Annotated in this window: 40 protein-coding genes and 1 tRNA gene; 23 read left to right on the top strand and 18 right to left on the bottom strand. The window is 62.0% G+C overall.

All coding sequences use genetic code 11. The annotated features are described in order from the left end of the window. Positions 1-356 precede the first annotated feature (356 nt). Positions 357-2,444: an LTA synthase family protein gene (locus HX824_RS30975; RefSeq protein WP_008433215.1), complete on the top strand. Its 2,088-nt coding sequence runs from the start codon at positions 357-359 to the stop codon at positions 2,442-2,444. A gap of 60 nt (positions 2,445-2,504) precedes the next feature. Here HX824_RS30975 and HX824_RS30970 read toward each other — a convergent pair whose 3' ends face one another. Further along, on the bottom strand, positions 2,505-2,657 hold the full coding sequence (locus tag HX824_RS30970; RefSeq protein ID WP_003216767.1) for a DUF3309 family protein: 153 nt from the start codon (positions 2,655-2,657) through the stop codon (positions 2,505-2,507). 329 nt (positions 2,658-2,986) lie between these two features. On the opposite strand from HX824_RS30970, the gene HX824_RS30965 reads away from it, so the two are divergent. Continuing rightward, the gene (locus HX824_RS30965; RefSeq protein WP_177020683.1) at positions 2,987-3,808 is read left to right on the top strand and encodes an SDR family oxidoreductase; all 822 of its coding nucleotides are present in this window, start codon (positions 2,987-2,989) and stop codon (positions 3,806-3,808) included. Positions 3,809-4,058: 250 nt separating this feature from the next. Further along, positions 4,059-4,268 (top strand): carbon storage regulator CsrA, encoded by a 210-nt coding sequence (gene csrA / locus HX824_RS30960; protein WP_003216762.1) that lies wholly within the window; start codon positions 4,059-4,061, stop codon positions 4,266-4,268. A gap of 3 nt (positions 4,269-4,271) precedes the next feature. Here the strand turns inward: csrA and HX824_RS30955 are convergent, their stop codons facing one another. The 5 genes from HX824_RS30955 to mnmC all read right to left on the bottom strand — a co-directional run bounded on the left by HX824_RS30955 (position 4,272) and on the right by mnmC (position 11,578). Further along, complete coding sequence (locus tag HX824_RS30955) at positions 4,272-4,499, bottom strand: YheU family protein (protein WP_003192759.1); 228 nt, start codon at positions 4,497-4,499, stop codon at positions 4,272-4,274. A gap of 59 nt (positions 4,500-4,558) precedes the next feature. After that, positions 4,559-5,743: an osmoprotectant NAGGN system M42 family peptidase gene (locus HX824_RS30950; protein WP_003216760.1), complete on the bottom strand. Its 1,185-nt coding sequence runs from the start codon at positions 5,741-5,743 to the stop codon at positions 4,559-4,561. 170 nt (positions 5,744-5,913) lie between these two features. Then, positions 5,914-7,659 (bottom strand): N-acetylglutaminylglutamine synthetase, encoded by a 1,746-nt coding sequence (gene ngg, locus HX824_RS30945; protein WP_177055966.1) that lies wholly within the window; start codon positions 7,657-7,659, stop codon positions 5,914-5,916. Positions 7,660-7,662: 3 nt separating this feature from the next. After that, positions 7,663-9,435: an N-acetylglutaminylglutamine amidotransferase gene (locus HX824_RS30940; protein ID WP_003216754.1), complete on the bottom strand. Its 1,773-nt coding sequence runs from the start codon at positions 9,433-9,435 to the stop codon at positions 7,663-7,665. 154 nt (positions 9,436-9,589) lie between these two features. Further along, a complete protein-coding gene (gene mnmC, locus HX824_RS30935) occupies positions 9,590-11,578 on the bottom strand; it encodes a bifunctional tRNA (5-methylaminomethyl-2-thiouridine)(34)-methyltransferase MnmD/FAD-dependent 5-carboxymethylaminomethyl-2-thiouridine(34) oxidoreductase MnmC (protein ID WP_177055964.1) in 1,989 nt (662 codons plus the stop codon). A 141-nt stretch (positions 11,579-11,719) separates the two neighbouring features. Here mnmC and pap point away from each other — a divergent pair, with 141 nt between their 5' ends. From pap to HX824_RS30920, 3 genes are all read left to right on the top strand, one after another. Then, positions 11,720-13,237, top strand: a complete 1,518-nt coding sequence (gene pap, locus HX824_RS30930; protein ID WP_177009485.1) for a polyphosphate:AMP phosphotransferase — start codon at positions 11,720-11,722, stop codon at positions 13,235-13,237. A 102-nt stretch (positions 13,238-13,339) separates the two neighbouring features. Then, positions 13,340-14,524 (top strand): thiolase family protein, encoded by a 1,185-nt coding sequence (locus HX824_RS30925; protein ID WP_177055962.1) that lies wholly within the window; start codon positions 13,340-13,342, stop codon positions 14,522-14,524. A gap of 187 nt (positions 14,525-14,711) precedes the next feature. Beyond that, positions 14,712-15,668: a DMT family transporter gene (locus HX824_RS30920; RefSeq protein ID WP_003216745.1), complete on the top strand. Its 957-nt coding sequence runs from the start codon at positions 14,712-14,714 to the stop codon at positions 15,666-15,668. Here the strand turns inward: HX824_RS30920 and HX824_RS30915 are convergent. Continuing rightward, positions 15,665-17,053, bottom strand: a complete 1,389-nt coding sequence (locus HX824_RS30915) for a class II fumarate hydratase (protein WP_003216744.1) — start codon at positions 17,051-17,053, stop codon at positions 15,665-15,667. The two genes, HX824_RS30920 and HX824_RS30915, sit on opposite strands and share 4 nt — an antisense overlap. Positions 17,054-17,246: 193 nt before the next feature. On the opposite strand from HX824_RS30915, the gene HX824_RS30910 reads away from it, so the two are divergent. The 7 genes from HX824_RS30910 (at position 17,247) to HX824_RS30880 (ending at position 25,115) form a co-directional block, all read left to right on the top strand. Further along, positions 17,247-17,765 (top strand): DUF2059 domain-containing protein, encoded by a 519-nt coding sequence (locus HX824_RS30910; RefSeq protein ID WP_003216742.1) that lies wholly within the window; start codon positions 17,247-17,249, stop codon positions 17,763-17,765. A 6-nt stretch (positions 17,766-17,771) separates the two neighbouring features. Then, positions 17,772-18,065 (top strand): BolA family transcriptional regulator, encoded by a 294-nt coding sequence (locus tag HX824_RS30905; protein ID WP_003216739.1) that lies wholly within the window; start codon positions 17,772-17,774, stop codon positions 18,063-18,065. A gap of 274 nt (positions 18,066-18,339) precedes the next feature. Next, the gene (locus HX824_RS30900; RefSeq protein WP_003216738.1) at positions 18,340-19,284 is read left to right on the top strand and encodes a rhodanese-related sulfurtransferase; all 945 of its coding nucleotides are present in this window, start codon (positions 18,340-18,342) and stop codon (positions 19,282-19,284) included. A gap of 3 nt (positions 19,285-19,287) precedes the next feature. Further along, complete coding sequence (locus HX824_RS30895) at positions 19,288-19,923, top strand: DsbA family protein (RefSeq protein WP_008433236.1); 636 nt, start codon at positions 19,288-19,290, stop codon at positions 19,921-19,923. Continuing rightward, the gene (locus HX824_RS30890) at positions 19,916-21,736 is read left to right on the top strand and encodes an ABC transporter ATP-binding protein (protein ID WP_003216734.1); all 1,821 of its coding nucleotides are present in this window, start codon (positions 19,916-19,918) and stop codon (positions 21,734-21,736) included. The genes HX824_RS30895 and HX824_RS30890 overlap by 8 nt, the downstream gene beginning before the upstream one ends. 75 nt (positions 21,737-21,811) lie before the next feature. Further along, the gene (locus tag HX824_RS30885) at positions 21,812-24,274 is read left to right on the top strand and encodes an EAL domain-containing protein (RefSeq protein WP_177022150.1); all 2,463 of its coding nucleotides are present in this window, start codon (positions 21,812-21,814) and stop codon (positions 24,272-24,274) included. Between the two features lie 79 nt (positions 24,275-24,353). Next, the gene (locus HX824_RS30880; RefSeq protein ID WP_218166164.1) at positions 24,354-25,115 is read left to right on the top strand and encodes a TenA family transcriptional regulator; all 762 of its coding nucleotides are present in this window, start codon (positions 24,354-24,356) and stop codon (positions 25,113-25,115) included. Positions 25,116-25,136: 21 nt separating this feature from the next. On the opposite strand, the gene HX824_RS30875 is transcribed toward HX824_RS30880, so the two are convergent. The 4 genes from HX824_RS30875 to HX824_RS30860 all read right to left on the bottom strand — a co-directional run bounded on the left by HX824_RS30875 (position 25,137) and on the right by HX824_RS30860 (position 29,770). Next, positions 25,137-26,063, bottom strand: a complete 927-nt coding sequence (locus tag HX824_RS30875) for a GGDEF domain-containing protein (protein ID WP_177055960.1) — start codon at positions 26,061-26,063, stop codon at positions 25,137-25,139. Positions 26,064-26,231: 168 nt separating this feature from the next. Next, positions 26,232-27,506 (bottom strand): MFS transporter, encoded by a 1,275-nt coding sequence (locus HX824_RS30870; protein ID WP_003216727.1) that lies wholly within the window; start codon positions 27,504-27,506, stop codon positions 26,232-26,234. Positions 27,507-27,688: 182 nt separating this feature from the next. Next, entirely contained in the window at positions 27,689-28,843 is a 1,155-nt protein-coding gene (locus HX824_RS30865; protein ID WP_003216725.1) for an acyl-CoA dehydrogenase family protein, read from the bottom strand. Between the two features lie 69 nt (positions 28,844-28,912). Beyond that, entirely contained in the window at positions 28,913-29,770 is an 858-nt protein-coding gene (locus HX824_RS30860) for an IclR family transcriptional regulator (protein WP_177055959.1), read from the bottom strand. Between the two features lie 263 nt (positions 29,771-30,033). Between HX824_RS30860 and HX824_RS30855 the strand changes: the two genes are divergently transcribed. Genes HX824_RS30855 through HX824_RS30845 form a run of 3 tightly spaced genes read left to right on the top strand, consistent with a single transcriptional unit; the run spans position 30,034 to position 33,610 of the window. Beyond that, complete coding sequence (locus HX824_RS30855; protein WP_010175990.1) at positions 30,034-30,819, top strand: enoyl-CoA hydratase; 786 nt, start codon at positions 30,034-30,036, stop codon at positions 30,817-30,819. A 2-nt stretch (positions 30,820-30,821) separates the two neighbouring features. Then, positions 30,822-32,351 carry a 3-hydroxyacyl-CoA dehydrogenase gene (locus HX824_RS30850; RefSeq protein ID WP_177055957.1) on the top strand — a complete coding sequence of 510 codons (1,530 nt, stop codon included), beginning with the start codon at positions 30,822-30,824 and terminating at the stop codon, positions 32,349-32,351. Positions 32,352-32,377: 26 nt separating this feature from the next. Continuing rightward, positions 32,378-33,610, top strand: coding sequence for a CaiB/BaiF CoA-transferase family protein (locus HX824_RS30845; RefSeq protein ID WP_003216714.1), 1,233 nt, complete (start codon positions 32,378-32,380; stop codon positions 33,608-33,610). A 42-nt stretch (positions 33,611-33,652) separates the two neighbouring features. Here the strand turns inward: HX824_RS30845 and HX824_RS30840 are convergent, their stop codons facing one another. Further along, positions 33,653-35,035 carry a glycerophosphodiester phosphodiesterase family protein gene (locus HX824_RS30840; RefSeq protein WP_177055955.1) on the bottom strand — a complete coding sequence of 461 codons (1,383 nt, stop codon included), beginning with the start codon at positions 35,033-35,035 and terminating at the stop codon, positions 33,653-33,655. A 176-nt stretch (positions 35,036-35,211) separates the two neighbouring features. Here HX824_RS30840 and HX824_RS30835 point away from each other — a divergent pair. After that, positions 35,212-35,287 (top strand) — tRNA-Asn (locus HX824_RS30835). A 65-nt stretch (positions 35,288-35,352) separates the two neighbouring features. Here the strand turns inward: HX824_RS30835 and HX824_RS30830 are convergent. Further along, on the bottom strand, positions 35,353-35,616 hold the full coding sequence (locus HX824_RS30830; protein ID WP_177028900.1) for an Ada metal-binding domain-containing protein: 264 nt from the start codon (positions 35,614-35,616) through the stop codon (positions 35,353-35,355). Positions 35,617-35,768: 152 nt separating this feature from the next. On the opposite strand from HX824_RS30830, the gene HX824_RS30825 reads away from it, so the two are divergent. Further along, positions 35,769-37,814 carry a prolyl oligopeptidase family protein gene (locus HX824_RS30825; RefSeq protein ID WP_087692940.1) on the top strand — a complete coding sequence of 682 codons (2,046 nt, stop codon included), beginning with the start codon at positions 35,769-35,771 and terminating at the stop codon, positions 37,812-37,814. Here HX824_RS30825 and mug read toward each other — a convergent pair. Together mug and HX824_RS30815 are read right to left on the bottom strand one after the other, a co-directional pair. Beyond that, entirely contained in the window at positions 37,801-38,316 is a 516-nt protein-coding gene (gene mug, locus HX824_RS30820) for a G/U mismatch-specific DNA glycosylase (RefSeq protein WP_177055953.1), read from the bottom strand. The genes HX824_RS30825 and mug overlap by 14 nt on opposite strands. A 361-nt stretch (positions 38,317-38,677) precedes the next feature. Beyond that, positions 38,678-39,064: a MarR family winged helix-turn-helix transcriptional regulator gene (locus HX824_RS30815; RefSeq protein WP_177055951.1), complete on the bottom strand. Its 387-nt coding sequence runs from the start codon at positions 39,062-39,064 to the stop codon at positions 38,678-38,680. A gap of 309 nt (positions 39,065-39,373) precedes the next feature. Between HX824_RS30815 and HX824_RS30810 the strand changes: the two genes are divergently transcribed. The 4 genes from HX824_RS30810 to yghU all read left to right on the top strand — a co-directional run bounded on the left by HX824_RS30810 (position 39,374) and on the right by yghU (position 46,141). Further along, on the top strand, positions 39,374-42,562 hold the full coding sequence (locus HX824_RS30810) for an efflux RND transporter permease subunit (RefSeq protein ID WP_003207890.1): 3,189 nt from the start codon (positions 39,374-39,376) through the stop codon (positions 42,560-42,562). A 1-nt stretch (position 42,563) separates the two neighbouring features. After that, positions 42,564-43,745: an efflux RND transporter periplasmic adaptor subunit gene (locus HX824_RS30805; RefSeq protein WP_177055949.1), complete on the top strand. Its 1,182-nt coding sequence runs from the start codon at positions 42,564-42,566 to the stop codon at positions 43,743-43,745. Then, positions 43,738-45,165 carry an efflux transporter outer membrane subunit gene (locus tag HX824_RS30800; protein ID WP_003207893.1) on the top strand — a complete coding sequence of 476 codons (1,428 nt, stop codon included), beginning with the start codon at positions 43,738-43,740 and terminating at the stop codon, positions 45,163-45,165. Before HX824_RS30805 ends, HX824_RS30800 begins: the two co-directional genes overlap by 8 nt. Positions 45,166-45,298: 133 nt before the next feature. Next, positions 45,299-46,141, top strand: a complete 843-nt coding sequence (gene yghU, locus HX824_RS30795; RefSeq protein WP_177055947.1) for a glutathione-dependent disulfide-bond oxidoreductase — start codon at positions 45,299-45,301, stop codon at positions 46,139-46,141. A gap of 71 nt (positions 46,142-46,212) precedes the next feature. Here yghU and HX824_RS30790 read toward each other — a convergent pair whose 3' ends face one another. The 3 genes from HX824_RS30790 to HX824_RS30780 all read right to left on the bottom strand — a co-directional run bounded on the left by HX824_RS30790 (position 46,213) and on the right by HX824_RS30780 (position 49,515). Next, positions 46,213-47,538, bottom strand: coding sequence for a cation:dicarboxylate symporter family transporter (locus HX824_RS30790; protein WP_177055945.1), 1,326 nt, complete (start codon positions 47,536-47,538; stop codon positions 46,213-46,215). A 91-nt stretch (positions 47,539-47,629) separates the two neighbouring features. Next, complete coding sequence (locus HX824_RS30785; protein WP_177055943.1) at positions 47,630-48,838, bottom strand: pyridoxal phosphate-dependent aminotransferase; 1,209 nt, start codon at positions 48,836-48,838, stop codon at positions 47,630-47,632. Positions 48,839-48,849: 11 nt separating this feature from the next. Then, entirely contained in the window at positions 48,850-49,515 is a 666-nt protein-coding gene (locus HX824_RS30780; RefSeq protein WP_003207901.1) for an RraA family protein, read from the bottom strand. A gap of 117 nt (positions 49,516-49,632) precedes the next feature. Here HX824_RS30780 and HX824_RS30775 point away from each other — a divergent pair, with 117 nt between their 5' ends. Next, a complete protein-coding gene (locus tag HX824_RS30775; protein WP_008433274.1) occupies positions 49,633-50,529 on the top strand; it encodes a LysR family transcriptional regulator in 897 nt (298 codons plus the stop codon). The last annotated feature ends 151 nt before the right edge of the window (positions 50,530-50,680 follow it).

The raw sequence follows: 50,680 nt of genomic DNA, 5'->3' as shown, positions 1-50,680 counted from the left end.
AGCGGGCTTGCTCGCGAATACGGTGTAACAGTCACCTGATGTATCGACTGATTTACCGTATTCGCGAGCAAGCCCGCTCCCACATCTGTTTCCGTACGCCCGTTATTGTGTTTCGAGATATTCGCTGTACAAAATTTTCACATTCCATCCAAGACAATTCGCCGGCTATTTCCCCTGTCGAGTGCTCTAAAACGAGTGCCCACCTACTGCAGGAGTGAGTAATCAATGGCGTTGCCGGCGTTGATCGGGCACCATTTGCGCCATTGCGTTCACCGTCTACCCCAGCCTGCCTGGGCGAGGGCGGGGCGCCGCTGTATTCATTCGCAACTTAAACTTCCAATGGGTCCTAAAACGACATGGCAAACCCGGACGCCCTGAATCAGCAGCGAGCTTCTAATCGCTTGCTGCAACCGACCGTCAAATCCCATCTGGCGTACACGCTGCTTTGTGCCTTGATCATGATGGTGATGTTCTCCCTGCTGCGCCTGGCGCTGCTGGTCTACAACCGCGAGATGATCCTCGACACACCGGCCTCGACTTTCCTTGAAGCGTTCGCCAACGGCCTGCGCCTGGATATCCGCCTGGTGATGTACGTGCTGGTGCCGTTGCTGCTGGCGTTGTTCAGCGTACGGGCCATGGCGGCGCGCGGGTTCTTCCGCTTGTGGCTGACGGTCGCGTCCAGCATCGCGCTGTTCCTGGGCCTGATGGAAATGGACTTCTACCGCGAGTTCCACCAGCGCCTCAACGGCCTGGTCTTCCAGTACGTGAAGGAAGACCCGAAAACCGTGATGAGCATGCTCTGGTACGGTTTCCCGGTGGTGCGCTACCTGCTGGCCTGGGCCGTGGGTACGCTGATCCTGAGCATCGCCTTCAAAGGCGCCGACCGTGCAACGCGCCCACGCGGCCCGTTCAGCGGTGGCAGCATCGGCACTCGCCAGGTAGCGCCGTGGTACACGCGCATCGCGGTGTTCGTGGTCTGCCTGCTGGTCGCCGTGGTCGCCATCCGTGGCACCCTGCGCCAGGGCCCGCCACTGCGTTGGGGCGACGTGTACACCACCGACTCGAACTTCGCCAACCAGTTGGGCCTCAACGGTACCTTGTCGCTGATTGCGGCGGCGAAATCGCGCTTCTCCGAGGAGCGTTCGAACATCTGGAAAGCCACCCTGGAGCAGCCGCTGGCCACCCAGACCGTGCGCGACATGCTGGTATTGCCGACCGAGAAACTGGTCGACACCGACACCGCCGCAGTACGCCGTGACTTCACGCCGCCGGCCGAGAAGACCCTGCCGATCAAGAACGTCGTGGTTATCCTGATGGAAAGCTTCGCCGGTCACTCGGTGGGCGCCCTGGGCCGCCCGGGCAATATCACGCCGTACTTCGACAAACTGTCCAAGGAAGGCCTGCTGTTCGACCGCTTCTTCTCCAACGGCACCCACACCCACCAGGGTATGTTCGCCACCATGGCCTGCTTCCCGAACCTGCCGGGTTTCGAATACCTGATGCAGACCCCGGAAGGCAGCCACAAGCTGTCGGGCCTGCCGCAGTTGCTCAGCGCCCGCAAGTTTGACGACGTGTACGTCTACAACGGCGATTTCGCCTGGGACAACCAGTCGGGCTTCTTCAGCAACCAGGGCATGACCAACTTCATCGGGCGTAATGACTTCGTCAACCCGGTGTTCTCGGATCCAACCTGGGGCGTGTCCGACCAGGACATGTTCAGCCGTGGCCTGGAAGAGTTGAAGGCACGTGAAGGCGGCAAGCCGTTCTATGCGCTGCTGCAAACCCTGTCCAACCACACGCCGTACGCGTTGCCGACGCCATTGCCGGTCGAGAAGGTCACCGACCGTGGCAGCCTCAACGAGCATTTGACGGCCATGCGTTACTCCGACTGGGCCTTGGGCCAGTTCTTTGAAAAGGCCCGTAAGGAGCCGTACTTCAAGGAAACCCTGTTCGTGATCGTGGGCGACCACGGCTTCGGCAACGAGCAGCAGATCACCGAGATGGACCTGGGCCGCTTCAACGTGCCGATGCTGATGATCGCACCGGGCATGCAGGAGAAGTTCGGCGAGCGTGACCACACCGTGGGCACCCAGATCGACATCGTGCCGACCATCATGGGCCGTCTCGGCGGTGACACCCTGCACCAGTGCTGGGGCCGCGACCTGCTCAACCTGCCGGAAGGCGACAAGGGCTTTGGCGTGATCAAGCCGTCGGGCAGTGACCAGACCGTCGCCTTGCTCACCGGTGACCGCGTATTGGTACTGCCCAAGGAAATGCCGCCGAAGTTGTGGGAATACGAACTGGGCGCCAACCCGACCGGGAAAGTGATTCCAGAATCGCCGGACGAGGCTGCGTTGAAGCAGAAGCTCGAATCGTTCCTGCAGACCGCTACCAAGAGCCTGCTGGACAACACTGCCGGTGTAGTGGACGGCAAGCCGGACTAAACACCCGCGCATAAAAAAAGAGGCCTTTCAAGGCCTCTTTTTTTTGCACGCTGGAACGCGTTATATCTTGCCGAGCAACAACAGAATCAGCAGCACTACCAACACAGTACCGAGAATACCCGATGGCCCGTAACCCCAATTGCGTGAGTGAGGGAACACTGGAAGACCGCCGACCAGCAGGAGGATCAGAATAATGATAAGAATGAGGCTCATGTTTTGTTTTCCTTATTGTCTTCTGAAAAGACCTGTTATTTAACGAATAGGCCCGACAACTGATACGGACGCCTTAATAACTCCGACCCATGTGTTTGGCAGAAAATTCCGTGTTTTTTTAAAGCTTTTCGCTAACTTGCTTATTTCCTTTAACCCCGTTGCAAATAACTGTCCTTAGTTCAAATAAATGGAACTTGGCGGGTTTCCCGCTATCCGACCCGGCCCACGGTTTGCCTGGGGCATTCAGCAGTCTGATGGTGCGTGGGTGCGGGAAAAACCTTCGCTACACTGCGGCTCACTTCTTCCGTGAACCACAAGGCTACTTTCCTATGCAAAATCGCATGATGATCACCGGCGCCGGTTCTGGCCTGGGTCGCGAAATCGCTCTGCGCTGGGCCCGCGAGGGTTGGCAACTGGCCTTGTCGGACGTCAGCGAAGCGGGCCTGCAAGAAACCCTCAAGCTTGTACGCCAGGCCGGCGGTGACGGTTTCACCCAGCGCTGCGACGTGCGCGACTACAGCCAGCTCACCGCGTTCGCACAGGCGTGTGAGGAAAAGCTCGGTGGCATCGACGTGATCGTCAACAACGCCGGTGTCGCATCGGGCGGGTTCTTCAGCGAACTGTCCCTGGAAGACTGGGACTGGCAGATCGCGATCAACCTGATGGGCGTGGTCAAGGGCTGCAAAGCCTTCCTGCCGCTGCTGGAAAAGAGCAAGGGCCGCATCATCAACATCGCGTCCATGGCCGCCCTGATGCAGGGCCCGGCCATGAGCAACTACAACGTGGCCAAGGCCGGCGTGGTGGCGCTCTCGGAGAGCCTGCTGGTGGAACTCAAGCAACAGGAAGTCGGCGTGCATGTGGTGTGCCCATCCTTCTTCCAGACCAACCTGCTGGACTCGTTCCGCGGGCCGACGCCCGCGATGAAGGCCCAGGTGGGCAAGCTGCTGGAAAGCTCGCCGATTACCGCCGCACAGATCGCCGACTACATCTACCAGCAGGTGGCTGAAGGGCAATTCATGATCCTGCCCCACGAGCAGGGGCGCATGGCCTGGGCATTGAAACAGAAGAACCCGCAACTGCTGTATGACGAGATGACCGTGATGGCGGACAAGATGCGGGCGAAAGCTCAGTCGCAGGCGGTAAAAGGTTGAATTTCAGGTGAGCACCTGACGTGGCGAGGGAGCAAGCTCCCTCGCCACAGCAAGCTCTCTAGCCACAGAGAGCGCCTGCAAATTTGAACATATCGTTTGGTTCTTGGGTGTAATTCGAGATTATTCACTGCCTGTCTGTAGGGTAATTTACCCTGATGTGTAAGGCATGCCTGTTTAACCTGAAGGCCATTGATGGTGCCAGGCAGGGAGCGCATGGTCGGGGTTCGGTAACTTAAAAAGGACGAACCCCATGCTGGTATTAAGCCGCGCGGTAGGTGAAATAATTTCGGTGGGTGACCAGATCACCTTGCGCATTCTGGAAGTGAACGGCACCCAAGTGAAGCTGGGTGTGGAAGCGCCGGTGGGGGTCAATGTGCACCGGGCGGAGGTCTATCAGAAGATCCTCAGCCGCCACGAGCAGCAGGCCAACACCCATCCAGTGCCTGTGCCCAATCCTTGAGTCTCAGTCGAACAGGTGCTTGGGCACATCGTGCTTGAGCATCAACTGGCACTGCTCGCTCTCGGGGTCGAAAACAATCAGCGCCTGGCCCTTGGTCAGCGCTTGGCGTACCCGCAGCACCCGGGTTTCCAGGGGTGTGTCGTCACCATTGTCGGTGCCGTCGCGGGTCACGAAGTCTTCGATGAGGCGTGTCAGGGTGTCGACTTCAAGTGCATCGTAGGGAATCAGCATACAAGCCTCGGCTAGGGAATCCCGGCGATGCTACTGCGCCGGGATCCGAGTTGCCAGTCTCAGGTTTTTTGGCCCACCAGGCTGTCCACCGACGGCACGCGGGTATCACTCTCCATCTGTGTGTCGTGTTCGATCTGGTGACTGAACCGGTCGAGGGAGCCTTTGGCCGGTTGTGCATCGCTGGCGAACACTGGCGGGCTGAGGATGTACGCGCCCAGCAGGCGACTCAGCGCGGCGAGGCTGTCGATGTGCGTGCGCTCATAACCATGGGTGGCATCGCAACCGAATGCCAGCAGCGCGGTGCGAATGTCGTGGCCGGCGGTCACCGCCGAATGCGCGTCGCTGAAGTAGTAGCGAAACAGGTCGCGACGCACCGGTAGCTCATTTTCCGCCGCCAGGCGCAGCAGGTGGCGGGACAGGTGATAGTCATACGGCCCGCCGGAATCCTGCATCGCCACACTCACCGCGTGCTCGCTGGAGTGCTGCTCGTGGGCCACCGGCGCAATGTCGATGCCGACGAACTCACTCACATCCCACGGCAATGCCGCCGCCGCACCACTGCCGGTTTCTTCGGTGATGGTGAACAGCGGATGGCAGTCGATCAGCAGCGGCTGGCCGCTGTCGACAATCGCCTTGAGCGCTGCCAGCAGCGCGGCAACCCCGGCTTTATCGTCCAGGTGGCGGGCGCTGATGTGGCCGCTCTCGGTGAACTCCGGCAGCGGGTCGAAGGCGACGAAATCGCCGACGCTGATACCCAGGGAGTCACAGTCGGCGCGGGTGGCGCAGTAGGCATCCAGGCGCAGTTCGATGTGGTCCCAACTGATGGGCATTTCATCCACGGCCGTATTGAACGCGTGACCGGAGGCCATCAACGGCAGCACGCTGCCACGGATCACGCCGTTATCGGTGAACAGGCTGACGCGGCTGCCTTCGGCAAAACGGCTGGACCAGCAGCCGACCGGCGCGAGGGTCAGGCGGCCATTGTCCTTGATCGCCCGCACGGCGGCGCCGATGGTGTCCAGGTGCGCGGAAACGGCGCGGTCGGGGCTGTTTTTCTGGCCCTTGAGGGTGGCGCGGATGGTGCCGCGCCGGGTCATTTCAAAGGGAATGCCCAGTTCCTCAAGGCGCTCGGCAACGTAGCGCACGATGGTGTCGGTAAACCCGGTGGGGCTGGGAATGGCGAGCATTTCCAGCAGCACTTTTTGCAGGTAAGCGAGATCCGGTTCGGGGATGGTTCGGGTCATGGAAACTCCTGATGAGTTGAGGGCATCGATGGTTTCGATGAAAGGGGCGCCTCAGAGATTGTGTTGGCTGTACCGGCGTCTTCGCGAGCAAGCCCGCTCCCACATTTGGAATGCATTCCCCTGTGGGAGCGGGCTTGCTCGCGAAAGCGCCAGTCAAGGCAACACCTTTCTCAAGCCGTCGGTTGGCTATGCGGGAACAACAGGTCCACGAACTTTTCAGCCGTCGGCTGCGGTTCATGGTTGGCCAGCCCGGCCCGTTCGTTGGCTTCGATAAACACGTAGTCCGGTTGGTCGGCGGCCGGCACCATCAGGTCCAGGCCCACCATGGGAATGTCGAGGGCACGGGCGGCGCGCACGGCGGCGTCCACCAGGGTCGGGTGGAGGATGGCGGTGACGTCTTCCAGGCAACCGCCGGTGTGCAGGTTGGCGGTACGCCGCACCGCCAGGCGTTCGCCACGGGGCAGGATGCTGTTGTAGTCGTAGCCGGCCGCCTGCAGGGTGCGTTGGGTTTCATGGTCCAGGGGGATTTTGCTTTCGCCATCGGTGGCGGCCTGGCGTCGGCGGCTCTGGGCTTCGATCAACGCGCCAATGGAATGCTGGCCATCGCCGGTGACTTCCGCCGGGCGGCGAATGGCGGCGGCGACCACTTCGAAACCGATCACCAGAATCCGCAGGTCGAGGCCTTCGTGGAAGCTTTCCAGCAGTACACGGGTGTCGAATTGGCGGGCCGCCTCAATGGCTTTTTGCACGTCTTCAATGGTCTGCAAATCCACCGCCACACCCTGGCCTTGTTCGCCATCCAGCGGCTTGACCACAATACGCTGGTGCTCGTCGAGAAACTCCAGGTTGTCGTCGGCACTGCCGGCCAACTGCTGCTCCGGCAGCTTCAAGCCTGCAGCCTTGAGTGCCTTGTGGGTCAGGCTCTTGTCCTGGCACAAAGTCATGCTGATGGCGCTGGTCAGGTCGCTGAGGGATTCGCGGCAGCGCACCCGGCGGCCACCGTGGCTCAGGGTGAACAAGCCGGCATCGGCATCGTCCACCTGCACGTCGATCCCGCGCCGATGGGCTTCCTCGACAATGATTCGCGCATAGGGATTGAACTCCGCCTGTGGGCCAGGGCCGAGGAACAGCGGCTGGTTGATCCCGTTCTTGCGCTTGATGGCGAAGGTGGTCAGCGCGCGAAAGCCAAGCTTGGCGTAGAGACTTTTTGCCTGGCGGTTGTCGTGCAGCACCGACAGGTCGAGGTAGCTCAGGCCACGGCTCATGAAGTGTTCGATCAAGTGGCGCACCAGCACTTCACCCACCCCGGGACGGGTACATTGCGGGTCGACCGCCAGGCACCAGAGGCTGCAGCCGTTCTCCGGGTCGTTGAAGGCCTTCTGGTGGTTCAGGCCCATCACGCTGCCAATCACCGCGCCGCTGTCTTCGTCCTCGGCCAGCCAATACACCGGGCCGCCTTGATGGCGTGGCGTGAGCAGCGCCGGGTCCACCGGCAACATGCCGCGCCCCTGGTACAGCTGGTTCACCGCCTGCCAGTCCGCCTCGGTTTGTACCCGGCGAATCCGGAACCCGCGAAACACCCGGGTTGCCGGGCGATAGTCGGTGAACCACAGGCGCAGGGTATCGGACGGGTCGAGAAACAACTGCTGGGGATCAATCCCGAGGATCTGCTGCGGCGCCGCCACATACAGCGCGATATCCCGCTCGCCGGGCTGCTCGTTGAGCAACTCCAGGGCCAGGCTCGCCGGGTCCGGGAAGGTGTGGCCGATCAACAGCCGGCCCCAACCGCAATGCACGGCAATCGGCGTGGGGTCCAGTTCGCTGCCGTCTTCGGCGAAGCGGGCTTGCAGGCGCTCGTAGGAGGGCGCCTGGCCTCGCAGCAAGCGTTGGCTGTAAGCCGTGGCATGAGGTTTCATGAATCAGATTCCTTGTTCGCTGAGCCACAGGTTCAGCGCCGCCAGTTGCCACAGCTTGGAGCCGCGCAACGGGGTCAGTTGGCCTTGGGGATCGGTGAGCAGGCGGTCGAGCATGGCCGGGTTGAACAGGCCGCGGTCCTGGCTTGGGTCCAGCAGCAGCTCACGCACCCAGTTCAAGGTGTCACCCTGCAAATGCTTGAGGCCGGGCACCGGGAAGTAGCCTTTCTTGCGGTCGATCACCTCGCTCGGGATCACCCGGCGCGCCGCTTCCTTGAGCACTTGTTTGCCGCCGTCCGGCAGTTTGAATTTGCCCGGCACGCGGGCCGACAGTTCTACCAGGCGATAGTCGAGAAACGGCGTGCGCGCTTCCAGGCCCCAGGCCATGGTCATGTTGTCGACGCGCTTGACCGGGTCATCCACCAGCATCACGGTGCTGTCCAGGCGCAGGGCTTTGTCCACCGCCGCATCGGCGCCGGGCTGGGCGAAATGCTCGCGCACGAAGTCACCGGCGGCGTCATTCGCGGTCAACCATTTCGGCGCGACGGTAGCGGCATAGTCGTCGTAGCTGCGGTCGAAAAATGCGTCGCGGTAGGCCGCGTACGGATCGCTTGCGCCATCCACCTGCGGGTACCAGTGGTAACCGGCGAACAATTCATCGGCGCCCTGGCCGCTTTGCACCACCTTGCAATGCTTGGCCACTTCCCGGGACAGCAGGTAGAAGGCAATGCAGTCATGGCTGACCATCGGCTCGCTCATGGCACGGAACGCCGCCGGCAATTGCTCGATGATTTCGCTTTCGGCGATACGCAGTTGGTGGTGACGGGTGCCGTAATGCTTGGCGATCAAGTCCGAATACTGGAATTCGTCGCCGCGCTCGCCGCCAGCGTCTTCAAAACCGATGGAGAAGGTCGACAGGTCCTGCACGCCGACTTCCCGCAACAGGCCCACCAGCATGCTGGAATCGACACCGCCGGAAAGCAGCACGCCCACATCCACCGCCGCCCGCTGACGAATCGCCACGGCTTCGCGGGTGCTGTCGAGCACGCGGTCGGTCCAGTCTTCCAGGGTCAGGTTGGCTTCATCGGCATGAGGGCCGTAGGGCAGGGTCCACCAGGTTTTCTGTTCAGTCTTGCCGTCGGCGTCGATGCGCATCCACGACGCGGGCGGCAGTTTTTCAATGCCCGCCAGCAAGGTGCGCGGCGCCGGCACCACGGCGTGGAAATTCAGGTAGTGATTGAGGGCCACCGGATCGAGGATCGGGTTGATATCGCCACCCTTGAGCAGCGCCGGCAAGGCCGAAGCAAAACGCAGGCGCTGGCCGGTGCGCGACAGGTACAGCGGCTTCACGCCGAGGCGGTCACGGGCGATAAACAGGCGCTGGGCATCGCGCTCCCAGATGGCGAAGGCGAACATCCCGTTGAGCTTGGGCAGCAGGGCTTCGCCCCAGGCGTGGTAGCCCTTGAGCAACACTTCGGTGTCGCCACCGGAATAGAAGGCGTAGCCCAGGGCTTCCAGCTCTTCACGCAATTCCGGGAAGTTATAGATCGCGCCGTTGAACGCCAGGGACAGGCCCAGTTGGGCGTCGACCATCGGTTGGGCAGAGCCGTCCGACAGGTCCATGATTTTCAGGCGTCGATGGCCCAGGGCAATCGGCCCCTGGGCATGAAAGCCCCACGCGTCAGGACCGCGTGGCGCCAAGTGATGGGTGATTCGTTCCACCGCTGCCAGGTCGGCAGGTTGGTGATCGAAACGTAACTCTCCAGCTAATCCGCACATAAATTCCTTACCGGTTTTTCCGTTGGGGAGGGATAGAAATGCAGCCCGCCAAAACGGCGGGTACCCAGAGACTGACCCGGGTAAATTGTGGGAGTTTTAGAACAATACGTTATAAGGCAAAGAGCCTTGACGGGTTGCGAGCCCGCCATGGCCCTCAGGATTTGCCTGGGTTACCGCGGATCAGGGCACGCAGCGCGAACCGATTGGGGTGACAGGCTTCGCTGACACTGCGCGGCAGCGGCAGGGGCTCATTGTCGAGCCAGGCGGCCAGCAGCTCTGCACAGAGTGGCGCGGTGACCAGCCCCCGTGAGCCATGGCCACTGTTGATATACACGCCGTGCAACCACGGGCACGGCGCATCAGGGACCTGCCGGGCGTCTTTGCCGAGGGCGGCGTAGGTGTGATCAAACGCCTCTCGCTGCGCCAGCGGCCCGACGATCGGCAGGTAGTCCGGGCTGGTGCAACGGAAGGCGGCGCGGCCTTCAAGCTGTTCGGGTGCCAGGCTGTCGGCGCCCAGGCGTTGCAGCAAATCGAGGGAGATTTCCCGCAGCATCTGCAGATTGCCCGCGTGCTCGGCCACCGTGGGCGTAAGGTCATCGCTCTTGAAGTCGAAACTGGCACCGAGGGTGTGCTCGCCCAGGCGTGGCGGGGCGACGTAGCCCTCGGCGCACACCACTGTGGCCAACGCCTGGCTTTGCGCCGTTTGCGGCAGGCGAGTGATTTGCCCGCGGATGCGCTTGAGGGGCAAGTCAGCGCTGAAGGAAAACCGCTTGATCTCGGCGGCGCCGGCCAGCACGACCACACTGGCTTGAGCCAGAACCGTATCGCCCTGCAACGCCTGCCACTGACTGTCGACCTGCTTGAGCTCAAGGGCGTCGTGGTGCTGGAGCACTTCGATCAGCGGGTGCCTGGCTTGCCATTCGCACAGCGCCGGCGGGTGAACCCAGCCGCCTTCGGGGAAGAACAAGCCGCCGTGCTCCAGCGTTATCCCGGCGCGCGCCTGTGCCTGCTCTTTATCCAGCAGGTGCAACAGGTCCGGGGCAAAAGCGCCGGCCAGTTGTGCCTGGCGCTCGGCTTCCTTGGCGTTGAAGGCCAGTTGCAGCACGCCGCAGCCATCCCAGTCCACGCCACGTTGCAGGTGTTCCAGCAGGCGCCGGGTGTGGCCGAAACCGCTGAGAATCAACTGCGAAAGTGCCGTGCCATGGGCGGAAAGCTTGAGGTACAACACCCCTTGCGGGTTGCCGGAGGCTTCCTGCGCGAGCGCTGCGTGGCGTTCCAGCAAACTGACGCGCCAGCCGCGTGCCGCCAGGCTGGCCGCCGTGGCGCAACCGGCCAGGCCACCACCGATGACCAGTGCATGGCGTTCACCGGAAACCGCAGGTGGGCGCGCAAACCAGGGTTTTGCCGCGGCAGGCGCAGGCGTTTCAGCGGGCCAGCCGAGAAACTCACCCCGCAGGATTTCCCACTTGTGGCCGATGCCGGGGGTGCGCTTCATCTTGAACCCGGCGGCGTTGATCAACCGCCGTACCCAGCCGGTGCTGGTAAAGGTGCTGATGGTCGAGCCCGGCGCCGCCAGCCGCGCCAGTTCGGCGAACAGCTCGGCAGTCCACATGTCGGGGTTCTTGGCCGGGGCGAAACCGTCGAGGAACCAGGCGTCGACTTGCGCGTCCAGTTGCGGCAATTGCTCCAGGGCGTCGCCGATCAGCAACGTCAGGGTGACTCGACCGTTATCCAGTACCAGCCGCTGGAAGCCTTGGTGAATCGCGATGTATTGCGCCAACAGTTGCTCGGCGAACGGTGCCAGTTCCGGCCAGAGGGCGAGGGCGCGCTGCAGGTCGGCGTGGCTCAGCGGGTACTTTTCCACGCTGACAAAATGCAGGCGCGCACCCGCCTCCGCGTGTTGATCAAACAACTGCCAGGCGCACAAAAAATTCAGGCCGGTGCCGAAGCCCGTCTCACCAATCACCAAGCGCCCGCCCACCGGCAGCGCCGCAAAACGTTCCTGCAGACGGTTCTGTTCGAGGAACACGTAGCGGGTTTCGTCAAGGCCCGACTTGTCGGAGAAGTACACGTCATCGAAGACCCGCGAGTGCGGGCGACCTTGGTCATCCCAGTCAAGCTGGGCGTGGGATACGGGGTTCATGAGCGGCTCGGCAAAGGCAAGGCGGCCATTCTAGCTGATCAACAGGGTTGTCATTGATCCATGGCAAGCCGCTGCGGAATTTCCTGCCACGTGTTGTTGCCCAATCCGCTAGTCTTGATCACTTCTGGAACGGAGCCGCCCATGTTCGAATCTGCCGAAATCGGTCACGCCATCGACAAAGACACCTACGACGCCGAAGTGCCGGCCCTGCGTGAAGCCTTGCTGGAAGTGCAGTACGAACTGCAACAGCAGAAGCGCTTCCCGGTGATCATCCTGATCAATGGCATCGAAGGCGCGGGCAAGGGTGAAACCGTCAAATTGCTGAATGAATGGATGGACCCGCGCCTGATCGAGGTGCGCACCTTCGACCAGCAGACCGACGAAGAACTGGCCCGCCCACCGGCCTGGCGCTACTGGCGCCAGCTTCCGGCGAAAGGCCGCATGGGGATCTTTTTTGGTAACTGGTACAGCCAGATGCTGCAGAGTCGCGTCCATGGCGAGATCAAGGACGCGCGGCTGGATCAGGCCATCGCCGGGGCCGAGCGCCTGGAAAAGATGCTGTGTGATGAAGGTGCGCTGATCTTCAAGTTCTGGTTCCACCTCTCCAAGAAGCAAATGAAATCCCGGCTCAAAGCCTTGCAGGACGACCCGCTGCACAGCTGGCGCATCAGCCCGCTGGACTGGCAGCAGTCCAAGACCTACGACAAGTTTGTGCATTTTGGTGAGCGGATCCTGCGCCGCACCAGTCGTGACTATGCGCCTTGGTATGTGATCGAGGGTGTCGATGCGCACTACCGCGGGCTGACCGTCGGCAAGATCCTGCTCGAAGGCCTGCAAAACGCCTTGAAAGTGCCCAAGGGTAAAGCCAGCGGCATGAACCCGGCGCCGCTGCCATCGGCGGTTGACCAGATGAGCCTGCTGAACAGCCTGGACATGAGCCTGAGCCTTGAAAAGGACGATTACGAAGAACAACTGATTACCGAGCAGGCACGGTTCTCCGGGCTGATGCGCGACAAACGCATGCGCAAGCACGCGTTGGTGACGGTGTTTGAAGGCAACGACGCGGCGGGCAAGGGTGGGGCCATCCGGCGTGTGGCGGCAGCCCTCGATCCCCGGCAGTACCACATCGTGCCGATTGCCGCGCCCAGTGAAGACGAGCGCGCCCAGCCTTACCTGTGGCGTTTCTGGCAGAAGATTCCGGCGCGGGGCATGTTCACCGTGTTCGACCGCTCCTGGTATGGCCGGGTGTTGGTGGAACGCATCGAAGGCTTCTGCACGCCGACGGACTGGATGCGCGCCTACGGCGAGATCAACGACTTCGAAGAGCAACTGCGCGACGCCGGGGTGATCGTGGTCAAGTTCTGGCTGGCGATCGACAAGCAGACGCAGCTGGAGCGGTTCCAGGCCCGCGAGGAAATTCCGTTCAAACGCTTCAAGATCACCGAGGACGACTGGCGTAACCGCGAGAAGTGGGACGACTACCGGGCGGCGGTGGGCGACATGGTAGACCGCACCAGCACCGAGATTGCGCCGTGGACGCTGGTTGAAGCCAACGACAAGCGCTGGGCGCGGGTGAAGGTACTGCGCACCATCAACCGGGCGCTGGAGGAAGCGTTCGACAAGACCGACAAGCATGACAAGAAGGACAAGAAGAAGTAACGCCATGCTTTTGCATACGCGGGGTGAATGATTGTCGCGGTTGAAGAGGGCGGGATCTATGCTCGATCCATCTCTCAACAACCACAACAATTGAGGTAGCCCATGCGTGAAGTAGTGATCGTCGACAGCGTGCGAACCGGCCTGGCCAAGTCCTTTCGCGGCAAGTTCAACCAGACCCGTCCCGATGACATGGCTGCCCATTGCGTGAACGCGTTGCTGACCCGCAACGGCATCGACCCGGCCACGGTCGAGGACTGCATCGTCGGCGCCGGTTCCAACGAAGGTGCCCAGGGCTACAACATCGGCCGCAATGTGGCGGTGTTGTCGCAACTGGGTACCGGTACGGCGGGCATGACCCTCAACCGTTTCTGTTCCTCGGGGTTGCAGGCGATTGCGATCGCCGCCAACCAGATTGCTTCCGGTTGCAGCGAGATCATTGTCGCCGGTGGGGTCGAGTCCATCAGCCTGACCATGAAGAGCGTCAACACCGATAACCTGATCAATCCGTTGCTCAAGGAGCAGGTGCCGGGCATTTACTTTCCCATGGGGCAGACGGCGGAAATCGTTGCGCGGCGGTATCACGTCAGTCGTGAAGAGCAGGATCTGTATGCGCTGCAAAGCCAGCAGCGTACGGCTCAGGCCCAGGCTGACGGGTTGTTCGATGATGAAATCGTGCCGATGGCGGTGAAGTACAAGGTTGAGGACAAGAACACTGGCGCGGTGCAGGTGTTGGAGGGGGTGGTGGATCGGGATGATTGCAATCGTCCGGATACGACGTTGGCCAGTCTTGCGGGATTGAAGCCGGTGTTTGCGGAGGATGGGTCGGTGACGGCGGGGAATTCGTCGCAGTTGTCTGATGGGGCTTCCATGACACTGGTGATGAGCCTGGAAAAAGCGCTGGAACTGGGGCTTAAGCCCAAGGCGTTTTTTCGCGGGTTTACGGTGGCGGGGTGTGAGCCGGATGAGATGGGGATCGGGCCGGTGTTTTCGGTGCCCAAGTTGCTCAAGGCCCGTGGGCTGGCAGTGGCGGATATTGATTTGTGGGAGTTGAATGAGGCGTTTGCCTCGCAGTGCCTTTATGCGCGTAATCGGCTGGAAATTGATAACGCCAATTACAACGTCAACGGCGGGTCGATTTCCATCGGGCATCCGTTTGGGATGACGGGGTCGCGGCAGGTGGGGCATCTGGTGCGTGAGTTGCAGCGGCGCAAGTTGCGTTACGGCATTGTCACTATGTGTGTGGGCGGCGGCATGGGGGCCACCGGCTTGTTCGAAGCCGTACGCTGACTCAGTGTGGGAGTGGCGGTGCGACGATTCGACTTGCTCGCGAATGCGGCGGGGCAGTCGATGAAAATGTTGGCTGATAGACCGCCTTCGCGAGCAAGCCCGCTCCCACATTTGATCAGCACCGTATCCCAATCCGTTCACATCCCCCTAGAATGCACCTCCTCCACCTCAGGCATTCGGGGCACTCATGCACATCTCATCGGGCCGTTGGGTCTACGGTTTATCCCTGGCCCTGCTGACCGCGCTGCTCTGGGGCATTCTGCCGATCAAACTCAAACAGGTCTTGCAGGTGATGGACCCCGTCACCGTCACCTGGTTTCGCCTGGTCGTCTCCGGCAGTTGTCTGTTTATCTATCTCGCCGCCGTAAGGCGCCTGCCCAGCTGGCGTTCCCTCGGACCAAAAGGTGGCTGGCTGGTAGCAATCGCCGTGTGCGGCCTGATGGGCAACTACGTGCTCTACCTGGTCGGCCTCAAACTGCTGAGCCCCGGCACCGCGCAACTGGTGGTACAGGTGGGCCCGATCTTCCTGATGATCGCCAGCGTCTTCGTGTTCAAGGAACGCTTCAGCCTCGGGCAGGGCATGGGCCTGCTGGTGCTGATCATCGGCTTCGGCCTGTTCTTCAACCAGCGCCTGACCGAGTTGTTGACCTCCCTGGGCAGCTACACCGCCGGGGTGCTGACGATTCTCCTGGCCACCACCATCTGGACCTTCTACGCCCTGGGCCAGAAGCAGTTGCTGACGGTATGGAATTCGTTGCAGGTGATGATGGTGATCTACCTGTCCTGCGCGCTCTTGCTGACGCCATGGGCGCACCCGATGGAAGCGCTGCAACTGAGCCCGCTGCAAGGCTGGCTGCTGCTGGCCTGCTGTTTCAATACGCTGATTGCCTACGGCGCATTCGCTGAAGCCCTGGCCCACTGGGAAGCCTCGCGGGTCAGCGCCACCCTGGCGCTGACGCCATTGGTGACCTTCGTCGCGGTAGCGCTGGCCGCCTGGATGTGGCCCGAGTATGTGCACGCCGAAGACATCAATGCCCTCGGCTACGGCGGTGCCGTGTTGGTGGTGCTGGGGTCTGCGACCGTGGCGTTGGCGCCGTCGCTGTTCGCCGGGCTCAGGGCCCGGCGTGCACGATTGGCGTCTTAATGACCAGCTTCCAGCATGTTTTCCGGACGCACCCACTGGTCGAACTCTTCGTCCGTGAGATAGCCCAGCTTCAGCGCTGCTTCCCGTAGGGTCAGCCCTTCGGCATAGGCCTTCTTGGCAATCTCGGCGGACTTGTCGTAGCCGATGTGCGGGTTCAGCGCAGTCACCAGCATCAGGCCACGCTCCAGGTGCGCGGCCATTTGCTCGGCGTCGGGTTCCAGGCCGGCGATGCAGTGCTCCTGGAAGTTGCTGCAACCGTCGGCCAGCAGGCGGATCGATTCCAGCAGGTTGTGGATGATCACCGGCTTGTACACGTTCAACTGCAAGTGGCCCTGGCTGGCGGCGAAGCCAATGGTCACGTCATTGCCCAGCACCTGGCAGGCCAGCATCGACAGCGCTTCGCACTGGGTCGGGTTGACCTTGCCGGGCATGATCGAGCTGCCCGGTTCATTCGCCGGCAACTTGACTTCCGCCAGCCCGGCACGCGGGCCGGAGCCCAGCAGGCGCAGGTCGTTGGCGATTTTCATCAGGGCCACGGCCAGGGTCTTCAAGGCGCCGTGCAGGGTGGTCAACGGCTCATGGCCCGACAGCGCGGCGAATTTGTTCGGTGCGGTGACAAACGGCAGGCCCGACAGCGCGGCCAATTCCGAGGCAATCGCCTCGCCAAAACCGTGGGGTGAATTGAGCCCGGTGCCGACGGCAGTACCACCCTGGGCCAGTTCACACACGGCGGGCAGGGCGCTGCGGATCGCGCGTTCGGCGTAGTCGAGTTGCGCTATAAAGGCCGAGACTTCCTGGCCGAAGGTGATGGGCGTCGCATCCATCATGTGGGTGCGGCCGGTTTTCACCAGCTTCATGTGGCGCGCCGACAACTCTGCCAAACCACCAGACAGTTCACGGATCGCCGGCAATAGCTTCTCGGTGACGGCCTGCACGGCGGCGATGCTCATGGCGGTGGGGAAGCAGTCGTTGGAGCTCTGGGAACGGTTGACGTGGTCGTTGGGATGCACCGGGCTCTTGCCGCCACGGGGCTTGCCCGCCAGCTCGTTGGCACGGCCGGCGATCACTTCGTTGGCGTTCATGTTGCTCTGGGTGCCGCTGCCGGTCTGCCACACCACCAGGGGAAACTGGTCGTCGTGTTCGCCGGCGAGCACTTCGTCTGCGGCCTGTTCGATCAACCGGGCAATGTCGGCGGGCAGGTCGCCATTGCGGTCGTTGACCCGGGCCGCAGCCTTCTTGATCAGGGCCAGGGCGTGCAACACAGCCAGGGGCATGCGCTGGTCGCCGATGGCGAAGTTCACCAGCGAGCGTTGGGTCTGCGCGCCCCAGTAAGCGTCATCCGGGACTTGCACTTCTCCCAGGCTGTCGGTTTCGATACGGCTCATCGGGCACACTCCTTCAGGTTCGTTTGCGCAGTTTAGGCCCTGATCGCCCGGTGGGGTTCCCTTAAAAGACTTTTCATCGGATTAAGCCCCGCAAAACCAGGCCCCACAAGGCGTGGGGTTGAGCCGCGGCGTTTTTTAGGCGCAGAATGGGCGCCCTTGGGGTCTTACCTCGCCTGCTAGAAAAGGAAACTCGATGACTCGTCTTCGTGCCATCTGTACCGCGGTTGCTCTGGTATGTGCCAGCGGCCAGGTTTTTGCCGATACCGCCAGCCACAACGCCAGTGCCGAAGCCTTCCTTACCCTGGCCCATGCCGACAAGCTGGGTACCCCGGTGTACATGCAAGTGCAACAAATGTTCGCCCAGCGTTTCGAGCAGACCAAGGCGCCTGCTTCCAAGCAAACCGTCCTGGACACCTACCAGGCCAAGGCCAACACCGCCCTGGACCAGGCCATCGGGTGGAACAAGCTCAAGCCGGACATGATCAAGCTCTACACCGACAACTTCAGCGAATCCGAGCTCAAGGACCTGGTTGCGTTCTACCAGTCGCCACTGGGCAAGAAAGTCCTGGAGAAAATGCCCCAGCTGACCCAGCAATCGGCCCAGATGACCCAGGCCAAGCTGGAAAGCGCGGTACCTGTGGTGAACAAGCTGCTGGAAGACATGACCAACGAGCTGACGCCAAAAGCCCCGGCCCCGGCCAAGAAGAAGTAAACAGGAATGACCATGCAACAGCGTATCGAATCGGCACTCGTCGCCCTGAGCCCGGAACACTTGAGCGTGCTGGATGAAAGCCATATGCACAGCCGTGGGTTGCAGACCCACTTCAAGGCCGTGCTGGTCAGCCAGCAGTTCGAGGGCCTCAACCGCGTCAAGCGCCACCAGAAGGTCTATGCCACGTTGGGTGACCTGATGAGCGAATTCCATGCGTTGGCGCTGCATACCTACACGCCTGAAGAATGGGCGAAAATCGACGCAGCCCCGGCCTCGCCGACCTGCGCCGGCGGTCACTGACACTGTGGCACATCAGCGTGATGTGGCGAGGGAGCTTGCTCCCGCTGGGCTGCGCAGCAGCCCTTCTGCCAATCACCGCGAGCTTTCTGAAAGGTTGCAACTGCCTGGTTGGGGCCGCTCCGCAGCCCAGCGGGAGCAAGCTCCCTCGCCACAGTAAGAGGCGGTCCATAATCGTCGCCATTTTTGTTAGAATCCGCAACGCGCCGCTCAGTCGGCGCGTTTTTTTTGCATCCGGTTCACCCTTTACGAGGGTAGCCACCTGGAGAGAACACCCATGACTCAACCGATTGTCGTGGCGGCACTGTATAAGTTCGTCACCCTCGAAGATTACGTCGCCCTGCGCGAGCCACTGCTGCAGGCGATGGTCGACAACGGCATCAAAGGCACCTTGCTGATTGCCGAAGAAGGCATCAACGGCACCGTTTCCGGCAGCCGCGAAGGCATTGATGGCTTGATGGCCTGGCTCAAGAACGACCCGCGCATGGACGACATCGACCACAAAGAGTCGTACTGCGACGAGCAGCCGTTCTACCGCACCAAGGTCAAGCTCAAGAAAGAAATCGTGACCCTGGGCGTCGAAGGCGTCGACCCGAACAAGAAAGTCGGCACCTACGTCGAGCCGCAGGACTGGAATGCGCTGATCAGCGACCCTGAAGTGCTGCTGATCGATACCCGCAACGACTACGAAGTGTCCATCGGCACCTTTGAAGGCGCGATCGACCCGAAGACCACCAGCTTCCGCGAATTTCCCGACTACATCAAAGCCAACTTCGACCCGGCCAAACACAAGAAAGTCGCCATGTTCTGCACCGGCGGCATTCGTTGTGAGAAAGCCTCGAGCTATATGCTCAGCGAGGGTTTCGACGAGGTGTATCACCTCAAGGGCGGCATCCTGAAGTACCTCGAAGAGGTGCCGCAGGAAGAAACCAAGTGGCAGGGCGACTGCTTTGTGTTCGACAATCGCGTGACCGTGCGCCACGACTTGAGCGAAGGCGACTACGATCAATGTCATGCCTGCCGCACACCGGTCAGCGTCGAGGACCGTGCATCCGAACACTATGTAGCTGGCATCAGTTGCCCGCATTGCTGGGATAAGCTTTCAGAGAAGACCCGTCGCAGCGCGATCGACCGGCAAAAGCAGATTGAGCTGGCCAAGGCCCGCAATATGCCGCACCCGATTGGCTACAACTACAAGCAATCCCCATCCTCCGAGGCCTGAGCCATGTCCGCACGCCTGCTCTATGTAATGGATCCGATGTGCTCCTGGTGCTGGGGTTTCGCCCCGGTGGCCAAGGCGCTGGTTGAGCAGGCCCAGGCCGCAGGCGTGGAGCTGCACCTGGTGGTGGGCGGCTTGCGCACCGGCAGTGGCGCGGCGCTGGAGCCGACGACCCGGCGCTATATTCTTGAGCATTGGCAGGCCGTGACCGACGCCACCGGCCAGCCGTTCAAGCGTGAAGGTGCACTGCCTGATGGTTTTGTCTACGACACCGAGCCGGCTTGCCGCGCCGTGGTTACTGCCCGCAGCCTGGCGCCGGATTGCGCCTGGAAACTGCTGGGGCTGATCCAGCAGGCGTTCTACGTCGAAGGGCGCGACGTGACCCGCGCCGACGTATTGGTGGAACTGGCCGAGACCGCCGGCGTGCCGCGTATCGAGTTCGCCGAAGCTTTCGACCGCGCCGACCAGCACGCGGCCACCGCGGCGGATTTCACCTGGGTCCAGGACCTGGGCATCGCCGGTTTCCCGACCTTGCTGGCGGAGCGTAATGGGCAACTGGCGCTGCTGACCAACGGCTATCAGCCGCTGTCCGAATTGGCGCCGCTGCTGAGCCGCTGGCTGGAGCGAGCTGCCTGTGCATGATCAGCCCGATCCCGTTGAGCAACCCAAGCGTGTCGACCGGCTGACCTGGGCGGAAGTCCGCCGCCTGGCGCTGCATCACAAGAAATCCCTGTGGATCGCCAATGGCGTCGCCGTGCTGGCAACCTTGTGCAGCGTGCCGATTCCATTGCTGCTGCCGTTGCTGGTGGACGAAGTGCTGTTGGGCCATGGCGATGCGGCACTGAAGGTGATGAACCACGCATTGCCCCTGGGTTGGCAGAAGGCCGCCGGCTATATCGGCCTGATGCTGCTGGTGACGTTGCTGTTGCGTTGCGGCGCCCTGGTGTTCAACGTGCTGCAGGCGCGGTTGTTTGCGCGGCTGGCCAAGGACATCGTCTATCGCATTCGCGTGCGGCTGATCGAGCGCCTCAAGCGCATTTCCCTCAGCGAATACGAAAGCCTGGGCAGCGGCACGGTGACCACGCACCTGGTCACCGACCTGGACACGGTGGACAAATTCGTCGGTGAAACCCTCAGCCGGTTCCTGGTGGCGATGCTCACCCTGGTAGGCACCTCCGGGATCCTGATGTGGATGCACTGGAAGCTGGCACTGTTGATCCTGCTGTTCAACCCGCTGGTGATCTACGCCACGGTGCAGTTGGGCAAGCGGGTCAAGCACCTGAAGAAGCTGGAAAACGACAGCACGTCGCGGTTCACCCAGGCGCTCACCGAAACCCTCGATGCGATCCAGGAAGTACGTGCCGGCAATCGCCAGGGCTTTTTCCTCGGGCGCCTGGGCCAGCGGGCCCAGGAAGTGCGGGATTTTGCGGTCAATTCCCAGTGGAAAAGCGACGCCTCCAGCCGCGCCAGTGGCTTGCTGTTCCAGTTCGGTATCGACATCTTCCGTGCGGCGGCGATGCTGACGGTGCTGTTTTCCGACCTGTCCATCGGCCAGATGCTCGCGGTGTTCAGTTACCTGTGGTTCATGATCAGCCCGGTGGAACAGTTGCTGAACCTGCAATATGCCTACTACGCGGCGGGCGGGGCGCTGACGCGGATCAACGAACTGCTGGCCCGCGCCGATGAACCGCAATACGCGGGCGGTGCCGATCCGTTTACCGGACGCGAGACCGTCGGCATCGAAGTGCGCGGCCTGAATTTCGGCTACGGCGAGGAACTGGTGCTGGACCAGTTGAACCTGAACATCGCCCCGGGTGAAAAAGTCGCGATTGTCGGCGCCAGCGGCGGCGGCAAAAGTACCCTGGTGCAACTGTTGCTGGGGCTGTATACGCCGCAGGCCGGCAGCATTCGCTTCGGTGGTTCGACCCAGCAGGAAATCGGCCTGGAGACGATTCGCGAGAATGTCTCCGTGGTGCTGCAGCACCCGGCACTGTTCAATGATACGGTGCGCGCCAACCTGACCATGGGCCGCGAGCGCAGCGACCAGGCCTGTTGGCAGGCGCTGGAAATTGCCCAGCTGGATGCGACCGTCAAGGCGCTGCCGCTGGGCCTGGACAGCGTGGTCGGACGCTCCGGCGTGCGCTTTTCCGGTGGGCAGCGTCAACGCCTGGCCATTGCACGGATGGTGCTGGCGGAGCCGAAAGTGGTAATACTCGACGAAGCCACCTCGGCCCTGGATGCGGCAACCGAATACAACCTGCACCAGGCGCTGGCGCGGTTTCTCAGTGGCCGTACCACGTTGATCATCGCCCACAGGCTGTCGGCGGTGAAACAGGCGGATCGGGTATTGGTGTTCGATGGCGGCCATATTGCCGAAGATGGCGACCATCAGCAGTTGATTGCTGATGGTGGCTTGTACGCCAAACTTTACGGACACTTGCAACAAGTGCGGTGATTTAGCCTACGCTGAGCTATCAGGAGCGGTTTTCACTCGCGTGCGTATTTTAGTTGTGCATGTGCAAGGGACCTCATGAAGCAAAAGCAGACTCTCGGAACCCCTCGGTTATTGGGCATTGTGTGGCCTTTTATCGCCGTCGTGCTGTTCCAGGCATTGTTAGGCTGCGTCAGTCTCTACGTACTCTCGGCGGTGCGCGGTTATGTGGCGGGCGAAAGCCTGTGGTCCAAGGGCCAGAAAGACGCGATCTTTTACCTGACGCTCTACGCCGACAGCCGCGACGAAGCCACCTTCCTCAAATACCAGAACGCGATTGCCGTACCCCAGGGCGGGCATGAGCTGCGGCTGGCCCTGGACCGCCCGACGCCGGACCTGCCTGCCGCGCGCCAGGGCATCCTCAAGGGCGGTAACCACCCTGACGACGTTTCCAGCCTGATCTGGCTGTACCTCAACTTCCGCCATTTCAGTTACCTGGAAAAAGCCATCGAACTGTGGACGGTGGGCGATGGCTACCTGGTGCAACTGGACGACCTGGCCCAGGAGATGCACCGAGCGATCATGGCCAATCAGGTCAGCGGCAGCGACGTACACCGCTGGAAGCAGCGGATCTTCGCGATCAACGACGGGGTGACGCCGGCCGCGAAAGCCTTCAGCGATGCCCTGGGTGAAGGCTCGCGGATGATTCTGCGCCTGCTGCTGGTGACCAACCTGGCCACGGCACTCGGCTTGATCGTGCTGGCGCTGTTGCGCACCCACAAACTGCTGGCCCAGCGGCATGCGTTTGCCGACGCGCTCCAGTTGGAGAAGGAGCGGGCGCAGATCACCCTGGAGTCGATTGGCGACGGAGTGATCACCACCGATGTCGACGGCGCCATTGCGTATATGAACCCGGCCGCCGAAGCCCTGACCCATTGGAAAGCCGCCCAGGCCCAGGGGCTGCCGCTGGCGGCGCTGTTCAACCTGCTGGACGAAAATGCCCAGGCCGACGGCTTTACCCTGATCGAACACATATTGGGCGGCCAGCTCGGTGGGGGCAGCGAGCACTCCAAGCTGATCCAGCGCCTGGACGGCACCACCGTGTCCGTCACCCTGGTGGGCGCGCCGATCCGCAGTGCCGGCAAAGTCGTCGGCGCGGTGCTGGTGTTGCACGACATGACACAGGAACGCCAGTACATCGCCAACCTGTCCTGGCAGGCCACCCACGACGCCTTGACCGGCCTGGCCAACCGCCGCGAGTTCGAGTTCCGCCTGGAGCAGGTGCTGCACAACGTCGGGCGCCAGCAAACCGGGCGCCATGCCTTGATGTTCCTCGACCTGGACCAGTTCAAGCTGGTCAACGACACCTGCGGGCATGCCGCGGGGGATGAACTGTTGCGGCATATCTGCGCGCTCTTGCAGTCCGACCTGCGTGAAGGTGACACCCTGGCCCGGCTGGGGGGCGACGAGTTCGGCATCCTGCTGGAGAACTGCCCGGCGCCGGTGGCGGAAAAAATCGCCGAAAGCCTGCGCCACACCGTGCAGAGCCTGCACTTTGTGTGGAAGGGCAGGCCGTTTGTCACCACCGTGAGTATTGGCCTGGTGCACATCACGCACGCCCCGACCACCCTGGAGACTTCCCTGCGAGCCGCCGACATGGCGTGCTACATGGCCAAGGAAAAGGGCCGCAACCGGGTGCAGGTGTATCACGCCGATGACTCGGAATTGTCCCTGCGCTTTGGCGAGATGGCCTGGGTGCAGCGCCTGCACATGGCGCTGGAAGAGAACCGTTTTTGCCTGTACGCCCAGGAAATCGCGCCCCTTGGGCACACCGAACAGGGGGATGGGCATATCGAAATCCTGCTGCGCCTGCATGACGAGGCGGGGCGAATCATCCTGCCGGACAGTTTTATCCCGGCCGCCGAGCGTTACGGCTTGATGACCTCCCTGGACCGTTGGGTGGTGGAGAACGTGTTCAAGATCATCGCGGGCTGCATGCGTGAGCGCCCGGGCCGGCCCATGGCCATGTGCGCGATCAATCTGTCAGGCACTACCATCGGCGATGAGGACTTTCTTGGGTTCCTGCGTGAGCAATTCATTGCCTATGGCATTCCACCGGAAATGATTTGTTTTGAAATTACAGAAACCAGCGCTATAGCGAATTTGGGTAGTGCGATTCGTTTTATCAACGAGCTCAAAGAGTTAGGGTGCCATTTCTCCCTGGATGACTTCTGCGCCGGGATGTCCTCGTTCGCATATCTTAAACATTTACCTGTAGACTTCTTGAAGATCGATGGAAGTTTCGTAAAGGATATGCTGGACGACCCGATTAACCGCGCTATGGTCGAAGTGATCAATCACATCGGTCACGTCATGGGTAAGCGCACAATTGCCGAATTTGTCGAGACACCCCAGATCGAACAAGCCTTGCTTGAGATCGGGGTCGACTACGCTCAGGGATACCTGATCGAGCGACCGCAGTTGTTTACCTTTGATAGTTTGCAGTGTCGACCTGTGCGACCGCAGCCTCTGTTATTCAAGGCGCCTGGCACGTTCCGATGAAACATTTGCTGGTCTGTACATATCACAAATCAAAAGGAGCCCGACAGTGATCGACACATTCAACAGAACCGGCCCGCTTATGGAAGCCTCAAGTTACCCCGCCTGGGCGCAACAGCTGATCCAGGACTGTAGCGAGAGCAAGCGTCGCGTTGTCGAGCACGAACTGTACCAGCGCATGCGCGATAACAAGCTCAGCGCCAAGACCATGCGCCACTACCTGATTGGTGGCTGGCCGGTGGTTGAACAGTTTGCGTTGTACATGGCACAGAACCTCACCAAGACCAAATTTGCCCGCCATCCTGGTGAGGACATGGCGCGCCGCTGGCTGATGCGCAATATTCGCGTGGAACTCAACCACGCCGATTATTGGGTTCATTGGGCCCGCGCCCATGGTGTCAGCCTGGAAGAATTGCAGGCACAGGAAGTGCCGCCGGAGCTGCATGCACTGAGCCACTGGTGCTGGCACACCAGCTCGGCCGATTCGCTGATTGTCGCGATTGCCGCCACCAACTACGCCATCGAGGGGGCCACTGGGGAGTGGTCCGCTGTGGTGTGTTCCACCGGCGTCTATGCCGCGGCTTTCCCTGAGGAAGACCGCAAGCGCGCGATGAAGTGGCTGAAGATGCATGCCCAGTACGATGACGCACATCCCTGGGAAGCCCTGGAAATCATCTGCACTCTGGCCGGCATGAACCCGACCAAGGAACTGCAGGTAGAGCTGCGCCAGGCGGTCTGCAAGAGCTACGACTACATGTACCTGTTCCTGGAACGTTGCATGCAGCTGGAAAAGTCGGTGGCCGCCCCCCGCAAACAACCGGCCCTGGTTGCCAGCGAGGCGTAAACGGGGTGATGGCGGGGTAAATTACCCCGCCATTGCCAGCCGATTGCGGCCTTCACGCTTGGCCACATACAAGGCACTGTCCGCCCGGCGCAACAGGCTCTCGGCGGACTCTCCCGCCAGCAAGGTCGAGCAGCCCAGGCTCACCGTCAATTCGATCCGCTCATCATCCGCCCAATAATCCTGGGCCTGTGCCGCCTGGCGCAGGCGCTCGCCGACCATCGATGCCGCGTCCCGGCCGGTGTTGGACAGCAGGATCAGAAACTCTTCCCCGCCAAACCGGAACACCATGTCCACATTGCGCAGCTGGCTCTTGATCGAGGCGGCGACCGCCTTGAGCACCTTGTCGCCCGTGGCATGGCCGTGGCTGTCGTTGATGTGCTTGAAGTGGTCGATGTCCAGCATCAGCAAGGACAGGGGTTGCAGGTGCCGGCGAGCCATGTCGATTTCCCGTTGCAGGGTCTGGTCCATGGCGATGCGGTTACCGGTTTCGGTCAGTGGGTCGCGCAGGGCACTGCGAGTCGCCGCACGGTAGAGCAGGGCATTGCGCATCGGGTAGAGCAAGTTGGCCAGCAGCGATTCCAGGTTGGCCAGTTCGTCTTCGAGAAAGCGTTGGTTGCGCCGAAACACCAGTTCGCCAAGGTGCTCGCCTTCATGGCTGAGGGCATAGCTCACCGAATGATGGCCGCGGTGACCGTACTCCAGGCGCAGGTCGCTGGCTTCGTGGCGGTATTGCAGGGCGTCCAGCGGCACCAGGCGTTGGATCTCGCGGAAGAACAACGCAAGGATATGCTCCGGCTCCAGGCTGGTTTGCAATTGCATGCCCAGTTGCTGGCGAAGTTGCTCAACCGTCGCGGGGCGTCGTGTAAGAAGGGAAGGCTGACCAAAGCCCAGGCGTTGCAATTTGGCGCTGTCGAAGTCAATTGCGTTGGTCTGGGTCGGTGTTTTCATAAGCGAATGAGCCTCTAAGCACAAAACTGTCTTACAGGCTGGGTGAGAGCGTCGTACTGTTCCTTCAGTTCCGTAGGACTGACGTACAGTCTAGCCCGGTTTACCTAAGGGTATAACTGCCGCACGTCTTATAGCCGGGGCCGCGTCGCCGCGGGCCCCGGGTTGGGCTTATTGTTTTTGCGGGTCGAACTGCTTGTCACGGATAAACAGCGCTGGAATTACGCCGCAGATAAAGTACGCGCCGCCCATGACCAGGAATCCCACGCCAATCGAGCCATGGGACGCCAGGAAACCAATGGCTGCCGGTGCCACCGCCGCGCCGATTCGGCCAATGTTGTAGGCGCCGCCCACTGCCGAGCCGCGAAATTTCGCTTCGAAGCTTTCGGTCATGTAGGTCGCATTCACGCCGTAGGGGATGCCGTACAGGAAACCGAACACAATCAGCATCCACAGGATGTTGTCCGGGCTCTGGAACAGCACGATCACCGGCAGGAAAATCGCCGTGCCCAGCGCGCCGACGGCGAACACCAGGCGCCGGCCCAGGCGGTCTGCCGCGAGCCCGGCGAGGATCTTGCCGAAAATCATCGCCGCGTAGGTGCCGACCATGTAGCTGGTCATCGACTTGAAGTTCATCCCCAGCTCGCCTTCCAGGTACGACGGCATCCAGTTGTTCACGCCGTAGTAGCCGAACTGCAGGAAGCCTGCGGTCAGTGCCCAGAGGATAAACATGCGGCTGGCTTTCGGGTCGCTGAAGATCAGCTTGAACATGCCGTCGGGTTTCTTCGCCGACACGCGCTTGATGCCTTCGGCCTTTTCCCGGGCACGTTCGGCCTGGGCCTTGATCCAGGCTTGCGGCTCCGGCACCAGGCGTTGCATCAGTACGGCGAGGATCACCGGGATGATCGCCACGTAGAACAACCAGCGCCAGCCGTGGTTCGGCAGGATCCAGCCGGCGAGCAGGGTGGCGACGATATAGCCCACCGACCAACCGGCCTGCAAGGTGCCGAGCACGGTGGTGCGATAGCGGGTCGGCACGTATTCGGCCATCAGGGTGTTGCACGCGACATACAGCGCGCCGAGGCCCAGGGACGCGAAGAAACGGGTGCTCGCGAACTGCCAATAGCTGTGGGTCATGCCCAGGATCGCCGTGCCGGCGGAGAACAGCACGATGCTCCAGACCACGGTTTTCACCCGGCCAAAACGGTCACAGGCCCAACCGCCGTAAATCCCGCCGATGGCCATCCCGGCCAGGGTGAAGCTGCCCAGGCTGCCGGCTTCGACGCTGGTCAGGCCGAACTCGGCCTTGAGGCTGCTGAGGCTGTAGGACAGCAGCATCAAGTCGGCACCGTCGATCAGCAGGCCGAGGAAGCAGAAGATGAATACGATGATCCACAGTTTGTTTTGCGCGGGCGACAACGCACCCGCCGAAGCGGCGACTTCCATAGCGATACCTTGTTGTAGTTGTTAGGGCACAAGTTATGGGTGTTGCGGTAATGCGGTTGGAACACGGTCACTGTAGGAGCTGGCTTGCCTGCGATGGCATCGCCGCGGTGTTACTGCCAGACCGAGTTGTCTGCATCGCAGGCAAGCCAGCTCCCACATGGATTTGGTGTTGTTCCCGGGGTTCAGTGCTTGGCCTCGCGAATCATGTTGCGGGCGATCACCAATTGCTGGATCTGCGTAGTGCCTTCATACAGCCGGAACAAGCGCACATCGCGATAGAACCGCTCGATGGCGTACTCGCTCACATACCCGGCACCGCCGTGAATCTGCACACAACGGTCGGCCACCCGGCCGCACATCTCCGTGGCGAACATTTTCGAGCAGGACGCTTCGGTGCCGATGTTCAGGCCTTCGTCACGCTTGCGCGCAGCGTCCACCACCATGCAGCGGGCGGCGTAGATCTCGGCCTTGCTGTCGGCGAGCATCGCCTGGATCAGCTGGAACTCGGCGATCGGCTGGCCGAACTGCTTGCGCTCCAGGGCGTAGTTCAGGGCATCGTTGAGCATGCGCTCGGCGGCCCCGACGCTGACGGCGGCAATGTGCAGGCGGCCCTTGTCGAGCACCTTCATTGCGGTCTTGAACCCCACGCCTTCGACGCCACCGATCAGTTGGTCGGCCGGTACGCGCACGTTGTCGAATATCACGTCGCAAGTGTGGGCGCCTTTCTGGCCCATCTTGTGGTCGCGCTTGCCCAGGGACAGGCCGGGGGTGTTGCGCTCGACAATGAATGCACTGATGCCGCCCGCGCCCTTGATGTCCGGGTTGGTACGGGCCATCACCGTGTAGATCCCGGCGTGGGGGGCGTTGGTGATAAAGCGCTTGGTGCCGTTGATGACATAGTGGTCACCGTCGCGCACCGCCGTGGTTTTCAGCGAGGCGGCGTCGGAGCCGGAGTCCGGCTCGGTCAGGCAGAACGAACTGAGCAGTTCACCGCTGGCGAGTTTTGGCAGGTAGTGCTGCTTCTGCGCCTCGGTGCCGTCCAGCAGGATGCCGATGGAGCCGATGCCGTTGTTGGTGCCGAAGTAGGAGCGGAATGCCGGCGAGGTGCGGCCCAGTTCAAAGGCCACGTTGACCTCTTCTTCCATGGTCAGCCCGAGGCCGCCGTAGGCTTCAGGCAAGGTCAGGCCAAACAGGCCCAGCTCGCGGAACTGGCTGACGATATCCGCCGGGACGTCATCGGTCTCGGCCAGTTCGTTTTCCCGGGGGATCAGCGCCTCGTTGACGAACTGCTGCAGGGTTTCCAGCAACAGATGAAGCGTTTCGGGGTCTCGGATCATGTGCATTCCTCAGCGGCCCGTTCGGCGGGCCTGTTGTCGTCAATCTGCCGAGGCCTTGCACCGATCTGTCTAGCGGGCGGCGGCCTCGATGTTGTTCACCATGTGCTTGAGACGGGGCCCGATGTCGTCCTCGAGTTTCTCCCGGGAAAGGTGAAAACTCGGTCCGCCACAGTTGAACGTCAGCAGCCCATGTTGTGCATGCAGCAGCGGTACGGCGATGGCGTTTACATCGCGGTGCCACTCACCGATCGACATGCAGTAGCCGAAGTCGGTGTAATCCCGGAAGGCACGTTCCAGACCCTTCCTGATGCCCGGCCAATCCTCCAGATGACGCTGGCGGATATGGTCGAGGATAAATTCCCGCTCGTTTTCCGGCATCGCTGCCAGGCAGGCGCGGCCTGCGGAACTCAAATGCAACGGCAACCGTGTGCCGACCTGGCGGCGCATGGTCATGTTGGCTTCACCCTGGACCACGTCCAGGTAAACCATGTCCAGGCGGTCCCGCGTGGCCATCGCCACCGCGGCCTGGGCGTACTTGGCCATCGTCTCCATCAGCGGATGGGCCACGGCCCGCACCGACAGGTTCGACAGCATTGCGTAACCGAACGCCATCACGCCCACATCCAGCTGATACCGGCCTGACTGCGGCAGGTGCTTGAGATAGCCCAAGCGGGTCAGCGTATGGGTCATCCGCGTAATCGTCGGCTTTGGCAGCCCGGTCTTGCGCGCCAGCTCCTGGTTACCCAGCACGCTTTCGCTGGGGGTGAAGCAGCGCAGCAATTCCAGGCCACGGGCCAGGGCGGTGACGAACTGGCGGTCCTTGTCTTCTTCCTCGTCGGCATTCATCGGATCGATCAGCAAGTGCTCGAATGCGTGGTTGCCGGCAGGTGTTTCGGGTGTGTTCGGGTCCGGGTTTCGACGGCGCATGTTAGTCCCCCTTTTTTTAGAAAATCAACAAAACAAAATTGTATTCCGCACGGCGAAACTAATCAACTTTGCGTGGCTTTGTCTTTTTGTTTAATAAAACTCGTCTAAACAACGAGTTATAGCCCGATTTATCGGAGGCTCAGGTTTTTACGTTTACATCACGGCGACTCGGTCCTTATGATTATCGCTAAATACGGAATGTTGTTTCGCATAGCGAAACTTGCGATATCCGAACTAACAAGAACATTGCAGCAGGAGAATTTGTGGCCAGCCTCGACCAACCCGTAGTGCACCTCGACGTCCAGGACAATGGCGTCGCCGTGGTACGCATCCACCGTCCCGAAGTGAAAAACGCCTTGAACGCCCAGGTTCGCGAAGAGCTGGCCGAGCACTTTCGTGCCCTGGCCAAACGCCGTGATGTGCGCGCCATCGTGCTCACCGGCGGCGACCAGTTCTTCGTGGCCGGTGCCGACATCAAGGAATTCGCCAGCGCCAGCCCGATCGAGATGTATCGCCGCCACACTGAATACCTGTGGGAAGCCATCAGCCGCTGCCCCAAGCCGGTGATCGCCGCGGTGAACGGGTTTGCCCTGGGCGGCGGTTGTGAGCTGGCCATGCATTGCGACCTGATCGTCGCCGGGGAATCGGCGCGCTTCGCCCAGCCCGAGGTCAAGCTGGGCCTGATGCCGGGCGCCGGTGGCACCCAGCGCCTGGTACGCGCCGTGGGTAAGTTCCAGGCCATGCGCATCGCGTTGACCGGCTGCATGGTCAAGGCCCCGGAAGCCCTGGCCATGGGCATGCTCAGCGAAGTGGTGGCCGATGACCAGACCATCCCCCGCGCCCTGGAGCTGGCCGCGCAGATCGCCGCCTTGCCGCCACTGGCGGTGGAACAGATCAAGGAAGTGATGCTGGCTGGCGCCGACCTGCCGCTGGAAAGCGCGCTGGTGTTGGAGCGCAAGGCCTTTCAACTGCTGTTCGATTCGGCAGACCAGAAGGAGGGCGCCGCGGCGTTCTTCGAAAAACGCACCGCGAACTACCTGGGGGAATGACAATGGCTGATTCAATCAAGATCATGGGCCTGGTAGGCACCGGCGTGATGGGCGCCGGGATTGCTCAGATTGCCGCTCAGGCGGGCGTGTTGGTGCGCTTGTTCGATGCCCGCGATGGTGCGGCGCAAACCGCTCGGGATAACCTCGGCGCCACGCTCTCGAAGCTGGCCGCCAAGGGCAAGATCACCCAGGCAGCGGTGGACGCTGCGCTTGCGAACCTGCAAGTCGCCGCCACCATTGAGGCGCTGCACGACTGCGACCTGGTGGTGGAAGCCATTGTCGAAAACCTCGACGCCAAGCGCGGCCTGTTGCAGCAGCTGGAAGGTGTGGTCAGCGCGGCGTGCATCCTCGCCACCAACACCTCGTCGCTGTCGGTCACGGCCATCGCCACCGGCTGCCGACACCCTGGACGGGTCGCCGGGCTGCACTTTTTCAACCCGGTACCGTTGATGCGCGTCGTCGAAGTGATCGACGGCCTGGCCACCGCACCGAAGGTCGGCGATGACCTGTTGGCCTTCGTCGCCCGTACCGGCCATCGCGGCGTGCGCGCCAAGGACACTCCGGGTTTCATCGTCAACCACGCCGGCCGTGCGTACGGCACCGAAGCCTTGAAGATGCTCGATGAAGGCATTGCCGAGCGCGGCGACATCGACCGTATCCTGCGTGAAGGCGCAGGCTTTCGCATGGGGCCGCTGGAACTGCTGGACCTCACCGGGCTCGACGTTTCCCACCCGGTGATGGAGTCGATCTACAACCAGTTCTATCAGGACCCGCGCTACAAACCATCGCCCCTGACCCGCCAGATGCTGGTGGGCGGACGCTTCGGGCGCAAGAGCGGGCAGGGCTTCTACCGCTATGAAAATGGCCAGGTGGTCGACGGCCCGCAGCCGCAGCCGGTGCCTTCCATCAAGCAATTCCCGCCGGTATGGATCGCCACCGAAAACGCCGAAGACTACGAGCGCCTCAGCGCCCTGGTGATCGAGTTGGGCGCACACCTTGAAAGCGCGGCGCAGCCTTCGCCTGAAGCGTTGTGCCTGCTGGCGCCCTACGGCCTCGACGCCACCTCGGCCAGCGAGCGCTTCCACACTGACCCGGCACGCACCCTGTGCATCGACCTGCTGACCGACCTGTCGCGCCACCGCACCCTGATGCAAAACCCGCTGACGTCCACCGCCACCCGCGATGCCGCCCACGCGTTGCTCGCCAATGACGGTGTAGGTGTGACAGTGATCAGCGACAGCGTCGGCTTCGTTGCCCAGCGCACCCTGGCGATGGTGGTCAACCTGGCCTGCGACATTGCCCAGCAACGCATCGCCAGCGTCGACGACATTGACCAGGCCGTACAACTCGGCCTGGGTTATCCACAAGGCCCGCTCGCCTGGGGCGATGCCCTCGGGCCACGGCGCATCCTCACGATTTTGCAACGCATGAGCGAACTCACCCACGACCCACGTTATCGCCCCAGCCCCTGGCTGCGGCGGCGTGCCGTGCTGGGGATTTCCCTGCGTCATGAAGAGCCGGCAGTCGGCTGATTTCGATTCATCACAGGACAAGAATAATGGGTGCATTGACAGGTTTGCGGGTGCTGGATTTAAGCCGGGTATTGGCCGGGCCCTGGTGTGGCCAGGTGTTGGCCGACCTGGGCGCGGAAGTGATCAAGATCGAACGGCCACAGAGTGGCGACGATACCCGCGGCTGGGGCCCGCCGTGGATGAAGACCGACACCGGCGAGTCGTCCGGGCAGGCGTCTTATTACCAGTCCACCAACCGCGGCAAACTATCCGTGGCCATTGACCTGGCCACCAGCGAAGGCCAGGAACTGGTGCGGGCCCTGGCGGCCAGCTCCGACGTACTGATCGAAAACTACAAGGCCGGTTCCCTGGCGCGTTATGGCCTGGATTACGCGACCCTGGCCGAGATCAATCCACGGTTGGTGTACTGCTCCATCACCGGCTTCGGCCAGACCGGCCCGCGCGCCGAAGAACCCGGCTACGACTTCATCATCCAGGGCATCGGCGGCCTGATGAGCATCACCGGCGAGCGCGACGACCTGCCCGGCGGCGGCCCGCAAAAAGTCGGCGTGGCGTTCTCCGACCTGATGACCGGCCTGTATTCCACCGTCGCGATCCAGGCCGCACTGCTCAGCCGCGAACGCACCGGCGTTGGCCAACACATCGACATGGCGCTGCTGGACGTACAAGTGGCAACCCTGGCCAACCAGAGCATGAACTACCTGGCCTCGGGCAAGGTGCCGCAGCGTTTCGGCAACGCCCACGCCAACATCGTGCCGTACCAGGTGTTCCGCGCCGCCGACCGCGACTTCATTATTGCCTGCGGCAACGACAGCCAGTTTGTAGCGCTGTGCCACAGCATCGGTTTGCCGCACCTGCCGGAAGACCCGCGCTTTCGGCGCAATGCCGATCGGGTTGCGCATCGGGCGGAGATTGTCGAACTGTTGTCGGCGCACTTCCTGGGGCGCACGGCGGACGAGTGGGTGGCGAGTATTCACGCCTCGAAAGTACCGGTGGGGGCGATCAACAACATCGCGCAATCCCTGGAAGAGCCGCAGGTGATTGCCCGTGGGTTGATGGTGAAGATCCCGCATCCCAGGAATCCGCAGTTCGAGATGGTCGGCAGCCCGATCAAGATGTCAGGCACGCCGGTAGAGTATGTAAGGCCGGCGCCGATGTTGGGGCAGCATACCGATGAGGTACTGGGCGAGCGCCTCGGGTTGTCGGCAGAGCAGCTGGGGCAGCTCAAGGCAGGAGGGGTGATTGAGCAACTTGACTGAAGGATGGCGGCCCATAAGGCCGCCATCTTTGCGCACGACTTTTTAGCGCGCGACTTCTTTAAGGTAGGCAGTTCGGGCCGCAACGGCAGTCGGCGTGAAATCCGTAAACACACCGTCAACACCGGCGCGGAAAAAGGCCATGTATTCCGCCGCCGGGCTGCCCTTGTAGGCGCCGGCCAGGTATTTGGCTTCGTTGCGGAAGGTGAAAATATGCACGAACAGGCCGGCCTTGTGCGCATCGCTGATCAGGCTGGTGGGCTTGACAGTGTCGACCTCGGGCAAGCCGGGGTTTTGCGCTGAAGCGGCGGCCAGCAACATCGCTTGCGGCTTCCACGGCCCGATGCCGTCGGCATAGGTCTTGACCTCGGCCAGCCCGGCCGGGGTCAGCATCGCACCAAAGGCGCGTGGGTCGCCGGCGACGGTCCAGCTGTAGGGGCGGCCGCTGACGAAGGTGTTGGGTTTGTCGGTGATGAAAATGGTCTCGCCGGTCTTGAAGTTCACCCCGTTCCCATCCACCAGTTGAACCGCCCTGGTTTGCAGGCCGATGGAGCGCAGGTATTTCAGGCTGTTCGGGTCGAAGCTCTGCACGAACACCGGCGCGTCTTTGCGATTGAGGTTGTTGTCTTCAAGGGTCTTGAGAAACGCCGCTTCGAACGGATGACTGCCCGGCGAGCCGCAGCCGTTGGCGATGGCCTGGGCATTGTTCCAGATCGGGTTCTTGCTTTCCGGGTAGGTGGTAATCACGCGGCCCGTGGCGGCGCTTTTGGCTTTCGCGATGTCGATCACTTCCTGGAAACTCAGGATCGGCAGCTTGCCGTTGAGTTCGGTCGGGCGCTCGTCGCGGGCATCATACGTCGTGCCGCCGATCCATTGCTTGAGTTCGGCCAGGGTGAAATCGCTGATTGACCAGTCGTTGGTATGGTCTTCGCCATCCACGATCAAGGACTTCAACACGGATTTTGGATCGTTGGGGTCAGTCTGATCACTCAGGTACTGGGCCGGGCCATTTTCTGCAGTGGCCGGATACCTGACGTTAACCAGTACACCCGGCACCGTGCGCTTGCGGCGTGCAACTTCGGGATTGGTCTTCGCGACGTCGCTGATGTTGGTGTTGTCGCTCAACCAGGGATTGTGCCGGGCCACCAATACACAGTCCTTGGTCATGTGCAGGTCCAGCTCCAGCGAATCCGCACCAGCGTCGGCTGCATGCTCGTAGGAGGCCCGGGTTTCTTCCGGGTACAGTCCTGGCAGGCCGCGATGGCCGATAACCAGCGGCGGTGCACCGTCCAGGGTTTTGAACGAAGCAGGCGCGACAGGCGTGCTCCTGGTCACACTGTCACACGCGCTCACCGTCAGGCTGCATCCGATAACGATAAAACGGGCAAGCAGGGTTTTTACCGCTGGCGGGCCTGAGCGAGTGTGCATGTGTCGTCCTTCAAGAAGAGGGTAGGGGCGGGGTATCTGCGGATGTTGGCGTTGACGTATGACAGCGTCGTGACAGGAAGTGGCGTGGTGATTTTCCAGCGCGGCGCACCTGGGGTGAAGCAAAAATCTCACTGAATGCTTGACTTCTCCTTTTCAATCAGTAACATACGGCGCATTCCGCGATAGCTCAGTTGGTAGAGCAAATGACTGTTAATCATTGGGTCCCTGGTTCGAGTCCAGGTCGTGGAGCCAGATAGTAAAAAAGCCTGCAGCGATGCAGGCTTTTTTTTGCCTGGAATTTGTCCCGGACACTCGATTCAGGCGTGCCCTCGAAACAGACGATATTCGGCAGGCATGCACACCGCACAAGGACGAAATCCCGCGGCGACAGCCGTCGCTTCATCGAGAAAAAACACGCGATTTTTCACGTAGCCGCCACGCGCAATGGCTCGCAGCGCCGCACGACAGTCGAGCTTTCCATAGCGCTTGCCGCGACGGTGGCCGCCCAGCGTTCCCGGCTCGAGGCTTGGGTAGGGTTTTGCATCTGCGCCCATCAGCATCCACACGTTTTTGTCAGCCATCGCCTGTCCTCCTGCCGTAGCAGCCTGCGGTACCTCCGCCATGTATCGCCGATCAGATCGGGTAACACACCCGGTTTCTTGCTTTTTTTATCACTCAAAAAGGCTCAAAGTCGGGCACGCTATCCATTTCTGCTTTTCGACAGGATTCGAACATGTCAAAACTTCCCGAAACGTCCAACGATCCCTACCAATGGCTTGAAGACGTCGACGGCTCGCGTTCACTGGACTGGGTACGCGCCCAGAACCTCAAGACCGAAGACCGGCTCGCCCGCTCCGACAGCTTCAAGCAGATCAAGGCCGATGTGCTGGAGATACTGGACTCGGACAGCAACATCCCCTACGTCGATAAGGTCGGCGCCTATTACTACAACTTCTGGATGGACGCCGCCCACCCGCGGGGCCTGTGGCGTCGCACCACGCTGGCGGAGTACCGCAAGCCCCAGCCTGCCTGGGAAACGTTGCTGGACCTTGACGCACTGAACGCCGCCGAGGGCGAAAACTGGGTGTGGCACGGTGCTGATTTCTTGCGCCCGGACTACCAGCGCTGCCTGCTGGCGCTGTCCCGTGGCGGCGCCGATGCGAATGTCACCCGCGAGTTTGATCTGGCCAGCAAGACCTGGGTCGAAGACGGCTTCCAGTTGCCCGAGTCCAAGGGCGGCCTGGGCTGGATCGACCGTGACAACGTCTATGTCTATACCGATTTTGGTGAAGGGTCGATGACCCGTTCCGGTTACCCGCGCATCGTCAAGCAGTGGCAGCGCGGTACGCCGTTGAGTGCCGCCAGTCTTGTCTATGAAGGCGCGCTGGATGATATGTACATCGCGGCGATGCACGACGACACGCCCGGCTACGAGCGTGACTTCGTCAGCCGCACGCTGGCGTTCTACAACAACGAGCTGTACCTGCGGGGCAGCGACAACCAGTTAAGCAAAATCGACGCGCCGAACTCGGCGGAAAAGTCGGTGTACAAAGACTGGCTGCTGCTGGAACTGCGGGAGGACTGGACGCTCGATGAGGTGTTCGTGGCCGGCTCGTTGCTGGCGATCCGGTTTGATCGCTTCATGGCAGGCCAGCGGGATTTCGAGGTGCTGTTCACCCCTACGGACAGCACCTCGCTGGCAGGGTTTTTCTGGACGCTGAATCACCTGGTGCTGAACGTACTGGATCACGTCAAGAACCGCCTCAGCGTCCTCACTCCCGGCGCGAACGGCTGGCAGCACAGCCCGTTCACCGGGGCGCCGAGCATGGGGACGGTGGGTGCCAGCGCAGTGGACAGCGACGACAGTGATGCCGTCTGGCTGGTGACCACTGACTACCTGACGCCGACCACCTTGTCGCTGGCCGAGATCGGTCATCCGCCCGAGGTACTGAAAACCCTGCCGGCCTTTTTCGATTCCAGCCAGCACGTGATCGAGCAGCACTTTGCGGTCTCCAGGGATGGCACTCGTGTGCCGTATTTCCTGGTGCTCGGCAAAGACCTGCCGCGCAACGGCACGGCGCCGACCTTGCTCTATGGTTACGGCGGCTTTGAATACTCCCTGACCCCGTATTACTCCGGTAAGGCAGGCCGCGCCTGGCTTTCGAAGGGCGGGGTGTACGTGGTTGCCAACATTCGCGGTGGCGGTGAATACGGCCCGCGCTGGCACCAGGCCGCACTCAAGCAGAACCGTCCGCGTGCCTACGAAGATTTCGCCGCAGTGGCCCGTGACCTGATCGACCGCGGGATCACTTCGCCCCGACACCTGGGCGCGGAGGGTGGCAGCAACGGTGGTCTGTTGGTCGGCAATATGCTTACTCAATACCCGGAACTGTTCGGTGCAATCGTCTCCCAGGTGCCCTTGCTCGACATGCAGCGCTATCACCTCCTGTTGGCCGGGGCGTCGTGGATGGGGGAATACGGCAACCCGGACGTACCTGAAGAGTGGGCGTACATCCAGACGTTTTCTCCATACCACCTGTTCGATCCGGCGAAGGCCTACCCACCGGTGTTTTTCCTGACCTCGACCCGCGATGACCGGGTGCATCCAGCCCACGCCCGCAAGCTGGCGGCGAAGATGATCGAGGCCGGCAAGGACGTGACGTACTACGAAAATATCGAAGGTGGGCACGGCGGGGCGGCGGACAATGCACAGGCTGCGCATATGAGTGCGCTGGTCTACAGCTTTTTGTGGGAGAAGTTGAGTTCTAATCGGGACTGAGTGTTGCCAGCCTTAATTGCTGGTACGCCTGCACCAATTGGTCGAGCGTAAACCCAAGGTTCCTGCCGCTGGGATTGGGCAGAACCCACACCGCCGCACACCCCAGGGTGTGCGGTTGAAGTCCCCAGGCAATCTGCTTCTGCCCGCTCAACGCGCTATAGGCGGCCTTTCCCAGAAACGCCACATACCGTGGCGCATAACGTGCGATCTTGCGTTCAAAACCCGCCGCCGCCGCCCTGAATTCATCCGCCGACAACTGGTCCGCCCGGGCCGTAGGCCGCTCCACCACCGTGGTCAGCCCGCATTGGTATTGCAGGATCGTGCGGTCGTTCTCCGGCTGCACTTCATGGGGCGTAAACCCGGCCAGGTGCAGCGTGCGCCAGAACCGATTGCTCCTGCCCATGAAGTGATGCCCGGTGGTGGCGGCCTTCAGCCCCGGGTTTATGCCGCAGAAAATCACGGCCAGGTCTTTGGTCAGAATGTCTTCGAGTGTTTCGTTCATGCTGAGTCTCAGGCAAGTGTCTTTCACGACGTTGGGAAAAACACAGGGGCGGTCTGGCGTATCGCGTTAGTCGGGATACCCTGTGAACCTGTTCAGGCTATCTTTACAGCGGCCATCATGGTTAACGGGGCCCGCAGGTCAACAGCAGAGCTGCTTTATGTGGGAGCGGGCTTGCTCGCGAAAAAACCGAGAACGCCGCGTTGAATCAGGATGCCAGCGTCATCGTTGACGACCTTCGCGAGCAAGCCCGCTCCCACATTTGACTGTGCCCGCTCTTGATTTTGATCTTGGGCGGCCCGCGGAGTAATGCAGGCAAGAGCGGAACCAATATCAGCCATTACCTAAATAACCGATATGCCCCCTAACCCAACAACGCCCGAGCAAACTCCTCAGACGCAATAAAGTCCATGGCCTTGCGCAACTCGCAAGCCGCCTCAGCCCCAAACACCTCATCAAACCGGACCGCCATCTGCCTGGACACCACCCGCGCCTCTTCGTATTTACGCTGCCCCGCGTCGGTCAACAGCACCCGCCGGCTGCGACGGTCCAACTCATCCACCCGCAACACCACCAGCCCGTCCCGCACCAGCGGCTTGAGCGTATGCCCCAGGGCCGACAAATCCATCACCAACGACTGCGCCAGGTCGCGCATCTTCGGAGCGTCGCCATTGGCGATGTGGTTCATCAGCGAATACTGGGTGGCCTTCAGACCAAACGGCGCAAACGCCTCGTCATAGATCTGCGCCATACGACGGGACGCGCGCCGCACGGCTCCGTTGGAACAGGTGCTCGGGCTATTCAGGACAGGCGGTGCGCATTTCACAGGCTGATCACTCGCTACAGATCAAGGGTTAACCGAACGTTAATCCGGCAAGATGAATATTGACACATGCTGCAACAAATTAGTTGCGTATGCCACTAAACGCTATATCGTGGCATATGCCTCTATTTTGACCGGATGTCAGTGCAGTTGGCCCGGAACACAGACGGGCGGGGCAGGAGGGAAGCGCTGTTCGGTACCTCCTTCAGTCATCAACTTCCTGTCTGGATCACATCTATGCTCAACCTCGTGCGCATCGCATTGCGGCGCCCCTATACCTTCCTGGTATTGGCTATTTTCATTCTGATTGTGGGCCCGCTCGCGGCCTGGCGTACCCCGACCGACATCTTCCCCGAAATTCGCATCCCCGTGATTGCCGTGATCTGGCAGTACACCGGCTTGCCGCCCGACCAGATGGCCGGCCGCATCACCTCGCCGTTCGAGCGGGTGCTGACCACCACGGTCAACGACATCCGCCATATCGAGGCGCAATCGCTGAACGGCTACGGCATCGTCAAGGTGTTCTTCCAGCCGGGAGTCAACATCAGTACGGCCAACGCGCAGATGACGTCGGTGTCCCAGGCCATCCTGCGTCAACTGCCGCCGGGCACCACGCCGCCGCTGATCCTCAACTACAGCGCCTCGACAGTGCCGATCGTGCAGTTGGCGTTGTCCGGCAAAGGCCTCAGCGAACAGAAACTCGGTGACCTGGGCCTCAACACCGTGCGCCTGATGTTGACCACGGTGCCCGGTGCCGCACTGCCATACCCGTTCGGCGGCAAGACTCGCCAGGTGCAGATCGACCTCGACTCCGCACGCATGCAGGCCCGTGGTCTCTCGGCGCAGGACGTGGCCACTGCCCTGGCCACGCAGAACCTGATCACCCCGGTGGGCACGCAAAAGATCGGCAGCTACGAGTTCAACCTGCAACTGAACAACTCGCCGACGGACTTCCACGACCTGGAAAACCTGCCGATCAAGACCGCCGACGGCACCACCGTGTTGATTCGTGACGTGGCCACGGTGCGTGACGGCAACCCGCCGCAGACCAACATCGTGCACGTCAACGGCAACCGCTCCGTGCTGCTGCCGGTGCTCAAGACCGGTTCGGCCTCGACCCTCGGGGTGATCGCCGGGATCAAGGACAAACTGGCCGACAACAAAGGCGCCTTGCCGCCCAACCTGAATATCGACCTGATCGGCGACCAGTCGCTGTTCGTGCGCTCGGCCATCAGCGGCGTCGCCCGGGAAGGGATCATTGCCGCCGCGTTGACCAGCCTGATGATCCTGTTGTTCCTCGGCAGTTGGCGCTCCACGGTGATCATCGCCACGTCGATCCCATTGGCCATCCTGTCGTCGATTGCCACGCTGTCGGCGCTCGGCGAAACCCTCAACATCATGACCCTCGGCGGCCTGGCATTGGCCGTGGGGATCCTGGTGGATGACGCTACGGTGACCATCGAAAACATCAACTGGCACCTGGAACAGGGCAAGCCGGTGGAGACGGCGATCCTCGACGGCGCGGCGCAGATCGTCACGCCGGCGTTCGTGTCGCTGCTGTGTATCTGCATCGTGTTTGTGCCGATGTTTTTCCTGGAAGGCGTGGCGCGCTTCCTGTTTGTGCCGATGGCCGAAGCGGTGATCTTCGCGATGATCGCCTCGTTCATCCTCTCGCGAACCCTGGTGCCGACCCTCGCCAATTACCTGCTCAAGCCTCACGAACATCATGCGGACGGTACGCCGGTGGTGGTGCCGTCGAGCAACCCGCTGGTGAAATTCCAGCGCGGGTTCGAGCGCCAGTTCGAGGCGTTTCGCGGGGTTTACCACGGGGCATTGGAGAGTGCCTTGCACCACCGTCGTATCGCGGTGATCGCGATGCTGGCGTTCGTCGCCGTGTCGTTTGCGCTGGTGCCATTCCTGGGTCGCAACTTCTTCCCCGACGTCGACTCCGGGCAGATCCTGTTGCATGTGCGTGCACCGATCGGCACGCGGGTCGAGAGCAATGCGCGGCTGGTCTCGCAGATCGAGAACACCATTCATAACGTGATCGAGCCCCGGGAGCTGGCGGCCATCGTCGACAATATCGGCCTGGCCATCAGCGGGATCAACGTGGCCTACAACAACACCGGCACCGTGGGTTCACAGGACAGCGACATCCAGATCAGCCTGAAAGAAGGCCATCGTCCCACCGCCGAATACATGCGCGAACTGCGGGAGCGGCTGCCCCGTGAATTCCCGAATGCGGTGTTCTCGTTCCCGGCTTCGGACATCGTCGGGCAGATTCTCAACTTCGGTTCTTCGGCGCCGGTGGATGTGCAAGTCAGCGGGAATAACCTGCCCGCCAACTTCACCTACGCCAGCACGTTGCTGCGGGAAATCCGGCGGGTGCCGGGTGTGGTGGATGCGCGTATCCAGCAGTCGCGGCAACTGCCCACGTTCAAGATCGATGTGGACCGTACCCAGGCCCAACTGGTGGGCCTGAACGAGCGCGATGTGACCAACAGCCTGGTGGTCAACCTGGCGGGTTCCAGCCAGGTGGCGCCGACGTTCTGGCTCAACCCGGCCAACGGCGTGTCTTATCCGATTGTGATGCAAACCCCGCAGTACGGCCTCGACACCCTGGCCGCCCTGCATAACCTGCCGTTGAGCGGCAGCCCCGGTTCGGCGCAAGACCAGACCCTCGGCGGCCTGGCGTCCATCGAACGCAGCCACGCGAACTCGGTGGTGACCCAGTCGGACATCCAGCCGGTGGTCGAGGTGTTGACCGCAATTCAGGGCCGCGACCTCGGTGCCGTTGCCGCCGACATCCAGAAGATCATCGCCGCCCACGCCAGCGAAGTGCCCACCGGCTCCAAGGTGCTGTTGCAGGGTCAGGTGCAAACCATGAACGCGGCCTTCAGTGGCTTGCTGTTTGGCCTGCTTGGCGCGGTGGTGCTGATCTACCTGCTGATCGTGGTCAACTTCCAGTCCTGGGCTGACCCGTTCGTGATCATCACCGCCTTGCCGGCGGCGCTCGCGGGCATCGTGTGGATGCTGTTCATCACCCACACGCCGCTGTCGGTACCGGCGCTGACCGGGGCGATCATGTGCATGGGCGTGGCCACCGCCAACGCCATCCTCGTGGTGAGCTTCTGCCGCGAACGCCTGGCCGTGCACGGGGATGCGGTGCAGGCGGCGCTTGAAGCCGGCTTTACCCGTCTGCGCCCGGTATTGATGACCGCGATTTCGATGATCATCGGCATGGCGCCGATGGCGCTGAGCCTGGGGGAGGGCGGCGAACAGAATGCCCCGCTGGGCCGTGCGGTCATCGGCGGGCTGGCCTTCGCCACCATTGCCACGTTGTTCCTGGTTCCGCTGATTTTCAGTCTTGTGCACGGGCGGCGTCAGCACGCCACGCTTGCGACCACCGCCACTCAAGGGGTTTGACATGTCTGCTTCCGTTTCCAATTCGGGTTCGCCCCGCCGTAAATCCCGTGGTCTGCTCTGGCTGGTGCTGGGGCTGGTGGTCCTGGTTGCCGTGGTGGTATTCGGCATCGGCGTGCGCGCCAGCGAATCCCATGACCTGAAAACCTGGACCGATGCCCAGGCGTTGCCCAGCGTGATCCTGATCACCCCGAGCGTGCAGCCCCAGGGTCCGATCCTGAACCTGCCGGGGCGCCTTGAGGCGTACTCCCGGGCGTCGATCTTTGCCCGGGTCAATGGCTACCTCAAGACCTGGAACGTCGACATCGGCGACCACGTGAAGGCCGGGCAACTGCTGGCCGAAATCGACACGCCGGAGCTCGATCAGCAACTGCTGCAAGCCAAGGCCGTGCTGGCTTCGGCCCAGGCCGACGAGTCGCTGGCACAGACCACCGCCAAGCGCTGGCAGGCGATGCTTTCGTCGGACTCGGTGTCGCGCCAGGACGTGGATGAGCGCACCGGCGACCTGACTGCCAAGCAGGCCAAAGTGGTCGCGGCCAGGGCCAACGTCGACCAGTTGGTTGCCACCAAGGGCTTCCAGCGTTTGACTGCGCCGTTCGCCGGCGTGGTCACTGCACGCTCCACCGATGTGGGGGCGTTGATCAGTGCCGGTGGTGCCACTGGCAAAGAGCTGTTCGCGGTCTCCGACGTCAGCCGCCTGCGGGTGTATGTGCAGGTGCCGCAGTCGTCGGCGCCGCAGATTCAGGTGGGCACCGTGGCACGTCTGAACGTGCCGGAGTATCGCGGTGAAACCTTCAACGCCAAGGTGATCGCCACTGCCGATGCGGTGAACGCCGCGTCCGGCAGCACCCTGGTGCAACTGTTGGTGGAGAACCCCGGCAGCCGCCTGTTGCCGGGCGGCTACACCAGCGTGCAGTTCACCTTGCCGGTCCAGACCGACGTGCTGCGCTTGCCTGCCAGCGCCCTGGTGTTCGATGACAAGGGCATGCGCGTGGCGACCCTCGACGCGAATAATCATGTGCACTTCAAGACCGTGACCATCGCCCGGGACTTCGGTGACAGCGTGGAAATCGGCAGCGGCCTGGTCGCCACCGACCGCGTGATCGACACCCCGCCCGACGGCCTGGCCGACGACGATTCGGTGCAGCTGGCCGCCAATCCCGTGGAGGCCAAACCCCATGGCTAAGCGCACTTGCCTGGTATTGGTCGCGACCCTGGGCCTGGGCGCCTGCCATCTTGCGCCGCCGCTGGACGTGCCGGAGGTACCCATTGCCGCGCAGTTCCATACCCAGGGACCGTGGACCGTCGGCACGCCGAACGACCAGGCGAGTCGCGACGGTTGGTGGCACATCTACAAGGACCCGCAACTGGATGCGATGGAGCAGCAGTTGCTGCAAAGCAACCCGGACTTGAGCGCGGCACTGGCTCACTATTCCCAGGCCCAGGCGTTTTTGGCCCAGGCGCAATCCGGGCTGTTTCCAAAGCTGATCGGTTCCAGCAATGCCCAGCGCATTCGCCAGTCGGACACCCGGCCACTGCGCTCGGCCAGCCCGCCGAATGTTTACGATTCCGGGACAGTGGGGGTAGAGCTGGACTATGAAGTCGACCTCTGGGGCCGTGTGCGCGACACCGTTGCCGCCGGCACCAGCGACGCCCAGGCCGCCAAGGCCGACCTGGCCTCAGTGCGTCTGAGCTTGCAGGCGCAATTGGCCGACAGCTACATCCGCCTGCGTGGCATCGACCGGCAAGACCAGTTGCTGCAGGAAACCAGCGATGCCTATGCCAAGGCTTTGAGCCTGACCGAAGGCTTGCACGGCGGCGGTATCGTCTCCGGGCTGGACGTGGCGCGGGCGCGTACCCAACTGTCGACGGTCAAGTCGCAGCTGAGCCAGAATTTGGTGCAGCGTGCAGTGCTTGAACACTCGATAGCGGCGATGCTGGGTGAGTCCGCATCGACCTACGCGATTGCCCCAAGCGTCGCGGATATCGCCTTGCCCGGCGTGCCCACCGGTGTACCGTCTACGCTGTTGCAGCGTCGGCCGGACATCGCCGCTGCCGAGCGCCGGATTGCCTCGGCCAATGCACGCATAGGGGTGGCGAAAGCCGCCTGGTTCCCGGCCCTTACCCTGAGTGCCCAGGGTGGTTTCCAGAGTGATGAGTTCGCGCACTTGTTGAGCGCGCCCAACATTTTCTGGGCAATTGGCCCGTCGCTGGTGGGGACGATTTTTGACGGCGGCGCGCGCCAGGCCGGGGTGGACAGTGCCAAGGCGGCAACCGATGAAGCCGCAGCCAAGTATCGTGGTGTAGTGTTGACCGCGTTCGAGCAGGTGGAGAACAACCTCTCGATCATCTCCGGGCTCGACACCGCCCTGGTTGACCAGCGCGATGCGGCGGCAGCCGCGCAGTACGCCGAGGACTTGTCCCTGGCCCGCTATCGCCAGGGTGGCGCGGCGTACCTGGACGTGGTGACGGCGCAGGTAGCGTCGTTGCAGGCACAGCGCACGGTGCTGGATCTGCAGACTCAACAGTTAAGCGCCAACGTAGGGCTGATCAAGGCACTGGGTGGCGGCTGGAATATGGCCCAACTGGCCCAAAAGAACCTGTAGGAGCGAGCGTGCTCGCGAAGGTCGTCGACCACACCGCGGGCATCCTGAAAGAACACGGCGCCCTCGAGTTTTTCGCGAGCAAGCTCGCTCCTGCCGTTAGTTGTTGTGAACATTGAATCCAAGGAGTAGTGGCATGACTGATTACGTACCGCCAAAAGTCTGGACCTGGAAGACCCAAAACGGCGGCACCTTCGCCAGCATCAACCGGCCCATTGCCGGCGCGACCCACGACAAGGAATTGCCGGTAGGCCGTCATCCGTTGCAGCTGTATTCGTTGGCAACGCCCAATGGCCAGAAGGTCACGATCCTGCTGGAAGAGCTGCTGGCCCTGGGTCACAAGGGTGCCGAATACGATGCGTGGTTGATCAAGATCGGTGACGGCGACCAGTTCGGCAGTGGCTTCGTCGGGGTCAATCCGAACTCGAAGATTCCCGCGCTGCTGGACCGCAGCGGGCCCAAGCCGATTCGGGTGTTCGAGTCGGGTGCGATCCTGCAGTACCTGGCCGAGAAGTTCGGCGCGTTCCTGCCCACCGAACCGGCGGCCCGTGCCGAATGCCTGTCGTGGTTGTTCTGGCAGATGGGCAGCGCGCCGTACCTGGGCGGTGGCTTCGGGCATTTCTATGCCTACGCGCCGACCAAGATCGAATACGCCATCGACCGCTTCGCCATGGAAACCAAGCGCCAACTGGACGTACTGGACAAGCAATTGGCCGAGCACGAATACATTGCCGGGGATGAGTACACCATCGCCGACATGGCGATCTGGCCGTGGTACGGCGGCCTGGTGAAAGGCCGCTTGTATGAGGCGGGGGAGTTTCTCTCGGTGCAGGATTACAAGCACGTCGTGCGCTGGGCCAATGCCATCGAAGCGCGGCCGGCGGTGCAGCGTGGGCGCCGGGTCAACCGCGTGTCGGGCGAGCCGTCAGAGCAACTGCGCGAGCGGCATGAGGCGTCGGACCTCGACCTGCACCGTTGATAGAGCTGGCAACCCACACCTTGTGGCGAGGGGGCTTGTCCCCCGTTGGGCTGCGCAGCAGCCCTGAAAATTCACCGCGTTTTTTCAGGAAAATTCGGTGAGCTTATTGGGGCTGCTGCGCAGCCCAACGGGGGACAAGCCCCCTCGCCACAGGTTTCAGCGGTGTCTTCACGGCGTTCCCACTTGGCAATCACCAGCGGTGCCAGGGCATTGCCCAGCACGTTCAACGCGGTGGTCGGCATTTCCATCAGGCGATACACCCCGGCGATGAAGGCGATGCCCTCCAACGGCAAGCCCGCACTCGCCAGGGTCGCCGACAGAATCACGAACATGAACCCCGGCACCCCGGCCGCGCCCTTGGATGTCAGCACCATGGTCACCACCAGCAGGGCCTGGTCGCCAAGGCTCAGGTCGATGCCATACAGCTGCGCCACAAACAGCGTGCCGATCCCCAGGAACAGCGACGCACCGTCCAGGTTGAACGAATACCCCACCGGCACCACAAAGCTCACCAGTGAAGGCGGCACGCCGTAGGTTTCGAGTTTCTTCATCAGTTGCGGCATCACCGCCGCCGAGCTGGCGGTGGAGAACGCCAGGATCAGTTCATCCTTGATATGCCGCATCAACGCAAACAGGTTGATCCCGCACAGCCGCGCGACCAGGTTGAGCACCACCAGCACGAAGAACGCAATCGACACGTAGCTGACCAGGATCAGCTTGGCCAACGGCAACAGCGAGCTGAACCCGAAGTTGGCCACGGTCACTGCGATCATCCCGAACACGCCGATGGGCGAATAGGCCATGATCATCGACGTGACCTTGAACATCGCCTCCGACACCCCGCGCAGCAGGGCAATCACCGGGTCCTTGCGCTCGGCCGGCAAGCGCGATACCCCGAGGCCAAACATCACCGCGAAGAACAGCACCGACAGCAGGCTGCCCTGGGCCATGGCATTGATGACGTTGTCCGGAATGATCCCGACAATGATCTGCCCCAGGCTGTGGCCGCCGGCGCTGCTGGTGGGCAAGGTCACGGCACTCGCTTGCAGGCTGGCCAGTTCGGTGCCGGCGCCCGGCTGGAGCAGGTTGCCCATCACCAGCCCGACGATGATCGCCAGGGTGGTGATGCAGAAGAAATAGCCCAGGGACTTGGCCCCGATGCGTCCCAGGGATTTACCGTCACCGTGCCCGGCAATGCCCACCACCATGCAGGCAAACACGATGGGCACGACGATCATCTTCATCAGCTTGATAAAGATATCGCCCGCCGGTTGCAGCAGGTTGTCCACCAGCCACGGCCGGGATTCGGGAAAACGGTGCAGCAGGGCGCCGATGGCGATGCCGGCGAGCAAGCCGATCAGGATTTGCCAGACCAGCGCGATGCGGGGCTTGTGCATGGGAATGCCTCATTTATATCAATGATTATGAGTGTTGTTCTAGGCAGTCAATGAGCGGCCATCCCTGGCCGCCGGGTGGGGCGGGAATCCGTCAGCGCAATCGATGGCACGCTTCATTCAGGCGACGGCAACCTTCTTCAATCACGTCAAGCGAGCTGGCGAAAGACAGGCGGATATACGGCGACATGCCGTACGCCGCGCCGCTTACGGTGGCCAGGCCGTGTTCCCGCAGCAGGTGCTCGGCCAGTTGGGTGTCACTGTCGATCCGCTCGCCGTGGGCGGTGGTCTTGCCCATCAGCCCGGCGACGTTGGCGAACACGTAGAACGCGCCATCCGGTGGCGTGAAGCTCACGCCGGGAATGTCTTCGAGCAGGCCCAGCATGCGTTCGCGGCGTTGCTGGTACACCTCGCGCATCCCGGCGATGGGCGCCTGGTCGCCGGCGAAGGCGGCCACTGCGGCAGCCTGGCTGAGGGAACTGGGGCAGGTGGTGGTTTGCGAAAGCAGCTTGGCAATGGCCGCGATCAGCCAGGCCGGGCCGGCACCGAAACCCAGGCGCCAGCCGGTCATGGCGTAGCCCTTGGAGGCGCCGTTGACGATCAGCGTGCGCGGCTTCAGGTCCGGTGCGAGTCGGGTCAGGGAAACGTGGCGGGCATCGTCGTAGACGAAGTGCTCGTAGATCTCGTCCGCCATGATCAGCACATGGGGATGGCGCCGCAGCACCGCGGCCAGGGCCACCAGTTCGGCCTCGTTGTACACCGCGCCGCTGGGGTTGTTCGGGCTGTTGAGGATCACCCATTTGCTGCGCGGGGTGATCGCTTGTTCCAGGGCCTGAGGCGACAGCTTGAACCCCAGTGACTCGTCGCCGGGAATGATCACCGGCGTCGCGTCATTCAGCCGTGCGATGTCCGGGTACGACACCCAATACGGCGTGTGCACGATGACTTCGTCGCCGCGATTCAGGGTCGCCGCCAGGGCGTGATAAATGATGTGCTTGCCACCGCACCCGGCAATCACTTCGTCCAGCCCATAGTCCAGCTGGTTATCGCGCTTGAGCTTGAGGCAGATTGCCTGGCGCAGGGCGAGGGTGCCGCTGGTGGCGGTGTAGTGGGTGTCGCCACCGTGCATCGCGGCGCTGGCTGCTTCGAGGATATGCGCGGGTGTATCGAAGTCCGGCTCGCCCACGGTGAAGTTGACGATGTCCCGGCCCTGGGCGCGCAGTTCGCTGACCAGTGCATTGGCGGCGATGCTCGGGGAGGGCGCGATGCCCAGCACCCGGTCGGACAGAAAGGCAGTGCTCATGATGACTCCCCTCAGCCTGCCAGGCCGGCCTGTTGCAACACCTTGTCGATCCAGCTCTGGCGCACCGCACCGCTGGCAATTTCGGCTTTGACTTGCTCTTCATGGGCCGCGTGTTGCGCGGCCTTGCGCAGCACTTCGGCGGCGTCGGCCTGGGAGAAGGCGACCAGGCCGTCTTCGTCACCCACCAGCACATCCCCCGGGTTGATCAGCATGCCGCCGATGGACACCGGCACATTCACCTCGCCCGGGCCGGTCTTGTAGGGGCCGCAATGCACCACGCTGCGGGCGTAGCAAGGGGTGTCCTCGAAGCTCGCGACATCGCGAATCGCCCCGTCAATCACAAACCCCACGCAGCCGCGTTGCTGGGCGTAGAGCTTGACCAGTTCGCCGATCACCGCGTTGTTGGTGTCGCCCTGGGCGTCCACCACCAGCACGTGGCCCGGCTCCAGCATGCTCAAGGCCTTGTAGATCAGCAGGTTGTCGCCGGGGCGGGTTTTCACCGTGAGCGCGGTGCCCACCAGCTTGCCGGTGCGGTTGTAGCGGTTCAGCCCACGGGCGCCGATGTGCCGGCCGAGGTTGTCGCTGATGTGCGGGGTGACCACGTGAGTGAAGGCTTCAAGCACTTCGGCGCAAGCCAGAGGTGGGTTGGGGAGGATGCGGGAACCGGGCAAGGACATGGCTGTAACTCCGATTGATCTTATGGGTCTGTGGCTAGATCTTAGGAGTGATGAACATACAGTTTTAGCGATATTTTATTATCTGATAGGATCGATTTTTCTCATGGGAGGTGGCCGATGATCACGTTCAAGCAAATCGACGCGTTGTACTGGATTGCCGAGCTGGGCAGTTTCGAGGCGGCGGCGAACAAGCTGAACATGTCGCAGTCGGCGATTTCCAAGCGCATCCAGGAGTTGGAAGAAACCTTCGATGTGGAGATTTTCGACCGCAGCAAACGCAATGCGCGGTTGACGGAAAAGGGCGCCGAGTTGCTCGACTACGCCAAGGACCTGCTGGAGCGTCGTGACTACATGCTGGAGCGGGTCAGCACCCGTGAAGTGCTGGTGCGCAGGTTTCGCCTGGGGGTGACGGAATTGACGGCTTTCACCTGGTTGCCGGCGCTGGTGGAGGCGTTGCGCGAGGCCTATCCCAAGGTGCAGATCGAGCCGTCGGTGGAGTTGAGCAGTGAGCTGTTTCGCAAGCTGGAGAGTGATGAGCTGGACCTGGTGATCGTGCCTGATGCCTACAGTGATTCGCGCTTCCTGAGTACGCCGCTGGGCAGTGTGGAAAACGCCTGGATGTGCGCACCGGGGTTGGTCAGCGAGGCTGATCCGGTGGGGCTTGAGGCATTGGCCGGGTATACGGTGTTGACCCAGGGTTCGCACTCGGGGACGGGGCTGATTTATGAGCGCTGGTTGGCAGCGCATGCTGTGCAGATGCCGCGCAAGTTGACCAGTCATAACCTGTTGGTGCAGGTCGGGCTGGCGCTGTCGGGGGTGGGGGTGAGTTATTTGCCCAAGGGGTGTTTGTCGCATTTGATCGAGCGCGGGGAGCTGCGCGCGCTGGTGACGGAACCGGCGCTACCGAGGGTTGGGTATGTGGCGTTGCATCGCGGGGATCGGCAGTTTGGCTTGAACCAGAATGTGGCGCAGTTGGCGGTGCAGTGTTGTGATTTTTCGCGGTTGTTGTTTTGAGTGTATATCCGTTATTTAGGTAACGGCTACTTAGGGTTCCGCTCTTACAGCGGGTCACTTTTGAAAAGCGTGTACGGACCGGACACATGGTGGACACATGTACGGGGACATGGTTGACACATTATGAACCGTAATCAGGCTGTTTCACGTC

It is taken from the genome of Pseudomonas sp. D4002, from assembly GCF_013385665.1.
Classification (GTDB): domain Bacteria; phylum Pseudomonadota; class Gammaproteobacteria; order Pseudomonadales; family Pseudomonadaceae; genus Aquipseudomonas.
Note: the sequence above shows the minus strand (reverse complement) of the source record. Positions and strands in the feature narration are given on the sequence as shown.

Bases quoted from the DNA above. Each gene is read 5' to 3' on its own strand.
- HX824_RS30850 (WP_177055957.1), top strand. From the start codon at position 30,822: ATGGCTGATTCAATCAAGATCATGGGCCTGGTAGGCACCGGCGTGATG.
- HX824_RS30965 (WP_177020683.1), top strand. From the start codon at position 2,987: ATGCAAAATCGCATGATGATCACCGGCGCCGGTTCTGGCCTGGGTCGC.
- HX824_RS30970 (WP_003216767.1), bottom strand. From the start codon at position 2,657: ATGAGCCTCATTCTTATCATTATTCTGATCCTCCTGCTGGTCGGCGGT.
- HX824_RS30920 (WP_003216745.1), top strand. From the start codon at position 14,712: ATGCACATCTCATCGGGCCGTTGGGTCTACGGTTTATCCCTGGCCCTG.
- HX824_RS30900 (WP_003216738.1), top strand. From the start codon at position 18,340: ATGACTCAACCGATTGTCGTGGCGGCACTGTATAAGTTCGTCACCCTC.
- pap (WP_177009485.1), top strand. From the start codon at position 11,720: ATGTTCGAATCTGCCGAAATCGGTCACGCCATCGACAAAGACACCTAC.
- HX824_RS30880 (WP_218166164.1), top strand. From the start codon at position 24,354: ATGGAAGCCTCAAGTTACCCCGCCTGGGCGCAACAGCTGATCCAGGAC.
- HX824_RS30815 (WP_177055951.1), bottom strand. From the start codon at position 39,064: ATGGCGCAGATCTATGACGAGGCGTTTGCGCCGTTTGGTCTGAAGGCC.
- mnmC (WP_177055964.1), bottom strand. From the start codon at position 11,578: ATGAACCCCGTATCCCACGCCCAGCTTGACTGGGATGACCAAGGTCGC.
- HX824_RS30845 (WP_003216714.1), top strand. From the start codon at position 32,378: ATGGGTGCATTGACAGGTTTGCGGGTGCTGGATTTAAGCCGGGTATTG.
- HX824_RS30925 (WP_177055962.1), top strand. From the start codon at position 13,340: ATGCGTGAAGTAGTGATCGTCGACAGCGTGCGAACCGGCCTGGCCAAG.
- HX824_RS30955 (WP_003192759.1), bottom strand. From the start codon at position 4,499: ATGCTGATTCCCTACGATGCACTTGAAGTCGACACCCTGACACGCCTC.
- HX824_RS30840 (WP_177055955.1), bottom strand. From the start codon at position 35,035: ATGCACACTCGCTCAGGCCCGCCAGCGGTAAAAACCCTGCTTGCCCGT.
- HX824_RS30885 (WP_177022150.1), top strand. From the start codon at position 21,812: ATGAAGCAAAAGCAGACTCTCGGAACCCCTCGGTTATTGGGCATTGTG.
- HX824_RS30830 (WP_177028900.1), bottom strand. From the start codon at position 35,616: ATGGCTGACAAAAACGTGTGGATGCTGATGGGCGCAGATGCAAAACCC.
- yghU (WP_177055947.1), top strand. From the start codon at position 45,299: ATGACTGATTACGTACCGCCAAAAGTCTGGACCTGGAAGACCCAAAAC.
- HX824_RS30865 (WP_003216725.1), bottom strand. From the start codon at position 28,843: ATGATCCGAGACCCCGAAACGCTTCATCTGTTGCTGGAAACCCTGCAG.
- HX824_RS30805 (WP_177055949.1), top strand. From the start codon at position 42,564: ATGTCTGCTTCCGTTTCCAATTCGGGTTCGCCCCGCCGTAAATCCCGT.
- HX824_RS30905 (WP_003216739.1), top strand. From the start codon at position 17,772: ATGACCATGCAACAGCGTATCGAATCGGCACTCGTCGCCCTGAGCCCG.
- ngg (WP_177055966.1), bottom strand. From the start codon at position 7,659: ATGAAACCTCATGCCACGGCTTACAGCCAACGCTTGCTGCGAGGCCAG.
- HX824_RS30895 (WP_008433236.1), top strand. From the start codon at position 19,288: ATGTCCGCACGCCTGCTCTATGTAATGGATCCGATGTGCTCCTGGTGC.
- HX824_RS30975 (WP_008433215.1), top strand. From the start codon at position 357: ATGGCAAACCCGGACGCCCTGAATCAGCAGCGAGCTTCTAATCGCTTG.
- HX824_RS30780 (WP_003207901.1), bottom strand. From the start codon at position 49,515: ATGTCCTTGCCCGGTTCCCGCATCCTCCCCAACCCACCTCTGGCTTGC.
- HX824_RS30800 (WP_003207893.1), top strand. From the start codon at position 43,738: ATGGCTAAGCGCACTTGCCTGGTATTGGTCGCGACCCTGGGCCTGGGC.
- HX824_RS30790 (WP_177055945.1), bottom strand. From the start codon at position 47,538: ATGCACAAGCCCCGCATCGCGCTGGTCTGGCAAATCCTGATCGGCTTG.
- HX824_RS30785 (WP_177055943.1), bottom strand. From the start codon at position 48,838: ATGAGCACTGCCTTTCTGTCCGACCGGGTGCTGGGCATCGCGCCCTCC.
- HX824_RS30860 (WP_177055959.1), bottom strand. From the start codon at position 29,770: ATGCGCCGTCGAAACCCGGACCCGAACACACCCGAAACACCTGCCGGC.
- HX824_RS30810 (WP_003207890.1), top strand. From the start codon at position 39,374: ATGCTCAACCTCGTGCGCATCGCATTGCGGCGCCCCTATACCTTCCTG.
- HX824_RS30950 (WP_003216760.1), bottom strand. From the start codon at position 5,743: ATGACCCGAACCATCCCCGAACCGGATCTCGCTTACCTGCAAAAAGTG.
- HX824_RS30825 (WP_087692940.1), top strand. From the start codon at position 35,769: ATGTCAAAACTTCCCGAAACGTCCAACGATCCCTACCAATGGCTTGAA.
- HX824_RS30875 (WP_177055960.1), bottom strand. From the start codon at position 26,063: ATGAAAACACCGACCCAGACCAACGCAATTGACTTCGACAGCGCCAAA.
- HX824_RS30915 (WP_003216744.1), bottom strand. From the start codon at position 17,053: ATGAGCCGTATCGAAACCGACAGCCTGGGAGAAGTGCAAGTCCCGGAT.
- HX824_RS30910 (WP_003216742.1), top strand. From the start codon at position 17,247: ATGACTCGTCTTCGTGCCATCTGTACCGCGGTTGCTCTGGTATGTGCC.
- HX824_RS30940 (WP_003216754.1), bottom strand. From the start codon at position 9,435: ATGTGCGGATTAGCTGGAGAGTTACGTTTCGATCACCAACCTGCCGAC.
- HX824_RS30870 (WP_003216727.1), bottom strand. From the start codon at position 27,506: ATGGAAGTCGCCGCTTCGGCGGGTGCGTTGTCGCCCGCGCAAAACAAA.
- csrA (WP_003216762.1), top strand. From the start codon at position 4,059: ATGCTGGTATTAAGCCGCGCGGTAGGTGAAATAATTTCGGTGGGTGAC.
- mug (WP_177055953.1), bottom strand. From the start codon at position 38,316: ATGAACGAAACACTCGAAGACATTCTGACCAAAGACCTGGCCGTGATT.
- HX824_RS30775 (WP_008433274.1), top strand. From the start codon at position 49,633: ATGATCACGTTCAAGCAAATCGACGCGTTGTACTGGATTGCCGAGCTG.